This is a genomic window from Plantactinospora sp. GCM10030261 (assembly GCF_042666615.1).
In the GTDB taxonomy this organism is placed as follows: domain Bacteria; phylum Actinomycetota; class Actinomycetes; order Mycobacteriales; family Micromonosporaceae; genus KBS50.
In genome coordinates, this window is sequence record NZ_JBHTDD010000030.1 from 1 (window position 1) to 57039 (window position 57039).

Sequence of the window (57039 nt, forward strand, 5' to 3'; positions counted from 1 at the left end):
CCGCCTCGTCCAGCCGTGCCCACGCCTCCCGCATGACACCGACGTTCGCACGCGTGTACGACACAACCACGCTCAGTGAAGGCCGACATCGCGGCATGCGTGATACGTCCGAATCGGGCGACGATTCGCGCCACCGAGCAGCCGGCGACTCCGCATCCGTGGCCTAAAGTGATCTTGATGAGAGTGATCGAGATACGGCGGTTCCCGATCAAGTCGATGCTCGGTGAACGGCTGGACTCGATCGAGGTGGAGTCACGTGGGTTCGTCAGGGACCGGGGCTGGGCGGTCCGCGACGAGGAGGGCAAGCTCGGCAGCGGGAAGAACACGCGGGGCGACGGTGAAGCGGCCGGGGGGGTCGCCCGCGGCAACGCCGCATACCTGGCCACCGGCTGATGCCCGGGCCGACCAGGGCCGACGCCGGGAGCGGCCTCACCCGTTGAGGGCCTGCTGCAACTCCGCCCGCAGCGCGGGCGTGAGCATCTCCCCGGCCTGCTTGGCCAGCCGGGCCATCTCGTAGCCCACCACCCCGACATCGGCGTCGGACGCGGCCAGGGTGGCCAGGATCGAGCCGTCCCGGACCTGCATCACCATGAAGTAGCCGCGACCCATCTCGACGACGGTCTGCTTGACCACGTCGCCGTCGAACATCTGGGCCGCCCCGGCGGTGATGCTCATCAGCCCGGAGGTGACCGCGGCGAGCTTGTCCGCGTGATCCCTCGGCAGGTGTCCGGAGACGGCGACCAGGAGTCCGTCCGAGGAGACCACGATGGCGTGGGCCACCCCCGGTACCCGCTCGGCGAACGCGTTGACCAGCCAGTTCAGGTCACGCGCCGCTTTACTGAGGGTCATCACGTGCCGTCCTCTCCGTCCGGGCGCTGCACCGCGCCACCCACCTCGATGGTCTCTTCCTCCTCGGCCCGGCGGAGTCCGCCGTAGAGCCGGGACAACATGCCGCCGACCGCGTCAGGGTCCGGCTCCGGCGGCCGCTTCGGTTTGGTCGCCTCGTCCGCACTGGGCAGGTGGGCCATCGGCACCCGGACCGGCAGGCCCCGGTCGTTCATGGCCGGCGCCGTGCTCGCCGCCGCACCGACCCGACCGGCCGGCGGGCCAGGAGCCGTCCCGTTCGCCGTACCCCCGTTTGTGGGGCTTCCGTTCGTCGGCGGCCCGGACGACCGGGTGAACCAGCCGCCGCCGGCTGCCGGCTTCGACGGTGTCGCGGCGAAGGTGGTGGGTGTCGCGGCACCGGCGATCACCGGGGCCGCGGGATCGGGAACGGCGGGCACCACCGCTGGTGGCACGGCCGGAGCGGGCACCGCCGGAACGGGCACCGCCGGGCCGCCGGAGCCCGCCGGCAGGGCCGCGACGGCCCGACCAGCCACCGGACCGCCGGGCCCGTTGGAGCCGGCCAGCGCGGTCGCCGGTACGGCCGACACCGGGCGGCCGTCCCCGGTCAGGGCGACGATCATCCGCCGGGTGGGTGGGGCGGGGGCGTCGTCGCCGGGCGGTTCGGCGAGCACGGCGGCCGGCAGCCGTACCGTGGCCACCACCCCGCTGTCGATGGTGCGCAGCCGGACCTGGACGCCCTGCCGTGCGGCCAGGTGGCTGACCACGAACAGGCCCATCCGTTGCGAGGCGGCGACGTCGGCCATCGGCGGCGTCGCCAGCATCTCGTTCGCCTCGTCCAGCGCGGCCTCGGTCATGCCGAGACCGTCGTCCACGATCTCCACGGCCGCCTCACCGGACCCGTCGACCCGACCGACGATCTGCACCGTGGTGTCCGGCGGGGAGAACGCGGTGGCGTTCTCCAGCAGTTCGGCGAACAGGTGCACCAGGTCGGCCACCACGTGCCCGACCACATACACCCGGCCGTCGACGCGGTGCCGAATCCGCTGGTACTGCTCCACCTCGGCAACCGCGGCCAGCATGACGGCCTGCAATGCCACCGGTTGTGACCAGCGACGGGTCGATTCGGTGCCGGCGAGCACCAGCAGGCTGTCATCGTTGCGGCGCATCCGGGCGGCGAGGTGGTCCAGCTTGAACAGGTTGTCGAGCTGGTCCGGGTCGCTCTCCTCGCGTTCCAACTCGTCAAGCAGTTCCAACTGCCGCTCGACAAGCACCTGGCTGCGCCGGGCGAGGTTGACGAACATGGCGTTGACGTTGCGCCGCAGCTGGGCCTGTTCGACCGCGAGGTGCACCGCGTTGCGGTGTACGGCGACGAACGCCTCCGCCACCTCGCCTATCTCGTCCAGGGACCGGATCACCGCCGGCGACACGTCGACGTCCGCGCGGCCGGTGCCGGGCTGGCGTAGTCGCTCCAACGCGTCCGGCAGCTCGATCTGCGCCACCTGGATCGCCTGCCGGCGCAGATTGTGCAGCGAGCTGGCCAGCGAGCGGCCGACCAGCACCGAGGTCAGCACCGCGACCAGCAGCACGGCCAGCACGACGCCGGCGACCAGCAGGGTCCGGCGGAGCTGGCCGGCGCTGGCCTGGTCCGCCTGCCGGATCGCGTCGTCGAGGACGCTGGCCTGCACCTCCCGCAGCAGGTCGAGCCGCTGCCCGCTGGCCGTCCACCACTGCTCCGGATCGAGTACGACCGGATCACGGCCGCTGCCGGAGATGGTGCTCTCCTCCAGCGTGGTCGCCGCCGCCATCTCGGGTCGTGCCGACGCCCGCTCGTACCGTTGCACCTGCTCGCGGGTGGCGGCGACGCGGAACTCGGCAAGCGCGGCGAACTGCTGGGAGCGCAGGTCGGCGAGCCGCACCAGGTCGTCGGGCCCGTACCGGCCGGCTCGGGCGGCGGTGTAGAGCTGGGCCCGGACCTGCGAGGTGATGTCCTGGATCCGGGCGAGCTGCCCGTACCGCAACACAGCGTCGGTAAGCGCGGGCTGGTCGACCCCCGGCGACGGCTCGGTCAGCAGGCTCAGCAACGCCTCGATGGCGCGCCCGTAGCTGCCCAGCACCGTGTTGGGGTTCAGGACGCCGGCCGGCACCGCGGCCCGCGCGTCGGTGAGCTGGGCGAGCGCGTCCTCGGCGCGGGCGTAGCTGATCCGCCACGAGGCGTCCGAGCTGGCCAACGGCTGCGCCGCCGCCCGTAGCCGGGCCACCGCGGCGTCCGATTCGGCATAGTACGACCGCAACGCCGACCGGGCCTGGTCCGGCGTGGTACGGGAACGGGGTTCCCGGTCCGGTCCGGACGCCGACCGGTCGTCCGGGACCGCCATCCCGGCCAGTTCCCCGGCGGTGCGGTCGCGTTCCCGCTGCACCGCGTCGAGGACCCCGGTGATCTGCGGACCCACGCCGACCTGCCGGGCGAACTGGTCGAGCGCGCTCGCCTCACCGAACAGCGCGCCGGTCTGCACTCCCGCCAGGACGAGGAAGGCCACCGACGGGATGATCAGGACGGCGATCAGTTTGCTGCGGATCCGCCAGTCCCGGACCCGCCATACCGAGCGCCGCCGGTGCGGGACCACCCGGCCGTCCAGGCGACGCCGGTGATTGGGCCGGTCACGCCTCGCCCAGTCCGCGCTCACCACGCCCTCCCCACATCCCCCCACCGGCCGACCGAGAGTGGCGTCCATCCAACCAGGCGCGGCACCACGCAGGACGACGCGATCCCACCCGCGCCGGGCAGGGGGCGGCGCGGTGCAGGAAGGATACTGTCACCGTCCGGAATCCGCAGCGACCCCCGACGTGCCGTCATCCGTCCGGCCGACCGGTTCGATCCCTGTCGCGCCGGCGAACCGACCGATCGCCACCAGCGCCGCACCGGTCGCGCCGATCTCCGGGTTGGCGACGTAGCTGACCTCGCGCGGCGCCAGCGCGTGCTGGAACGAGCGGCGCCACCACGGTGACGCCGTGACCGCGCCGCCACCGAGGATCACCGACACCTGGCGGTCGACAGTCGACTCGATTTCGGCGAGGCCGACGGCGACCTGCCGGCACAGGGCGCTCATCAGGCCGGCGAAGATGTCCACCGCCGTGGTGTTGAAACCCAGCCCGATCAGCTGGCCGGAGCCGGCCGGAGCGAGGCCCGGTGGCCGGTCGCCGGCGAGTCGGGGATCGGCCCGCACCCCACCGCCGGGCGGGATGCCCGTCAGCGCCTTCTCCAGGTCATCGTCCTGCGGCAGGCGCAGCTCACGGTCGGCCCACGCGTACAGGTTGCCACCGCCGGAGAAGGCGGTGCCGGTCACCACGTGCTCGTGGTCGACCCGGTAGCGCCACAGCGAACTAGGCAGCGGCGGCAGCGGCTCACCGGCCGGGGCCGGCTGGATCAGGCGTACGGCGGCGGAGGTGCCCACGGTGACGGCGGCGTGTCCGGTGTCGACGGCCCGGGAGCCCACGTTCGAGGCGGCGCCGTCGCCCAGCGGCGGTACCCAGTCCGCCGCACGCAGCGCCGGCCAGCGGCGGGCGTGGTCGGCACGCAGCCGGCCCCGCCAGCCCTTGGGCGCCAACCGGGGCAGCTCCCCTTCGTGGACCCGGGCCAGACCGCAGGCCTCCTCGTCCCACTCCAAGGTGCGCAGGTCGAGCAGGCCGGTGGCGGATGCCTGGGAGACCGACATCGGCGCCTCGTCGAGCAGCGCGCCGAAGACGTACTCGACAAGGCCGGCGAAACGCAGGTCCCGGTGGTCCACCCGTTCCCGCAGCCAGGGGAGCCTGACGTTCCAGTAGAACCGGTGCCACCAGGTGCCGGTGCGGTGGTGGAAGGCCACCTGGTCGGTGGGGGCCGGGGCGCCCGGCGGAGGGCTGGGCCGGGAGTCCAGCCAGGTGAGCACCGGGCCGAGCGGTTCCCCGGCCTGGTCCAGCGGCACCACCGAGTGCCACTGCGCCGCCGTGGCCACCAGGCCGACGCCGTCCAGCCGGCCCGCCTCGGCCAGTTCGTCCAGGCACTCGCACAGCGCCGCCAGGTACGCCGCCCCGTCGAGGGTGGCGGCCCCGTCGGCGCCGAGTTCGATGGTCACCATTCGCCGGGCCAGCGCCCCGGGCAGCGGCACCGCGTCGGTGTCGAGGACCAGGCCGCGCACCGAGGAGGTGCCCAGGTCGAGAGCGAGAATGTTCATCGCGGCACACCGTACCCGGCGATCCGGCGGGGCATGCCGACGCCGACGCGCCGGTGTCCGCGGAACGGGAACGGCACCCGGATGGGGACGGGACCGCGTACGCTGTCGCGCATGTCCACGCGCCCGTTCTGCTGGTGGCCCGCCCGAGCGGCGGCCCTGACGCGCGGGTAACACCACCCACGGCCGCCCGATCCGGCGGCCGTGCACGCTTCCCCGCTCGACCGCCGTCCCGGCCGGTCCCGAACCGAGGAAGCGATCATGATTTCCCTGCACGACCTGCTCGCGGCCGTCGCCGCCGGTAATGATCCCGGCCCGTTCGCGCTGCTGCACCGCGCCGCCGGGGCGGACCTGGAACTGTTCACCGGTTCGGTCGGCACCGCCGAGCGGCTCGCCGACCTGCCGCTGCCGGCGCCCCCGGCCGGCCCGGCGACGCTGGCCCTGGTGCCGTACCGGCAGCTCGTCGAGCGCGGCTTCGCGCACGTGGACGACGGCACGCCGCTGGAGTTCCTCAGCATCACCGGGCACCGGCGGATTCCGCTGGCCGAGGCCGTGGCCGCGCTGCCGACGGCGACGACGCACGCCCGGGACGGTGGCTTCGACATCCCCGACGACGCCTACGCCAGCATCGTGCGCGAGGTGCTCGACGAGGAGATCGGCCGGGGCGAGGGGGCGAATTTCGTCATCCACCGCATATACCAGGCCCGGGTCACCGGATCGCCGCTGGTCGCCGCGCTGGACGCGGTGCGCCGGCTGCTGCTCGCCGAACGCGGCGCCTACTGGACCTTCCTGGTCCACACGGGCACCCGGATCCTGGTCGGGGCCAGCCCCGAGCGGCACGTCAGCGTCGAGGACGGGCTGGTGATGATGAACCCGATCAGCGGCACGTACCGGCACCGCGGGGCGCCGGTCGACCCGGCGGCGCTGCTGCGTTTCCTCGCCGATCCGAAGGAGATCGACGAGCTGGACATGGTGCTGGACGAGGAGCTGAAGATGATGGCCTGCGTCGCCGACCAGGGCGGGCAGGTCATCGGACCGTACCTCAAGGAGATGTCGCAGCTCGCGCACACCGAGTACCTGCTGGCCGGACACGGATCGCTGGACGTCCGCGAGGTGTTGCGGGAGACGATGTTCGCCCCGACGGTGACCGGTAGCCCGATCGAGAACGCCTGCCGGGTGATCGCCCGCCGGGAGCGGCGCGGACGCCGCTACTACGCGGGCGTGCTCGCCCTGCTCGGACACGATCCGGCCGGCCGGCAGACGCTTGACGCGCCTATCCTGATCCGGGCCGCGGAGATCACCCCGGACGGTGTCCTGCGGGTGCCGGTCGGCGCCACCCTGGTCCGCCACTCCACCCCCGAGGGCGAGGTGGCCGAGACACACGCCAAGGCCGCCGGGATCCTCGCCGCGCTCGGCCTCTCCTCGGACCAGGTCGCGCCACCCGCCGTACCCGCCGGGTCCGCGACACGGATGACGGACCTGCCCGGGGTACGGGCGGCGCTGGCCGCCCGGACCGACCGGCTGGCCCGGTTCTGGCTGGAGCAGCGGCGGCCCGGTGCCCTGGTGGTGCCGTCGCTGGTCGGTCGCCGGGTGCTCATCGTGGACGCCGAGGACACCTTCACCGGCATGCTCGCGCATCAGCTCCGGTCGCTCGGCCTCACCGTTGACCGGTGCGCCTGGTCGGCCGTGCCCGCGCGGATCAACGCCGACCTGGTGCTGGTCGGCCCCGGCCCGGGCGACCCGACATCCGCCGACGACCCGAAGATGCGGGCACTGCGCGAACTGGTCGGCGCGCTGCTGGCCGACCGGCGGCCGTTGCTCGGGGTGTGCCTGGGACACCAGATCCTGTGCCGGGTTCTCGGCCTGCGGCTGCACCGCCGCGACGCGCCGTACCAGGGCCTGCAACGCGAGATCGAGCTGTTCGGGGTCCGCCGCCGGGTCGGCTTCTACTCGACGTACACGGCGCTCGCCGACGCCGCGGAGGTGACCGGCCCGTTCGGCCCGGTGCGGATCTGCCGGGACGCCGAGGACGGCACCGTGCACGCCGTCCGCGGGACCGGTCTGGCCGGGGTGCAGTTCCACCCGGAGTCGGTGCTCAGCGCCGACGGGTTGGCGGTGTTGACCGACCTACTCGGCGAGCTGCTACCGCTCTCCCCCGCACCCGCACCCTCCCCGACGCCCTCCCCGAGCGTCGATCTTGCACTTGGGGCTAGCGATTTGCGCCGATAGGCGCCGTTCATCACCGCCCAGAACGCAAGATCGCGGATGTTCGGCCGAAGCCAGGTTCGTGGCGCGAATGTGGCGGCCGGGTGATTACCGGACAGCCAGCGGGGTAGCGGAGGGTAGGCCGGTGGTCCGGGCGGGTTGAGAGCCCTCGCCCGGACCACCGGTCCACGTCGTGTCGCGCGGCCGGCCCGATCAGCAGCCGGCCCGGCCGCGCCGCCAGCCAGTCAGCCGGCCCGGCCGCGGCGGAGGGTGTCGGCGAGCTGGACCGCCCGCTGCGCGGTCAGCGCGGTCGCTCCGAGAGCGGTGGCGTCCGGCGGCACCTGGCCGTTGTTGCTGGTGTGCGAGGCGCCGTATGGGTTCCCGGCGGCGAACTGGCTCTGATCGGTGTAGCCGGGGGTGACCACGACCCCGCCCCAGTGGTAGACGACGTGGAACAGCGACAGCAGGGTCGACTCCTGGCCGCCGTGCGCGGTGGCGGTGGAGCAGAACGCGGCATACACCTTGTCGGCCAGCAACCCCTTGGACCACAGTGGTCCCGACGTGTCGATGAACTGCTTGAGCTGGGCCGCCATCACGCCGTACCGGGTCGGGGTACCGAAGATCACCGCGTCGGCCCAGGTCAGGTCGTCGAGTTCGACCTCCATCACGTCCTGCGTCTCCAGCCGGTGCGCGGCCCAACCGGAGTTGGACCGGATCGCCTCCTCAGGGGCAAGCTCACGCACCTTGCGCAGCCGCACCTCGGCCCCGGCCTTCTCGGCCGCCTGCGCCGCCTCGACCGCCATCTGGTACGTGATGCCGGTGGCGCTGTAGTAGATCACCGCGACCTTGGTCCGGTCAGCCATTGCATTCGTTCCTTCCGTCCGGTCCTGTGCCAACCCGAACGGCTACCCGTTGCTTGACGCAGCAAACATCTGCCCACCGTACCCCCGGCAGTCCGGCTGGCCAGGTCGCACCGCACGCCGACCCGATCTAAGATCATCCTGTGCAGCGGAGCTACGTGGTGACCGGCGGCGGACGCGGGGTCGGCAGGGCCATCGTCCGCCGGCTGCTGGACGACGGGCACACGGTGGTGGCCGTCGAGTTCGACCCGGCCGCGCTGGACTGGGTCGACGGGCATCCGGCCGCCGCCCGGCTGGTGCCGGTCGTCGGTGACGCGGGCGACGAGGAAGTCACCGGACGGGCCGCCGACGAGGCAGCGGACCGGGGCCGGCTGACCGGCTGGGTGAACAACGCCGCCGTGTTCCGCGACGCCTTCGTGCACACCACCCCGGTCACCGAGATCGCCGACCTGATCGGGCGCAACCTGAACCCGGTGCTCGCCGGTAGCGCCACCGCGGTCCGCCGCTTCCTCGCCGCCGGCACCCCCGGCGCCATCGTCAACGTCTCGTCCCACCAGGCCCAGCGGGCGGTGCCCGGCTGCCTGCCGTACGTCACGGCGAAGGCCGCCATCGAGGGACTGACCCGGGCGCTGGCCGTCGAGTACGGCGCCCGTGGCATCCGGGTCAACACGGTCGCGCTCGGCTCGATCGCCACCGAGCGCTACACCGCGTTCCTGTCCGAACTGGACTCGACCGACGCCGCGCACGTCGAGGCGGAGATGGCGGCGATCCATCCACTGGGCCGGGTGGGCCGCCCGGACGAGGTGGCGGCCGTGGTCACCCACCTGCTGTCCGACGAGGCCAGTTATCTCACCGGCGCGACCATCCCGGTCGACGGCGGCCGGTCGGTGCTGGCCCGCGATCCCGAGGCCCGCGACCCCGCCTGAGATCCGGCGGGCATTGGCGGCAGCGCCCAGCCGCCGTATCGAGTTGCCATTAACGAGCGACGTGGTGGACCTTCGGTACCATGCCAGTCGTGTCCGAATCGGCCGCTGACAATAAACCGGGCAGCTCTCCGACCCCACGATTCGAGTACGTCCTGTCGCTTGTCGCCATCGCCGCGAATCTCGCGGGCGTCCTGCAACTCTTCGCGCAGAAATGGCTCGGCGGTCTGTTCGCCGGCATCATCGCCATCATTCTCGGCGGCGCCGGGATCCTGGGGCCGCGGCGGCGGGCGCGGCGGCAGTGGGTGACCGTCATCGCGGTGCTGGTCGTGGCACTCGGCGGGATCGCCACGGGAATGTCGGCAAGCCGGCTGTGGCCGTCACTCTTCGGCGCTGACGACCCCAGGACGCCGGCCGCCGCCGGGCACGCCACCCGGTCGCCGACACCACCGGCGGTTGTCCCCTCGGGCTCTCCCTCCGCCGGCCCCCCGCAGTCCTCACCGAGCGCCGCCGATCGGCCCTCCTTCGTGGACCTGCAACTCGCCGGCCCCGATGACGAACGGAGCTTCGAAGCGGGCAGCCGCAAGGTCAATGCCGAAACCTACGAGGACGCGTACGCGGCGAAGCTGCTCTGTTATGTCGTCGGCAGTGCGGCTCAAGACGAATATCAGGTGGATCGGCAGTACCAGCGTTTCACCGCGAAGGTGGGACTCGCTGACGCCGGCTCCGCCTCCGGGATCCAGGTGAGGTTCTCGGTGTCCGTCGACGGAAAAGTCGTCAGGTCCGTCGTGGCCACGGTGGGCGAGATCAAGACCATTGACGTACCGGTCACCGGGGCCCTGAGAATGTCACTGCGCGCCGAGATACCGGATGTCTCGGAATGCGGCGGCGAAGCACTCGCCACCTGGGTGGAACCGCGGCTCACCTGAATTCCCGGTCGCCACCCTCGCTCAACTCCCCAGCCGTTGCCGGGCGAGAAATTTCGGCACCACCATCCGCCACGCCTCGGTCACCAGCTCCTCCAGGTAGTCCCGGTCGAGCCGCGCCAGGTGGCAGCACACCCAGTTGTACCGCAGGTCCGACGCCTCGGGCAGGAAGAACAGGTCCGGCTCCCCCGCGATCAGCGCGTCCCGCTGCTCCTTCGGATAGGCCAAGCCCATCGTCGTCTCGTCCCGCGAGAACGCGACGTACACGATCTGGCCGACGCGGAACTTCACCCGATCCCGGATCAGGTGCTCGCTGCTGCGCGGCAGGGTGCGCGCCAGGGCACGGACATCGTCGACGGTGGCCACACCAGGACGGTACGCACCGGCCATGACAACTTTCCATTGAGAGCTATGACGTGACGCAGACTCCGCCGACACCGGTGCGCGCAGTTGCGTCAGATACCGCCCGAGCTGCCGATACGGCACCGTCGACCCCCGCTCTATCCCCCGCGATCTTGGATTTTGGGTTGGCGATACGAGGCTTTCACGCCTAATGCCCTAGCCAAAAGTTCAAGATCGCGAGGATCAGATCACCCCGGTCCAGCGGTTTTCGAGGTACCTGCACAAAGGTGGTGGCGTGTTACAAAACGGCGACCACCCGATCGACTTACCAGCGGGAGACCTAAACAACAGTGCTGTTATAAATGCCGTGGAGGTGGTTGCCGATGACGGAGATGTATCCGCCGATTGAGCCGTACGACAGTGGCCTGCTCGACGTGGGCGACGGCAATCTCGTGCACTGGGAGACCTGTGGCAACCCCGCGGGCAAGCCGGCGCTCGTGGTGCACGGCGGGCCGGGTTCGGGCTGCCACCGGGACGCCGGGCGGGTCTTCGACCCGGACCGGTACCGGATCGTCCTGTTCGACCAGCGTGGCTGCGGGCGAAGCGCTCCACACGCGAGCGATCCCGCCACCGACATGCGGCACAACACCACCGCGCACCTCATCGCCGACATGGAACGGCTGCGCCAGCGGCTGGGGATCGACCGATGGCTGCTCTACGGCGGATCCTGGGGCTCGACGCTCATCATGGCCTACGCCGAGCAGCATCCCGAACGGGTAACCGAGATCGTCATCAACGCCGTGACGACCACCCGACGGTCCGAGACCGACTGGCTCTACCGGGGCGTCGGCCGGTTCTTCCCACAACAGTGGGAACGGTTCGCCGACCGGTCCGGCGCCGGACCCGACGGCGACATCCTGGCCGCGTACGACCGGCTGCTGGAACATCCGGAACCGGCGGTACGGGAGCGGGCCGCCAACGACTGGTGCGCCTGGGAGGACACGGTGCTGTCCGGGGAGACGAAAGGCGCCACGAACCCGTACGGCGACCGCCCGTCGGCCGCCCGGCTGGCCTTCGTACGCATCTGCGCGCACTACTTCTCCCGCGGCGCGTTCCTCGACGAGGGTGTCCTGCTGCGGGAAGCTGAACGGTTGGCCGGCATTCCGGGTGTCCTGATTCACGGTCGCCTCGACCTCGGCAGTCCCCTCGACACGGCGTGGCAGCTCAGCCGGGCGTGGCCCGACGCCGAGCTGGTCGTGGTGGAGGACGCCGGCCATCTGGGAAACGTGACGACCCGTCGCCACGTGGTCGAGGCACTCGACCGCTTCGCCGGGTAGCGACGACAGCGGCGTCGGACCGCCGGTGCCGCAGTTCGGCCGGCAGCACCGCCAGCGCGATGAGCGCGCCGAGCAGACCCGTCGCGGCGAAGCCCCACGCCGGCGCGGAGGCGTCGATCACCGCTCCGGCAAGCGGGGCACCGAGCGCCAGCCCCACCGTCATCGCCGAGCCGTGCAGGCCCATCGCCTCACCCCGTACGCTCGCGGGCGCCAGCCGGCTCACCGCGTCGGCGGTGGCGGCGATGGTCGGCGCGGTGAGCGCCCCGGACGGCAGCAGCACCAGGGCCAGCAGCCACCACTGACCGCTGGCCAGGCCGACCGGGACGGTCACCAGTCCCAGCATCACGGCAAGGCCCAGCGACGGGACCGGCCGGGACAGCGCACCATAGGTGAAGCCGCCGACCAGGGAGTACGCGGCCCACAGTGCCAGCACCATGCCCGTCCAGTCGACCTGACCGGCGTCCCGCAGCACCGCCACCACCGCCACGTCGGTGCCGGCGATCACCAGGGTGCCGGCCGCGCCACCGGCGAGCAACCCGATCAGTCGGGGGGTCAACCACTGCCGGCGGGGCAGCGGCCGCACCGTCGTCGTCTCCTCGTTCCGGCCCCGGGTCGGCGGGTCGAGCGCCAGCAGCGCGAGCCCGGCCAGCACGATGCCGCCGCCGACGGCGTACATGGCCAGGGTGGGTGAAGCGCCGGTGGCCAGCGCCACCGCCGCCGCCGGCCCGACCATGAAGCTGAGTTCGACCGACATCGAGTCCAGCGCGTACGCCGGACGACGCTGGGTCGGCGGGACCAGCGCGGCGATCGACTGCCGGATCACGGAGAACACCGGAAGGGTGAGCAGCCCACCGACGAACGCGGCGCCGAGCAGCACCGGGTAGGGCAGGACCGGCGCCGTCCCCCAGAACACCGCCTCGACCACCGTGGTCAGCAACAGCATCGGCCGCAGTCCACGCCGATCGACCAGCCGGCCCAGCAGCGGCGCGCCGAACGCCGCCCCGACCGTCATGGCGGCACCCACCAGTCCGGCGGCGAAATAACCCCGACCCAGATCGAGTACGTGCAGCGTCATCACCACCGCGGTCGCCGCCACCGGCACCCGGGCCAGGATCGCGACCAGCAGCAGGGGTCGTAGCCCCGGCAGCGCGAGCGCCTCGCGGTATGGTTCCAGAGCGGTCCGCCTCCCGATCCGGCTCACCGGACCAGGGTGATCCAGTAGCGCCGCACCGGGCCGCGCTCGGTGTCGCGGATGCCCTCCAGGACGCCGCCGTTGCGTTCGATGGTGCGTGCCGAGGCGACGTTGTCCGCGAGGCAGGGAATGAGCACCCGGTCCCACCCCAGGCCGTCCCGGGCCTCCTTCAACATCTCGCCGAGCGCCCAACCGGCCAGGCCACGGCGACGCGCGGACGGGCGGATGCCATAACCGATCTGCCCGATGTCGTCGTCGAGTATGTGCCGTAGGGCGATCCCGCCGAGAACCTGACCGTTGTCGACGATCCATCGGGGTGAACCGTGTTTCTCCGCCGGGCAGGGCGATCCGATCGGATGGACCAGCCGGGTCCGGTCGTGCACCCAGGCGGCGAAGCCGTCCGGCGAGTCCACATCGTCGTCGGCCGCCAGGCCGAAGCCGTCCTCGTGCTCGCCGGGCCCCCAGTCGTCCCGGCATTCGAGGAAGGCGGCGTGCAGCCGGGTGGTCGGCAGGATCAGTTCGGGCATGCGGCCGACGCTATTACCGGTCCCGACTGCGAGCCAGCCCGTCCACAACAAGGTCAACAAGCTTCAGCGGCACGCCACGCCGCGCTGTCGGCCACGTCTTAGCCGACGTACGGCGCAGCCCTCCGTCCCGCTCCAGAACCGCCTCAGGGTCCTCATCGGAACCTGCCAGCACGAGGAGGATGCCGACAGGACGCCGATCCAGATCCACCGTGCTGTGACGTTTGCCATATCCATCCCGGCGCCATGATCGCCGGGAACTCGATCACAGTCCTCGAACGCCCGCCTCCGCCTCGCTGATTCCCCGGCCGCGAGTTGATCCTCGCGAATCAGCCGATCGGCTGACTGTCCTCCTGGCGGGGCCGGGCCGCCTCGCCCGGCCTCTGCCCCGGCCGCGCGGGCAGCAGCCGGCGCCGGCCCACGAACACGACTCCGGCCAGCCCTATCGCGCCCGCCGACGCCGCCAGCAGGCCAGCCTGGTAGTCGTACCCCTCGATCACCAGGCCGCCCAGCGCCTGCCCCCCGGCGTTCGCGCCGGCGATGGCCATCGTGAGCCAACCGAACGCCTCCGCCAGCCGGCGGGCCGGCACCAGACCGTCCAGCAGCGTGTTGTGCAGCGTGATCTGCGGGACGAGCGTCACGCCCGCCAGGACGACCGCGAGCGCCAGCGGAACCACGCCGGCGAGCAGGGTGGGGACCAGCAGGACGGCCCCGAGCACGGCGATGAGCACCGGCAGCCGGACGGTGCGCGACCGGGGCCACGGTCGTCGCTGGTAGACCAGGCCACCCACCATGGAACTGATCGACCACAGCGCCAGCAGCGGACTGACCATCTGCGGCGCCCCGTTGGCGTGCGTACCGGCGGTCACCGCGACCACCACGAACCCGATCGTGAGCCCGAACGCGGACGCCGCGACGAGCAGGATGGCCAGGCCACCGCGGTGGAACCCGCGGCCCGCACCCGGCTCGTCGGCCTCCCCACCGGCCGCGCCCGGCGCGTCGGCAGCGCCGTCCGGCGTGTCCGCGGCGACGGATCCGCTGCCCCGATGCGACCGGGCAACCCTGGTCAGGGCGAAGCCCACGGCGGTGACGGTGCCCGCCACCGCGGCCGCGACCAGGGCCGATCCGGGCCACAGCACGGTGGCGAGGAGGCCGGCCAGCGCCGGGCCCAGCAGCCAGCACATCTCGAAGCTGATCGCCTCATAGTTGTACGCCGCGTCGCGCTTCGGTCCGGCCGGGAGGAGGTGTGGCCACATGGAACGGGAGGCAACCTGCACCGTGGGCAGCATGGCGCACTGCGCGGCGACGAGGAGCGCCAGCGGCAGCAGCGGCAGCCCACGGGGAATCGAGACGATCACGGCCGCGCTCAGCACCGCGAACGGGCCGGCGAAGGCCAGCAGCGTACGGGTCGGCCCGTACCGGTCGATGAGCCGGCTCTGGGCGACGGTGCCCAACGCGACTCCGACGAGGCTGGCAGCCGAGATCGCGCCGGCGATGGCGTAGGAACCGCTCTCGGCCTCCACGTAGATCAGCAGGCTGAGGTTGACCATCGCGAAGGCCAACCGGCCGAACACCGACCACACGGCCATGGGTAGTGCCCCGGGCACGCTCAGCGCCGTCCTGACCGACCCCATCACCGTGTGCCTCCCCCGCGTTCCGCTGCGGGCAGCCTAGCTCCGGGGCCGCCCTGCCCAACTATCACCGTCGGGGCTTCCGCACCTTCAGAACCAGGGAAGGCGAGCGCGGCTGAGGCGACGGTCCGGGGTACGCGGTGGCTCCGCGTACCCCGGATTCGGTGTCGTCAGGCGGTCGGTGCGGGCACCCTACGGAGCTTGAACGGGATGTTCGGCGGCTGGCCGGTCTGCAGCCGCAGGATCTGTCCCTCGGCCACCCACAGCGAGGTGCCGGTCCGGACGACGGACGTCGGCTGGTCGAGCCAGGCGTGCTGGGTGACCGCCCCGGTCCGGACGTCGATGATGCTCAACGGGCCCGGGTTCTCGGTCACCAGCAGGCGGTTGGTGTCGAGCATCCGGATGCCGTCGGGGTTCTGCAACGGACGCGACACCGGGATCACCACGGCCGGCTTGGCCGAACCGTCGGCGGCGATGTCAACGCGGACCAGCCGGCCACCGCTGTAGTTGGTCGTGTAGATGCTGGACCGGCCGTCGTACGCGATGCCGTTGATCTGCAACCCGCCGGTCGGCTGGGTGAACGCCGGGTCGGCCGACCACACGCTCAGCGTGCCACCGACCGCCGAGTACCTGCTCGGCGTGGTGAGCTTCAGGATCCGGCCGGGCAGCGCCGGCGACACCGTGGGATCCACGGTGTCGGTGATGAACACATCGCCGCCCACCAGCGCGATGTCGGCACACACCCCGCGGTCGGGCAGCGTGTAGGTGGCGGTGAGAGCCTTGGTCTCCAGGTTGAACGCCCGCAGCACGGTCGGCGTCTGGAAGCTCAGGTCGATACCGCAGGTCCACAGCACGCCACGGGCGTCGTCGGCCATGATGCCGGCGGTGCCGATGTTGACGCCCGGTGGGACGAACTCCTCCGGGGTCGAGGAACGCGTGGGGTAGCGCACGACCGCCCCGGTGACGATGCTGGCGGCGTAGATGTCCCAGCCGGCCTCCCAGCTGGTGGCGGCGGTGATGCTCTCCGGGTAGAAGTCCAGGCTGGGAAGGACAAGGTAGTTCGGCGGCTGGGTCCCGGGGTCTGGCGCCTTCGCCACAGCCGGCGGGGTCACCGCCACCGTCGCGAGACCCAGGCTGAGCGCGGCGATGGCCGCACCCACGCGCTTGTTCATGCAGGCTCCTTGCGGTCGACCGCACGGGAGCATTCGGGCATGACACGGCCGCCGTGAGCACACCGACGACTCATCCCACCAGACGCCCCCGTGCGTCTACAGAAAGATGATCGATCTCCAGCCAAGCCGATCATCGATCCCCTGACAAGACCTTCATCCGTCGAGTGTGGATGCTCTCTTTTCGGCGAAATGGTTGCGCCGCAATGCGTTGACCCCATGAGCACCCATCACGGTGTCCCCGGGCGCCGAGCGAGTCGCTCCGCACCCGGGGCACCATGTCACCTACGCGGTCGGCTCCACCGGCAGTCGACGGATCTTGAACGGCAGGTTCGGCGCCTGGCCGGTCTGCAGCCGCAGGATCTGTCCCTCGGCGACCCACAACCGGTCACCGGTGCGGACGACGGACGACGGCTGGTCGACGGTGGCGTAGTCCGTGACCGCACCGGTGCGCACGTCGACGACCGTCACCGGGCCCGCGTTCTCGGTGATGACCAGTCGGCGGGAGTCGAGCATTCGGATGCCGTCGGGGTTCTGCAACGGACGCGACACCGGAATCACCACGGCCGGCTTGGCCGAACCGTCGGCGGCGATGTCAACGCGGACCAGCCGGCCACCGCTGTAGTTGGTCGTGTAGATGCTCGACCCACCGTCGTACGCGATGCCGTTGATCTGCAACCCGCCGGTCGGCTGGGTGAACGCCGGGTCGGCCGACCACACGCTCAGCGTGCCACCGACCGCCGAGTACCTGCTCGGCGTGGTGAGCTTCAGGATCCGGCCGGGCAGCGCCGGCGACACCGTGGGATCCACGGTGTCGGTGATGAACACGTCCCCGCGCACCAGCGCGATGTCGGCACACACCCCACGGTCGGGCACCGTGTACGTCGCGACGATCGCCTTGGTGGTGAGGCTGAACGCCCGCAGCACCGTCGGCGTCTGGAAGCTCAGGTCGATGCCACAGGTCCACAGGACGCCACGGGCGTCGTCGACCATGATGCCCGCGGTGCCGATGTTGACCCCGGCCGGGACGAACTCCTCCGCCTGCCAGGCGCCGTGCCGGAAGCGCACCACGGCCCCGGTGACGATGCTGGCGGCGTAGATGTCCCAACCGGCGGAAGCGGTGACGCTCTCCGGGTAGAAGTTGTCCCCTGGGATGACCAGGGCGGAAGGAGGGTTCCCGGGAACGGGCGACGCCGACGCCGGCGGGGTCCCCGCCACCATCGCGAGACCCAGGCTGAGCGCGGCGAGTACCGCGCCCACGCGCTTGTTCATGCAGGCTCCTTGCGGTCGGCCGCACGGGAGCGACAGGTGACGGCAGGGCACACGCGCCCACACCGACGCCTCGTCCAGCAGACGCCCCCGTGCGTCTACGGAAAAGATGGTCGATGTCCAGCCAAGCCGATCATCGATGCCCTGACAAGACCTTCTCCCGTCGAGTGTGGAGCGTCACCAAGACCTGATCCTTGGTCGGTTCAGTACGATCCGAGGCATGGATCTCAGTTCTCTCGCCTCAGTCTGGTCGTTGCGGGTTGTGGGACTATCCATCGGGCTCGTGCCGTACGCTGCGATTCTCCGATATGTCGGCTGGGGGCCGATCGGCAACGACAGCGTCGGCGAGTGGGCGTTCATTCTGGGATTCCTCGGATTCTGGCCAGCGCTGTTGACTGTCCCGCTCGCTCTCGTCCTCCTGCGCACCGGGCTGCGAGAGGTGGCCGTGGGACTGCTGGGCGCCGTGGTGGCGGCAGTTCTCCTGTGGGGACTGGCGCCCTGGGCCTACGCCTACGGCATAGCGCCGCCCGGAATCGATCACATCCCGCCACGAGTCTGACCGGCGCGAGGTCTGTAGCGAGTTCGGCGAAGACCACGTCCATCCACTCGGGCTCGGCTCTGCATTGCGCCGCAGCGCAGAGCCCAAACCGTGGTCACCATGCGCCCGGCCCCATCACCTCCGGTACCGCTGCGCCACTGCCGCGAAGGCGGCCTTGGGTTCCCACTCCATGTCGGGGTAGGTCTGCCCCCGGCGTCCTTCGAGGAGTTTGACGATGCCCAGGCTGGCCCGGTCCAGGTCGTCGCGGGGGTCGCCGTCCGGGCGATGCGGGTAGCCGGGCAAGGCGAACAGGAACACGAACGCGCTGTCCACACCCTCGGTGTCAAAGATCTCCAGGAGTTCGCTCAGATACGCGGCCTGGCCGGCCTCGTCACGCTCGTATATACCGTTCAGTCGTACCGGGGCCTTGGTCTGCGGGTCGTGCTCGACCACTTCCAGTACGCGCCCGCCGCGGTCTCCCGCGCCGCGGTATGCCGCGGTGCCGAACCCGGTGATGGCGAGCGGCTTCGGGCCTCGGGCCAGGGTGCGCACCGCCTCCCGGAACCGGTCGGCGACCTCGGCGGAGCGGATCAGCTCGAACGTCACAATGTCGAAGGGAGTCCAGTCGACCTGCTCGAACTGGATGGACGCGTAGGTGAGCTTGCCCTGGAAGCGCTCGCGGATTGTGGCCACGGCGTCGCGGAGGAACGCGTTGATGCGCACGCCGAGTTCGCCCATCGCTTCGGCCCGCCGCTCGGGTTGGCTCATCAGCCGCTCGACCCGTTCCTCGGGGCCCTCGCCGGGCAGGAACCCGCGGTTCATCACGCTCAGCTCGACCCCTGCGACGAACACGACTGTGGCCCCCTGCTGCCGGAGCCGCTCCGCTCGCTCGGCGCAGTCGCGGAAGAGCGTGCGGATCTGCTCCGGATCCAGCTCCAGCGGATAGGGCGAGAACCAGACCTCCAGGCCGAGTTCGGCGGCGGCGCCGGCGGCCAGCTCCAGGCGGTCCGGGTCACCGCCGATGATCTGGACCGCGTTGCAGTGCAGGTCGTCGCGGATGATGGCGAGTTCCCGCCGGACCACCGCGGGGTCGAGGTGCTCGCGGGAGGTCTGGCCGTGCACAACGAACCCGGTGTCGTAGGTCATTCCGCGTGCTCGCATGGGACGTCCTCTCTGTCGGTCTCGGTCGGGCCGACCCTGACACAGAAAAGTGCGTGCGCGCAAATTTGCGTGCGCGCACCTATATGTGGAACGCTGACTCCGTGACGACACCACCACCCGGGCTGCGGGAGCGGAAGAAGCAGGCCACCCGCGAGGCACTACGCCAAGCGGCCCTGCGCCTGGCCGTCGAGCGCGGGCCGGACCAGGTACGGGTCGAGGACATCGCCGAGGCGGCCGGGGTCTCGCCGCGCACCTACAACAACTACTTCGCCAGCCGCGAGCAGGCGATCGTCTCCGCTGTCACGGCCGACCGGGAGGCGCGGATCGCGGCGGCGGTCGCGGCCTGGCCCGCAGAAGTACGCCTGGCCGACGCCGTCACCGAAGCAGTGGTCGAGCAGTACACGAACACCGGCGAGGGTGAACATGAGACGCTGCTGCTGATCACCACCCGGACCACCCTGCGCGACGCGTTCCTCGACAGCACCGCCGCCATCGAGCCCCCTCTCACGAAGGTGATCGCCGAACGCCTGGGTGATGCCGGAGCACACACAGCCCGTGTTCTCGCAGCGAGCGTGACCGCGGCGGTTCGCATCGCGTTGGAAAGCTGGCTCCGACCGACTGGGAACGCGGGGGCCATCGAGAGTTCCGGCACCGGAGGACTGGTCGTGCCCGCCGGCTCACTGCCCGACCAACTCCGCGTGGCGCTGGCCCCGCTCGCGCCCGCGTTCGACGCCGCCGAGCGACGAGCCCAGCCGTGAAGCCAACCCACCCGCTATGGCGGATCAACGACGGCACGTGACCGCCGGCTCCGATCCGGCCTACCGTCAGCCAGTGGGTCGCGCAACATCCAGCTCATGTCGACGGTGAACAGCGACGTGGTGGTCGGGGAGTGGAACCGCGTCAACCTGACCCGGCAGGCCGGCGTGATCTGAACGGCCCCGCCGGTGTCGGACCCCCGCCGTACCATCGCCGGGTGGACCTCTCCCCCGGCGACGCTCTCGCCCTGCGGATGGCGAGCCTGCTGCTGCGATCCGGTGTCGGCGCTCCGCCGTCGGACGTGGCCGGCGTCGTGGAGTGGTTCGGTGCCATGCAGGCCCAGGACATCAACAGCGGCCTGTGGTCACTGGGTGCCCGGCTGCCCGGGATGACGCAGGACGACGTGTGGGCTGCCCTGGAGCGGCGGGAGGCGATCCGCACCTGGCCGATGCGTGGCACCGTGCACTTCGTCCCGCCGCGCGACGCGCACTGGATGCTGGAGCTGACCGGCGTGCGGGCGTTGGCCGGTGCCGCGGCCCGCCGGGTCACCGTCGGCCTGACCGAGGAGTTGGCCGACAAGGCGGTGCGGGTGCTGGGCGCCGCGCTGGCCGGCGGCGGCCGATTCACCCGGGACGACTGCGTGGCCGCCCTCGCCGCCGCCGGCATCGAGCTGAGCGGACAGGCCCGCTACCACATCCTCTGGTACGCGAGCCAGAAGGGCGTGCTGTGCGTGGCCCCACACGTCGGCAAGGAGCAGACGTTCGTGCTGCTGGACGAGTGGGTGCCGCAGCCGCGTCGGCCGTCGCGCGACGAGGCCCTCGCGATCCTCGCGGTGCGCTACTTCCGTAGCCACGGGCCCACCACTCGGCAGGACTTCGCCGGCTGGACCGGTCTGCCGGCCGCCGACGCCAAGCGAGGCATCGCCGCCGCCGGGGACGCGCTGACCACGGTCCGGGTGGACGGCGTTGACATGGTGGTGGACCCGGTCCTGCTCGACGCCACCCCGGCCGCACTGGCCGACGACGAGGTTAGGGCGCTGCCCGGCTTCGACGAGTACCTGCTCGGCTTCAAGGACCGGTCCCTCATGGTCGACGCCGCGCACAAGCAGGCGATCGTCCCGGGCGGCAACGGAGTCTTCCAGTCCACTGTGGTCCGAACCGGTCGGGTGGTCGGCACCTGGAAACGCAGCACCGGCAAGACCCGGACCGTCGTCCGGGTGCTGCCCCTGGTCGCGCTGACCAGGAAGGATCGGGCCCGGGTGGAGGCGGCATTCGAACCGTACGCCCGGTTTATCGATCATCCGGTCGAGGTTCGCTGGCCCTAGTACGGCAGCCGCCGATCGTGATCTGAGCTGGAGACCCCCGGAAACAGGTCCGGCCACCGCATGATCGTCTGTGCGTTGTGGACACAACATCAGACCTTGCGGTGGCCGAGGGCCACAGCGTAGACGCTGTCCGGTGGCAGCAGATCAGCGACCTGATGATCGACTCGTTCGCGCACCGGTTTGCCCGTGTTGAGCCACGACGGGCTGCGGCCGGGTTTGTCACCGGCCTGTTGGCCGACCTGGAGGTCAAGACCTGCTGGCAGCTGGCCGAGCAGGCCGGACACACCCGGCCGGACAGGATGCAGCGGCTGCTGTACCGGGCGAAGTGGGATGCCGATGCCGTGCGTGACGACGTGCGGCAGGTCGTCGTCGACCGGCTCGGTGACCCCGATGGTGTCCTGGTCGTCGACGAGACGGGAGACCTGAAGAAGGGCGTGCACACTGTCGGCGTCCAACGGCAGTACACCGGAACCGCGGGGCGGATCGAGAACGCCCAGGTTGGGGTGTTCCTCGCCTACGCCAGCCTGCGCGGGCACACCCTGATCGACCGCCGTGTCTACCTGCCAGCGTCCTGGACCGGCGACCGTGACCGCTGCGACCGGGCTGGCGTCCCCGATGACGTCGCGTTCGCCACCCGCTCGGAGCTGGCCGCAGACATGATCACCGCCGCGGTGCAAGCGGAGGTACCAGCCCGGTGGGCGACCGCGGACGAGGCCTACGGCAACAACACCACACTCCGGTCCGAGCTACGCAAACTCGGTCTCGGCTATGTGCTGGCGGTCTCCCGCGACCACCTGCTGCCGCTGGATGGCGGCAAGACCCGGCGCCGGGCCGACCTGGTCGCCGCCGATCTGCCGGCCACTGCATGGACCCGGCGCAGCGCCGGCGCCGGGTCGAAAGGACCGCGCTACTACGACTGGGCCTGGCTCGCCGACGTGGGCGCTGACAGTGACCCGGACGACGGCGGCCGGCACAGCGTGCTGATCCGCCGTAACAACACCACCGGTGAACTGGCCTTCTACCGCTGCTGGGCGCCGGGCCCGGTCACCCTCGCCCAACTCGTGCGTATCGCAGGAATCCGATGGATCGTGGAGGAAGGTTTCCAAGCCGGAAAGGGTCAGGTCGGCCTCGACCAGCACCAGGTCCGCCGCTGGACTTCCTGGCATCGGTTCACCACCCTGGCCCTGGCCGCCCTCGCCATCCTCGCGATCTGCACCGCCGACACCGGCACCGCCGATGAGGCCGAACACCCCGACCTGATCCGACTGACCGTCAACGAGATCCGCCGCCTCATCAACATCTTCCTCATCCAGCCCACCCGCAGCATCGCCTACCGTTTGCGCTGGTCACGATGGCGACGCAGACACCAAGCGCGAGCGAGACGAGCGCACTACGCCCGTCGCCCCAACCTCGAACTCCAGCCATGATCACGAATGGCGGCTGCCGTACTAGGTTCCCGGCCGGCTCCGTAAGCGACATCGCACCCCTGTGCGGGCGCTGTCGAACCGCTCCTGCTGCTCCTGGCTCGACCCCGCATGCGGTATCCCCGACATCCATCCGTGCGCGGACTGATCTGACAGGACCCGCCCCGCGGGGCGGGCACCGCCAGGTGGTGGCGGAGGGCGATCCGGGTGGCCGGTTGCAGCACTCATGCAACATCGACCCTGTGGGTCGTGCAACATCGACACCATTTTTCGCGATTTCCCGACACATCGTCAATCTCGTGGCGGCCCACCCATTGCGCGCTTGGCGACATCTGTAGATGCTGTTTATGAACGGCCGTATCCCCAGTTCAGAGCCGTTTCAGACAAGCATTCACGATTGAGCGGGCGGTCATGAGAATTGCTGCGGAAAGTGCTTCTGAAACCGTATTGCCTCGACCCACGCGCGAGGCGCGCCGATGACCGGTGTGGTCGGTGAACATGTGCCGAACCGGCCGGAATGGGTGTGCCGCGCGTGCGGACTGGACTGGCCGTGTCCGGTGGCCCGCTCCCGGCTGACCGGAGAGTACCGCTGCGAACCGGTGTCGGTCGGCATGTACCTGTGCGCTCAGATGCACGACGCGATCGCCGACCTCGCCCCGCGCCGGGCTCCGCTCGTCACGCCGGCCGGCTTCCACGCCCGGTTCCTCGGCTGGGTTCGGGCCGATGGACTGCCCTGACCGCTGACCGCTGACCACCAGCCACGAGCCACGAGCCACGAGCTATCAGGTTGGTGGCCCCTGCCGCTGATCTGTTGTTCGGGCGGCGACCCTTCGGAGCCGGATGGTGCCGAGCAGTATCAGCAGGACGACCTCACCCAATGCCACTCCGCGTTCCAGGAGCCCCAGGAACGGCCGCAGCGGCGAGTCGGCGAGGTAGGCGGAGACGAACGGGACGAGGGCGACGAGGCAGACCGCGGCCACGACGGCCACCACCCGGGCGCCGCGGCTTCGGTGCCGAACGGCGACGAGCAGGGCACCGACCGGCAGGCTCAGCAGGGCGACCACGGAAGCCCACTTGTGGATTTCGCCCGTCACGGTGATCGGGGCGCCCACCGGATCGCGGGGGAACACGGTCAGCACCACCAGGCCGACACACCAGGCGGCGAAGCAGGCCGCGCCCAACGACGAGGCCCACGACGACACCGCCGGCCCGGCCGGCGACGGACCGGACGCCGCAGCCCCGGCCGACGACGGACCGGACGCGACCCTCGCCTGGATCCGCAGCAGCGGCCCCAGCAGGAACAGCGACGCGGCGGCCAGGGCCAGAACCGCCGCGTTGAACATCCACCCGCTTGTCGAGAGCGCGTAGTCGCTGATCGTGTCGGTGACCGGGCTGAGCCAGCCGACCAGCACGTGCAGCAGGGCGAACAGGACGAGCGCCAGCGTGGCGACGGCCAGGCCGACGTACCGGCCGAACCGTCCGGCGGCCCCCGCCACGGATCCGACGTCGGTCATCCGCTCTCCTCCCCTGCCGCCGCGCGGACCGTCGCACGGCCGTGCCTCCAGAGGTTCCCACCACGCGCTCGACCACACTCTCGATCCACGGACACCCCGAGGGGAGGGCCCCTTCCTGGCGTGCAGCGTGCGAAAGGGGCCCTTCCGTCGTCAGCCGGCGAGGGCGCCGGCGGAGCGACCCTCGTGCAGCGTGAGGTTACGACCGTCCTTGGGATCGAACAGGTGGATCTTCTCCAGGTTGAACCAGATGCGCCGGTTCTCCCCTTCCCGCACCGGCGACTCGGCCGACAGCCGGGTCACCAGGTTGGATCCGCCGCCGCCGAAGTCGTCGGCTCCGGCGTCGGCCGCCAACTCCTCCAACTCGGCGGAACTGGCCCGCTGCCCCTCGATCGTGAAGTAGACGTACTTGTCCGACCCCATCGACTCGACGATGTCCACCGGCGCCTCGAACTCGGCGCCGCGGGACCGGGCCTCGTCCTCCACCAGCTCCGCGTCCTCGAAGTGCTCCGGGCGGATGCCCAGGATCAGCTCGCGCGGCGCGTCGGCCGACTCCAGCTCGCCACGCAGCCGGTCGCCGATCGGCAGGTCACCGATCGCCGTCCGCAGTTTGCCCTCGGTCACCTCGGCGGTCAGGAAGTTCATTGACGGCGAGCCGATGAAACCGGCGACGAACAGGTTCATCGGGTGGTCGTACAGCTCCTGCGGCGGCCCGACCTGCTGCACCGCGCCGCCGCGCATGATCACCACGCGGTCGCCGAGGGTCATCGCCTCGGTCTGGTCGTGGGTGACGTAGACGGTGGTGGTGCCGAGTTGCTTCTGCAACCGGGACACCACGGTGCGCATCTGCACCCGCAGCTTGGCGTCCAGGTTGGACAACGGTTCGTCCATCAGGAACGCCTTCGGCTGCCGGACAATCGCCCGCCCCATGGCGACCCGCTGCCGCTGGCCACCGGAGAGGTTGGCCGGCTTGCGGTCCAGCAGCGAGGTCAACTCCAGCACCTTCGCCGCCTCGTCCACCTTCTGGTCGATTGTCGCCTTGTCCATCTTGGCCAGCCGGAGCGGGAAGGCCATGTTCTCCCGCACGGTCATGTTCGGGTACAACGCATATGACTGGAACACCATGGCGATGTCCCGGTCCCGCGGCGCCTTGTCGTTGACCTTCTCGCCGCCGATGCGCAGCTCCCCGGAGCTGATGTCCTCCAGCCCGGCGATCATGTTCAGCGTCGTCGACTTGCCGCAGCCCGACGGCCCGACCAGGATCACGAACTCGCCGTCGGCGATCTCCAGGTCCACGTCGCGCACCGCCGTGGTGCCGTCCGGGAACTTCTTGCTCACCTTGTCCAGCACGATGTCAGCCATGACTACCACCTATCCCTTGACTGCGCCGGAGGTCAGGCCCGACACGATGCGGCGCTGGAAGAACAACACGAACAGAATGATCGGTACGGTGATCACGACCGCGGCCGCGGAGACGGCCCCGGTGGGGTCCTCGAACTGCGACGCCCCGGTGAAGAAGGACAGCGCAGCCGGCACCGTGCGGGACCGCTCGGTCGAGGTCAGCGAGATGGCGAACAGGAAGTCGTTCCAGCAGAAGATGAAGACCAGGATGGCCGTGGTGAACACCCCGGGCGCGGCCAGCGGCGCGATCACCCGGCGGAACGCCTGGGCCTGGGTGGCCCCGTCCATCTTCGCCGCCTTCTCCAGGTCCCACGGGATCTGCTTGAAGAACGCCGACAGCGTGTAGATCGCCAGCGGCAGCGAGAACGTGATGTACGGCAGGATCAGGCCCGGCCAGGTGTCGAACAGGCCGAGTTGCCGCTCGATCTCGAACAGCGGCGACACCAGTGACACCTGCGGGAACATCGCGATCAGCAGGGAGACCCCGACCAGCAGCTTCTTGCCGGGGAAGTCCAGCCGGGAGATCGCGTACGCGGCCAGCATGCCGAGCACCACGGCGATCGTGGTGGCGATCAACGCGATGCCGATCGAGTTGATCAGCGCTCGGACGAACTGGTCGGTGGAGAAAATCGTCCGGTAGTTCTCCAGCGTCCACTGCCGGGGGATGAAGTTGCCGTCGGTGATCGCCGACTCCGGCTTGAACGACAACGACGCGATCCACAGCACGGGAATCAGCGCGAAGACGACCACGACTAGGTCGAGCAGTCCCCAGCGCACCTTGGCCCGGGTGGTGGTGTCGGCGCTCACCGGCGTCCTCCCTCGTCGTCGCTGCCCGGGGCAGCGGTGCCGAACAGCTTCACGAAGATGAACGCGATGATCGCCACAGTGATGAAGATCAACACAGACATCGTCGACCCGATGCCAAGGTTGAGCCCCCGGATCAGGTTGTTGTACGCGATCATCGACACCGACGAGGTGTCGTTGGCGCCCGAGGTCAACACGTAGATGTTGTCGAAGACCCGGAACGCGTCAAGCGTCCGGAACAGCAGCGCCACCAGGATTGCCGGCTTCATCACCGGCAGCATCACCTTGACGAACCGCTGCCACGCCGTGGCACCGTCCATCGAGGCGGCCTTGAGCAGATCCTCCGGCACCAGCGCCAGGCCGGCCATCAGCAGCAGCGCCATGAACGGCGTGGTCTTCCAGATCTCCGCGAGCATGATGATGGCCAACGCGCTGGCCCGTTCGGTCAGCGGTGCGCCCTCGCCGAACAGGTTCGCCAGGTATCCGGTTCCGGGGGTCCAGGCGTACTTCCAGGAGAACGCGGCGACCACGGTCACGATGCCGTACGGGATCAGGGCCGAGGTGCGCACGAGGCCGCGTCCCACGATCGTCCGGTGCATGATCAGCGCGAGGCCCATGCCGAGCACCAGCTCGATGGCCACCGTGACCACCGTGATCAGCATGGTCACCCCGAACGCCGTCCACCAGAACTCGTTGCTCAGCACGGTGATGTAGTTGTCCAGCCCGATGAACTCCCGTTCGGCGGGGAACTTGAGGTCGAACCGCTGCAACGACAGCCAGACCGAATACAGGATCGGATAGGCGGTGACCGCCACCATCACCAACGCCGCCGGGGCGCACAGCAGCCAGCCCAACCGCCGCTCGGCCTTCTTGCCCTCGCTCAGTGGCGGCTTGCCGCCCCGACGCTGCCGGGGCACCTCACCACGCCGCTCGGCGGTCTCGTCGGCGGCGACATCGGAGCCCACCGCGGTATTGGCCGTGCTCATGGCAGCACCCCCTTGGAGTCGATCGCGTCCTGGACGGCTTCCCGCAGTTCCTTCACGGTCTGCTGGGGGTCGATCGCCGACGGCGGCGACAGCAACGCCGAGGTCACCGTCGAGATGTTCTGGTACGCCGGAGTGAGCGGACGCACCGCCGGCTCCTTCAACTCCTCAAGGATGGTGTCCTTCATCGGGTACGCCTCCGCCATCTCCGGATCGGCGTAGACGCTCTCGATGGTCGGCGGCACCCCGGAGTTGATCGCGGAGAACTTCTGGTTCTCGGCGTTGCGGATGCAGGCCGCCGCCTCGAACGCCTCCTCGGGATGCGGCGAGTAGGCGCTCACCGCCATGTTGATCCCCCCGATGGTGACCTTGCTCGGGGTGCCCTCCTCGACCCCCGGGTACCGCGCCCACTTGACCTTCTCGGCCAGCTCGGGCGCGCCCTCCTGGAGCGCCGGGTAGACGTACGGCCAGTTGATCTGGAAGGCGCCGTTACCGGACTGGAACTCCAGCCGGGTCGGGTCCTCGATGGCGTTGCTGAACGACGGCGAGGTCACGCCCGCGGTGGCGAACCACTGGAGCAGCTCCAGGGCCCGCACCGCCTCGTCACCGAGCGCCACCTGCTCGCCGTCCTCGCTGAGGATCCGGCCGCCGGCGCTCTCCACAAGCGTGTTGAACAGCACGACCAGGCCCTCGTACTGGGCGCCCATCGTGAGCACCTGGTGCGGCTGGCCCTGCGACTTGAGCTGCTGCGCCATCTCGATCATCTCGTCCCACGTCTTCGGTGGCTCCGGCACCAGGTCGGTGCGATACCACAGCAACTGGACGTTCGTGTTCTTCGGCGCGGCGTACAGCTTGTCCTCATACCGCGCGGTCCGCAGCGGACCCTCCAGGGTTCCCCGCTCGGCCTCCGCCTTGTTCTCGCCGGTCCACTCGCGGATCCACTCGGCGCCGGCGAACTCCTGGGTCCATGTGACGTCCAGGCCCAGCACATCCATCCCAGTGTCCTCGGCGGCGAGCCGCCGGACCATCTGCACCCGCTGCTCGTCGGCCTCCCGCGGCAGCACCCGGTAGGCGATCTGGTACCGCCCCTGAGCCTCCGCGTTGCAGGTATCGATCACCTTCTCCAGGTTCTGTTCCGGCGGGTAGTACAGGTTGATGGTCGGAACGCCGCTCTCACCGCCCGAACCGCACGCGGCAAGCCCGAAACCGGTCACCGCGGCGATCGTCGCCGCCGCGATCCGGGTCCTCGGCCGTCTCCGGTCGGGGCGTCCACCTTGTCGCTCACTCATGCCGCCACCTCATCGCGCCCTCCTCCCGGTCCCGGCCCCGGGGCTGGAGTACGCCCCGGCATGCGCCACCGGGCGGGAACGACGATCGATATGATCTCCGTACACCCGGTGGGATCTCCCCACTGCCCACCCGCCGCATCCGTGAAACCTACCCGCGGACCCTCCCTACCGACCATGTCTGCCCAGCTCAGAGCCGCTGCGGACGCGCTATCCGGATCGGCGATATCCACCCGATCGAGGAAACCCGCCCCGGCCTCCCACTGGCATTGGCAGGATCGGCGACGACCTGGGAATCGACCGGACCGGCACGAGCGCGGTCGCAATTCGGATGAGAAAGTCGAATCCGGGCGCAGCGCGGCAGGCATCGCCGCCATCCCGGCAGCGGTTTGACCGATAACCGCGCGCGGGTACCGCGGGCGGTGATGAAGGGGGTGCGCATGTCCGAGCCACACGTGACGCTCGATCCGCGCGGATTGGATCCGGTGCAGCGGAAACTCCAGGGTCCGCTGCAGGACCAACTGACCTCCGCATTGCAGGCGGCCACCGAACGGGTTAGCGCCGGCTACGCCGGCGAACCCGTGGAAGAGGTGTGCCGGCGGCTGCTCGACGAGACCCGGTCCGGCCTGCACCCCGACATCGCCGCCGGCTTCACTCCCGACATGGACGAGTTCTGCCGGGTGGCGGTGGCGATCGTCCGGCGCGACGCTCCGCAGCCCAACTGATCTGGTCAGCCGTCCAGGGCCAGCCCGGCGACGTCGTCGGCGCAACCCCAGCTCAGCGTCATGCCGGCGCCGCCATGCCCGTAGCAGTGCACCAGCCGCACCCCGCCCGGCAGCCCGACCGGGTCGCGCTCCAACCGGACCCCGCCGTACCGGGCCGGCCGCAACCCGGCCAGCTCGGCGACGACCGGCACGCCGGCCAGCGCCGGCACCAACGCCACACACCGGTCCACGATCGCCCGGCTGGCCACCGGATCCGGACCGGTGTCGGTCTCCCCCACCTCGTACGTCCCGCCGAGCACCACGTCCCGGCTGCGCGGATGGACGTACGTGATGCCCGCCGGGTCGTCCTCGTCGCGTACCGACGTGTGCAGTCCCGGGTTGGTCACCAGCACCACCCGCCCCCGCGCCGGGTGCACCGCCGGATCACCGGCCAACTTGGCCGCCCCAAGCCCACCGGCGTTGACCACCACGGGCGCCAGGTCGACGACGTCGGCCAGCGCGTCCAACCGGCGGCGCAGCAGCACCGTCCCGGCACCCACCAGCCGCTCCAGCAACCAGTCCAGGTACGGACCCATCTCCACCGACGGGACCGTGCAGGTCCACAGCCCGGTGTACGGACCACCGGCCGGGGGTGGCTCCGTCCGGAAGTCCGGCACCGCAGCCGCCCACCACGGCGGCTCGGTCGCGGCAGTGCGCAACAGCATCCGGGTCGGCCGCAACGCCACCCCCGGCACCCCGGCGGCGGCCTGACCGGTGAACGTCAGGAAACCCCGCCGGCTCCACCGCAGCACCCGGGGGTCCTCGGCCGTGTGCGACGGATACCAGACGGCCGCCGCCACCCGGGACACCAACCGGACCGGATCATCGCCGGTCACCACCGCCACCCGGGCACCGGCCTCGGTGAGCCGCGCCGCACAGGTCAGACCGATCACACCGGCACCGACCACCACGACGTCGTAACGCGGCTCAGCCACGCCGGACATCCACCGACACGGCGTATGTCCCGTCCGGGCGCCGCGACTCGATCAGCCGGATCGGCAGCACCTGATCGCTCCCGACCGCCGTCTGCAACCCCAGGCCGAAGGTGACCGACCCCTCGAAGTCGCCCGCTGCGGCGTACCCCCGCAGGGTGGGGAAACCCAGCGTGGCTGGCGGCGACGCGACCACCGTGCCCGCCCCTGCGAAGTCGTGCGCCTGCGCCTGGTCGAACCGGACCCGCAGGAACGCGTTGCCCGGCAGCGACACCCGCTCACCGCTGCCGTCCGCCTCCACCCGGGGCACGTAGGCCACCTCGTACCCGGGACGGGCACCACGGAAGGCGAAGGTCATCCGGGTGAAATCATCCGCCGGATGGTCACCGACGTCGATGCGGACCAGCACCGGCAGCGGTTCCGCCGGCGGCGGCGCGATCGGTACCCGCAACCGGTGGTCGACGTGCACCGGCTCCTTCGGCACCGCCCAGTCGTAGGTCACCCGGTAGTCCGCCGCTGACGGGCCACCCGTCGATGGCGGCGAAACCGGCACGCTCGCGGTCGGCCCGGTGGGCGCCGAGACCGACGCGCCACCCGACGCCCCACCCGTATCCGGTGACCGCTGGTCGCCGCCGCCGCAACCGGCCACGAACGCCACGGCGGCGCAGGTCAGCAGCGCGACCGGCCGGCGGGGGAACCACATGGCCATACCTCCACGGTACGGGCTTTCCCGGCCGACCGACAGCACCGGCCGGTCGACCGCCGGCCTGCGGGGCACACCTGCCGCCCGGTTGCCGGTACGCTCCGACGCCGTGGCACGCGTGACGGGGGTACGGGCGCAGCCCGGTGGCCCGGTGGCCCTGGACTTCACCGCCGACGGCTACCGGGTACACCGACGGGACGGCGTCATCAACTGGCTGCTGGACGACCTGGGCTGCTTCACGTCCCTGGTCGTCGCCGGGGTGTTCGGCGTCGGCGCGGTCTACGCGTACGAATACGATCTGGTCCCGCTCGCGATCGTCCTGGCGGCACTGGCGGTACCCGGCGCGTTTGTCGTCACCGTTCGGCTGGCCGCGGAGGTGGCGGCCGAGGTGCTCGGCTACCTGATGATCGGGCTGACCGTGCTGGCCTCCCCGCTGCTGGTGTTCCCGTCGGTGCGCCGGTGGGCGCGGAAGTGGTGGTCCGGGTCCACCCGTCCGACATCGACCCCCCGCCGGCGTACCCCGGCCTCGGCGGTGACCGACGCCGAACTGCGCCGCGACGGCGCGACGGTGACCGTGCTACTGGAGGTCGACGGCGAACGGGTCCGTTACCAGGCGACGGGCATCGCCGGCGAACGGCTGGAAGGCGAGGTCCGGACACTGCTCGCGGATCGGCTCCGGACCGTCCACTGACGCCACCGCCTCGGACGATTGCCCAGCGCCATCCCATCGAACAGCATCGAGGTATGGCGGCGACATCGCGCGGGGACGGGGCCTGGCCTGGCTATCCCCCACCAGCGCCGGACGGCGTGCCCGAGGTCATCGGCTTCGGTGCGCTCAACGTCGACTACATCGCCAGTGCCTCCCAACTCTCCCGCCGGGCGGCGGAACGGATCACCGAATCGGTGGCCCGGTTCGAATGGAACCGCGAAGGCCCGGTGGACGAGCGGACCATCGACGAGGCGATCCGGCATCTCGGCGTGGCGTCGCTGGCCTATTCGCTGGGCGGTTCGGCCTGGTTGACGATCTTCACGCTGGCGCAGATGAATGTCGGTATCAGCCTGGGCTACGTCGGGGTGGTCGGTCGTGTGGAGGCGCCCGGTCTGTCGTTCCTCGGCCAGATGGACGAGTTGCGCATCGATCACCGCTGGGTCGGGCGGCGCCCCGATCTGCTCAGTGGAACCTGCCTGTCCTACATCGATGACACGGACCGGGTCATGCTCATCCATCCGGGCGCCAATATCGAGATGGCAAGCCACGTCGGGGAGAACCTCGATGCGCTGGCAGCTTACCTCGCGGGCGCCCGGTACGTCCACCTGACCTCGTTTCTCGACCCGGTCACTCCCCACCAGGTGCTCGAGGTACTCACCCGGGCGAAGCGACTGAACCCCGACCTGCGGCTGAGCTTCGATCCCGGCTTCGGCTGGGCGGAACAACCCGATGACGCCGTGGAAGGGCTTCTCGCCATCACCGATCTGCTCTTCGTCAACTATCGCGAGTTCAAGGCGCTGGGTCGGTACGGTCACGGCGAACGGGACGAGATCATCGCCGGGCGGGCGCTGCGTCGCTGTGGAGCGGACTGCACGGCGTTCGTGACAAAGCGGTACGACATGGTGGAGGTGTTCCGTCTCGTACCGGACGGCCTGCTCACCCACCGGTTCCAGCTGAACCGCCCCCTCCGCGAAACCGAACTGGAGGACGCGACGGGTGCCGGTGACGTCTTCGCCGCTGGCGTGCTCGCCGCGTTGGCGTCCCGACGCCTCCAGGTGGAACTGGGAGCCTTCCTCGGGCTGGATCTGGCTCGCTACAAGTCCCGCCGAGGGTCCTCCCCGGCGTCCGGCGACCTTCCGGCGCTGGACAAGGGCTTCCTGCAGAAGACGGAGATCCTGCGACGCCCGGCAGTACGACCACCCGGCGTCTTCATCGCGCATGACAACCACCCCCAGTGGTTGAGGGTGCGGGACTTCCTCGAACAGCGGTGCCGGCTGCCCACGGTCGAGTTGGCGTCCGCGAGCGGCCGGGACCCCGATCAGGAGCGGCTGACGGCGGCCTTGGCCCGATGCGGCTTCGCCGTGTGCCTGTTGAGTGCGAAGCACCCGGCTCCAAGTGGTCGGGGCTGGACCGATCAGAACACTGTTCACCAGGCTGGCATGTTTCAGGGCCGGTACGGATTCGGGCGGGTTGCCATACTCGTCGAGGAGGGCTGCGACACCTTCTCCAACATCTCCGGTCTGATCCGTCTGGACTTCGCCAGCGGACGGATCACCCGAACCTTCGTGGAACTGGAACGGATGTTGAAGCGCGAAGGTCTGATGGGGTGAGGAGATGAACGACGTGGCCGATCAGCCTGGATCATCCGGCGATGGAGCGGGCTTCGCACTCGATGTCGTCGGCATCGGCGCGCTCAACCTCGACTACATCGCCACCAACTCCCCCTCGGCGAGGCCAGCGGCGGGCCGGCGGCTCACCGAGGTGATCCAACGCCTGCTGGCCGAGGCCGGCAACCCCGTGGAGCTTGGGACGGAGGCGCTGGTCGACGCGGCGACCATCAACGCCGCGATAGAGGCGGTCAGCTCCACCCGTCCCGATACCACCCTCGGCGGATCGGCGTTCAACGCGATATACGCGATCGCCCGGACCCAGGCCGGGCTCCGACTCGGCTACCTGGGTGTTGCCGGTCGGGTGCCGGTCATCGGATTGTCCAGCGTGCAGCAGTTCGAAGCGCTCGGCATCGACCACCGCTTCGTGTTCCGCGAGGACCACCGCCTGTCCGGCATCTGCTTCTCGTTCGCCGAAGACGGCGAACGCACCCTGTTGACGCACGCCGGCGCGAACGACAGCCTCGCCGACCACCTCGCCCGGGACTTCGACGCCGTCGTCGACTATCTCGCCCGGACCCGGCTCATCCACGTGACGTCCTTCCTCGACGACCGTAGCCCCCAACTGTTATTCCAGCTGCTCACCGCGGTGAAACGCGCGAATCCGGCCACGGCGATCTGCCTCGACCCGGGCCACGTGTGGAGCGTGTCCGTCACCCGGGAGATCGACGGGCTGGTGGGTCTCAGCGACTACCTCCTGGTCAACTACCGCGAGTTCCGTGCCCTCGGCGGCCATACCGACGGCGACTCCGACGAGGTGCTGGCCGCGAGGTTGGTCGACCGCATGACGGCGGGTAGCGGCGTCGTCGTGGTCAAACTGCCTGCCGGCGTCTGGGCATACCGGCGGGAGCGGGGCAAGCTGCTCGGCGACTTCTACGCGCAGACGCCACTACCGAAGGCCGAAATCGCCGACGACACCGGAGCGGGTGACGTGTTCGCCGCCGGCCTGCTCACCGTGCTGACGAGCGATCGACTCCAGATCGAACTCGGCTCGCTGCTCGGCATGCGTCTCGCCCGGCACAAGCTGCGGTACGTCGGCAGCGCGGGCCACGCCCAGTTCGCCGACGTGGCCCGCGACTTCATCGGTTCGGCGGCGGGCGAGCGCCGGTCCGCCGGCCTGCCGCGCGGCGTATTCATCGCGCACGGCGCCCACCCGGAATGGCTCGCGGTGCAGCGGTTCATCGCCGACCGGTTCGAACTGCCGGTGTACTCCTTCGAGAGCGGCGCGTGGGGCGGCCGGTCAGTCACCGATGCGCTCGCCGACTACCTCGAACGATGCAGCTTCGCGGTCTGCGTGCTGACCGCCGAGGACTTCACCGGTGACGGACGACGGCTGGCGCGGCAGAACGTCATCCACGAGGTGGGCCTGTTCCAGGGCCGGCACGGCTTCGACCGGGTGGCCGTGTTGGCCGAGGAGGGATGCGACTTCGTCCCCCCGGCCGCGTTGCCCTACACCATCACCTTCCCGCGGCACGGCATCAGCGACACCTTCTACCAACTCGCCGAGCTGATCGACGCCCAGGGCGTGGTGGACCGGGACGACGGCTGACGAGGCCCAGCCCACCGTGCGCGATCGTCGCCGATCCCGGACACTGGGCTCGTGTACGACTACGACGTGCTGGTCCTCGGCTCAGGTCCCGGCGGTCAGAAGGCCGCCATCGCGGCCGCGAAGCTGGACCGCCGGGTCGCGGTGGTCGAACGCCGCCACATGATCGGCGGAGTCTGCATCAACACCGGCACGATCCCGTCCAAGACGCTGCGTGAGGCCGTGCTGTACCTGACCGGGCTCAACCAGCGCGAGATGTACGGGCAGAGCTACCGGCTCAAGGAGGACATCACGGTCGGCGACCTGGCCGCCCGTACCCAGCATGTGATCGGCCGCGAGATCGACGTGATCCGCAGCCAGTTCGCCCGCAACCAGGTTCGGTTGCTCACCGGCACCGCCCGGTTCACCGACGCGCACACGGTGGGACTCACCGACGACGCCGGCCAGACCACCACGGTGACCGCGGACAAGGTCATCATCGCCACCGGCACCCGACCGGCGCGACCGGACACCGTCGACTTCGACGACCGGACCATCATCGACTCGGACGGGATCATCAACCTGGAACGCGTACCGCGCTCCATGGTCGTCGTCGGCGCCGGGGTCATCGGCATCGAGTACGCCTCGATGTTCGCGGCGCTGGGCACGAAGGTCACGGTCGTCGAGCGGCGTGACCGGATGCTGGAGTTCTGTGACCTGGAGGTCATCGAGGCACTCAAATACCACCTGCGCGACCTGGCCGTCACGTTCCGGTTCCGGGAGTCGGTCGCCTCGGTCGAGCGGCATCCCCGAGGCGCGGTCGCCATGCTGGAAAGCGGCAAGCAGATCGCCGCCGACACGGTGATGTACTCGGCCGGCCGGCAGGGCACCGCCGCCGACCTCAACCTCGACGCGATCGGCCTCACCGCCGACGCCCGCGGCCGGATCACGGTCGACGAGCACTACCGCACCTCGGTCGACTATGCCTATGCGGTCGGCGACGTGATCGGCTTCCCGGCGCTCGCCTCGACCTCGATGGAGCAGGGCCGGCTGGCCGCGCACCACGCCTGCGACGAGCCGGTCCGGGAGATGCAGCCGCTCCAGCCGATCGGCATCTACACCATTCCCGAGATCAGCTTCGTCGGCCGGACGGAGGACGACCTGACCGACGCCCGCGTCCCGTTCGAGGTGGGCATCGCCCGCTACCGGGAACTCGCGCGCGGGCAGATCATCGGCGACTCGTACGGCATGTTGAAGATCCTGGTCTCCCCCACCGACCGGCGGCTGCTGGGCGTGCACGTCTTCGGCACCGGCGCCACCGAGCTGGTCCACATCGGGCAGACGGTGATGGGCTGCGACGCCGGCGTCGACTACCTCGTCGACGCGGTGTTCAACTACCCGACCCTGGCCGAGTCGTACAAGGTGGCAGCGTTGGACGCGATGAACAAGATGCGGCACATCGCCCGGCTGCACGACTAGCTAAGCTAGACGGTGTCCAGGATCGTTCACCGGGTTCGTCAGTGTAGGTGGGCAGGTCGGCGCTGGTTGCGGAACGTGATAGTGGTCGGTGGCCTCCTGCCGTGTACCGTGTGTGATGTCGCGTTTGGGGTGACGGTGGTGGTCTCGGCATCCTTTGCGCTGCTGTAGCCCACGCAGCACCGGAGACAACCTGGTGTGATAGTTAACAGTCGATGTGCGGTGGTTGGACCGGCGTGGTTACCGTGGGTTGCTGTTGCGTGGGCTACAGCATCGCAAAGGCAGTCGGGTCGCCTAACGAAACCTGTCCTCGGTGGCTGTGGGTGTCTCCGTCCGCCAGGCCCGGTATTCACCGGAACCCGCGAACGTTCATGGACACCGTCTAGCGAGGTCGCCGGGCGGATGACCGGATCCGGCTTGTCGCTACAGTTCTCCCATGAAGCGACCCGCGCTCCCGCCGCGCGTCGAGCAGACCCGTGCCCTGCTGGTGATCCAGACGTGGCTGTCGCTGCTCGTGCTCCTGGGCGCCTTCCTGCTGCTCCCGGTCATGGCAGAACGCAACCCGGACACGGGACCGTCCGACCAACTCCTCGTCCTGTACGGCTCCCTGATGGTCACCCCCGCCCTGCTGGCACTGGCCGCCTGGACGGTCCGGCGCGGCTGGACCGCCGGCTGGGTGTTCGCCCTGCTCGCCGAGCTGGCCATGGCGTTCGTCCTGTACGCGGCCTTCACCGTCGGTGCCTTCGTCGGCGTGCCGGCTTTGCTTTTCGGCGGCCTCGCGATCTGGGTGGGAATCAATGTGTTCCACCCCGAGGTCCGGCACTTCTTCTTCTCCCGGGCCGGGCGATCCGCCGAGAACGGGAGTGCCCGGACCTGACCCGGCACGCCATCGATGCTCTTGACACAACGACGGTGGCCTGGAAGTGTGAGCGCGCTGAGCAAAGTTGATCAACGTAAGCCTTCACGGGGGAGGCCTGTGTCAGCTTGAGCGCACCCTGACGCTGTCCGATTCGCCGGCACGCCTTCCGCGGTGTCGCCGACCGGACCTGCCGGGGTTCCAGTCATCTGTGTGCTCGATGTACGGCAGCCGGCCGCCCACGGGTGGACGGTGGCCGTCGGCTGGTCACGGGGCAGAGGCTGCCACGGACGACATGGCGCCGCCGCCAAGACTTTGTTGATCCGGAGAAAGGGGAACCATCCCTCTGCCACCCGGACCTGACCCCCGGCGAACTCGTCGACCTGCTGTCGACCCACGGGCTGGGCCCCACCACGGCGACGCTTACCATCGCCGGCACCACCATCGTGGACATCGCCCCCGCCGGGATCGACAAGGCCTCCGGCGTCCTCCGCGCGCTCGACGTGGTCGGGGTGGCCGCCGAGGACACCGTCGCCTTCGGCGACATGCCCGTCGACATCCCGATGCTCACCCTCGTCGGGCACGGCGTCGCCATGGACAACGCCCATCCCGACGTCCTCGCCGCCGCCACCTCGGTCACCGACGGCGTCGAGGACGACGGCTTCTCCCGGTTCGTCGACCGGCTCGTCGACGTCCGGAGCGGCTACGCCGGTGCCCCACCCGGTCCCTCCCCGGGATGAGTCCAAGATCCTCCCGCGGGGAGATTACCCAGCACCGCCACCGTTGATTGGCTGTCCGCGAACAGGACCGGCGAACGGCCGGACCGGAACGGAATACGGGGGGTACCGGTGCCGAAACGACTGTTGGCGACCATGGGAGGTCTGATCCTGGCCCTGGGCCTGGCCGTGCTGCCGTCCTCCCCGGCCTCAGCCTCTGCCTACGCCTGCCGGAGCCCGAACTACGTCACGACCGAGTGGAACGCCGGGGTCTGCCTCACCACCGACGGCTACACCTTCGTCGGCGACGGCGAACAGTCCAAGCGTCCCGGGACCTGCGACTACTGGCGGGTCTACCTGGTCAACAACAGCCTCACCGAGGTCTGGTCGAGCGGCAAGCTCTCCTGCGGCAACCGATTCGGCGAGGTGATCGCGAACGCCCGCGACAGCGTGAAGTTTCCCAACGGAGTCGCCAAGGCGAGGGTCAAGGCGTGGAACGGCAACACCGTCATCCTCAGCATCGACAGCCCCTGGCTGCACTACGCGTCCTGATCGTGTCCAGCTCGGGTGGGTGCCCGGGACCGGGCACCCACCCGAGCTGACCTCGCGGTGCTAGAGGCCGAGGTGCACCGGCTGGGTCGGCGTGCCCGTGGTGAGCAGCGCCGTCAACGGTGTGGCGAGGTCGCGGGGCGAGAACAGGTCAGTGCCGGCATAGCCGACGATCTCCGGGAGACGCCACCAGCGGAACTCGGCCAGGTTCTCCGCGGCCAGTTCGTCGTCGGTCAGATCGCCGCGGGGCTGGAAGTGGCGCACGCGGAGGAGAAAGTAGTCGTTGACGATGCCGTCGAAGCCCGGCGCGTGATCGGCGGCGACGATCTCCTGGTGCCAGACATGCGGCGGGTCGGCGGTGACCGTCAGACCCGTCTCCTCGCGGAGTTCGCGACGCAGGGCGGTCAGCCGGTCCTCGCCCGGCTCGATGCCGCCGCCGGGCGCCGCCCACACACAGGTCGCCTGGCCCGGCACGGCTGGGTGCGGGAAGACGAACCGGCACAGCAGGATGCGGTCGTCCTCGTCGAGCACGATCGCCCGGACGGAGCGGCGCAGCCGCGGCGTCATGAAAGGTCAGACGGGGCGGCGGAGGGAACGATGATCGACACGTCCGGACCCTACCAACGCCCACCCGGATCTGGTGGCGTGGTCTACACCGCGCGGACCCACCTCGCGCCCTCCGTGCCGGCGTTAACAAGGGGCCCGTCCATACGAACGGCGTTAACGAGTGGCCCGTCCTTTCGTCAGGATGAGGTCCAGAACCAGCGCCGTCCAGCCGGTCTGGTGCCACGCGCCCAGGCCGGCGCCGTTGTCGCCGTGGAAGTACTCGGGGAACACGATCAGGTCCTTCCAGTCCGGGTGGGTCTGGAACAGTTCGGTCGCCCCGTAGATGGGCCGCCGGCCGTCCTCCCCCGGCAGGAACAGCCTGATCAGCCGCTCGGACAGGTCGTCGGCGATCTCGGTGAGGGTGTGCTTCCTGCCTGACCGGGTCGGGTACTCGATCAGTAGGTCGTCGCCGAAGAACGCCGCGTAGTCACGCAGTGCCCCGATCAGCAGGTAGTTGGTCGGCATCCAGATCGGCCCGCGCCAGTTGGAGTTGCCACCGAACAGGCCGCTTGTCGACTCGGCCGGCTCGTACCCGACGGTGCAGACCTGCCCGCCGAGGGTCACGCTGAACGGTTCGGCGAGGTGCGCGCGGGACAGTGTCCGCAGCCCGTACGGCGACAGGAACTCCTCCTCGTCGAGCATCCGGGCCAGCAGCCGGACCATCTGCTCGGGCCCCACCATGGACAGCAGCCGCTGCTGCCGGCCGTCCGGGCCGAGCCGCCGGGAGCCGACCACCTCGGCGAACTCCGGTCGGTTGGCCAGTGACCAGCGCAGCCGGGCCGCCACGTCGGGCAGCCGGCGCAGCGTCTCGGAGGTCAGTCGGGTGGTGGCGGCCAGCGGCAGCAGACCCACCACCGAACGGACCTTTAACGGCACCCGGGTGCCATCGGGCAATCGCAGCACGTCGTGGAAGAAGCCGTCCCCGGCGTCCCACAGTCCCTGCTCGTACGCGGCCGCGGCGATCAACGCGAAGTGTTCGAAGAACTTGGTGGCCAGGTCGGCGTACGCGTGGTCGTGCACGGCCAGCACCAGCGCCATGTCCAGCAGGTTCAGCGCGTACATGGCCATCCAGCCGGTGCCGTCGGACTGCTCCAGCACCCCGGCGACCGGCAGGGCGGCCGACCTGTCGAACGGGCCGACGTTGTCCAGCCCCAGGAACCCGCCCTCGAAGACATTGTTGCCGCCGGTGTCCTTGCGGTTGACCCACCAGGTGAAGTTGAGCAGCAGCTTGTGCAGCACCCGGGCGAGGAAGTCGAAGTCCCGGCCGCCGTCGATGGCGAACACCTGAAGCGCCGCCCAGGCGTGCACCGGCGGGTTGACGTCGCCGAACGCCCACTCGTACGCCGGGATCTGGCCGTTGGGGTGCAGGTACCACTCGCGCAGCAGCAACAGCAGTTGGCTCTTGGCGAATCCCGGGTCGACCCGGGCGATGCTCACGCAGTGGAAGGCCAGGTCCCAGGCCGCGTACCAGGGATATTCCCAGGGGTCGGGCATGGAGATGACGTCGAAGCTGCTCATGTGGGTCCAGGCGCTGTTGCGCCCGTGCCGGCGACCGGCCGGCGGCGGCACGGCGGACGGGTCGCCGGTGAGCCACTGCCGCACGTCGAAGTGGTAGAACTGCTTGCCCCACATCAGGCCCGCGACGGCCTGCCGGGCCACCGCGGCCTCGGCGGCGGGGACGTCGGCCGGGATCAGCCCGGCGAAGAACCGGTCCGCCTCGGCTCGCCGGGCGGCCAGCACCGCGGCGTGCCCGGCCCCCAGGTCCAGCGTCGGCGCGGGCCCGGTGGCCGGCGGCGGCGCGATGGCCGCCAACCGCAGCCGGATCGTCGTCTCCCCGCCGGCCGGCACCTCCAGGGCGTAGTGCAACGCGCCCTTGGTGCCCCGCCGACGCGGGTTGACCGTTGCTGCGCCGGTCACCACGTGGTCGTTGATGCCGTCCTTCGGGTAGTCGCTGCGGCCCCGCAGCCCCCACAGCCGGCGGGTGTTGGTCTCGTTGTCGCACAGCAGCGGCTCCGGTGCGCCCTCCCCGGCGAGCACGAGTTGGCCGAGTTCGGCGTGGTGGGCGACAAGCGCGCCCGGCTCCCCCACGATCCGCGGGATCTCGATCCGGCCGGGCAGCCCCCAGGACCAGGTGTTACGGAACCACAGCGTGGGCAGCACGTGCAGCCGGGCCGCCCGGTCCCCCCGGTTGGCCACGGTGACCAGCAGGCACAGGTCGGTCGGCCCGGCCTTGGCGTAGTCGACGGTGACCGCCCAGTACCGGTCGTCGTCGAAGATCCCCGTGTCGACCAGCTCGTACTCCGACTCGTCGCGGCGGCGCCGCCCGTTGACCGCGACCAGATCGTCGTACGGGAAGGCGGCCTGCGGATAGTGGTACCGCCACCGCATCCACGAGTGGGTCGGTGTGGAGTCCTGGTACCACCAGTAGTCCTTGGCGTCCTCACCGTGGTTGCCGCCGGCGCCGTCGAGCCCGAACATGCGTTCCTTGAGGATCGGGTCGGCCTCGTTCCACAGCGCCAGCCCGAGGCAGAACGTCTGGCGCTCGTCGCACACCCCGGCCATACCGTCCTCGTTCCACCGGTACGCGCGGGACCGGGCGTGGTCGTGCGGGAAGTAGCCCCAGGCGGTGCCGTGCTCGCTGTAGTCCTCGCGGACCGTCCCCCAGGCACGCTCGGCCAGGTACGGGCCCCAGTCCCGCCACGGCCGCTCACCGGCGTCGGCCTCGGCGAGCCGCAACCGCTCGGGGTCGGCGGGGCTGGTCGGGGGCGGCACGGCCGACATCACCTCCGGTACTCGATCTTTCGTCAGCGGGTTGACCACATGGGGAAATGTTTCCGGGGCATGGTACGGGTACCGCCACGCCCGACCCTTGGAGGAGCATGTGATCGAGATCCGGTTCGGCCCGCAGGTCTGCACCGACCTGGCCGCCGGCACCGCCCGCGAGTGGCTGGTCACCGACGGCGTCGGCGGGTACGCCATGGGCACCGTGTCCGGTGTCCGGACCCGCCGGTACCACGGCCTGCTGGTGGTGGCCGGCGACGTGCCGGCGTACCGCCGGATGGGGCTGGTGTCCCTGGACCCGGCGGTGACGCTGCCCTCCGGCGCCCGGGTCCGGCTGGGCGGGCACGAGTGGGCCGACGGCACGGTCGATCCGCGCGGCTTCGACCTGCTGGAACGCTTCGATCTCGACGACGGCCTGCCGCGCTGGCGGTGGCGGATCGGCGACGTGGTGATCGAACGTGAGCTGGCGATGACGCGCGGCCGGGCGGCGGTCGCGGTGGTGCACCGGTTGCTCTCCGGTCCCCCGGTGCGCCTGGACCTGGCCGCGGTGTGCACCTGGCGGGACGCGCACGGCGAGCGCCGGGCCGACGGGCCGGGCCTGGACATGGCACCGGCCGCCGGTGGCGTGGTCGTCGACCGGGCGGTCCGGCTGCACGGCCCGGGGTGGCGGCCGGCGGGCCAGTGGTGGCACGGCGTACGGCACCGGACGGAGGCCGAGCGGGGGCTGACCGCCGAGGAGGACCTGTGGCACGCCGGCGGGTTCACCGCGGAGCTGGCCGGGCCGGGCGCGACGTGCGAGGTGCTGGCCTGGGCGGACAACACCGGGACGGGCGGCTCCGGGGCGGGCGGGCTGGCCGACCCGCCGCCGCCCGCGACGGAGGTGATCGCGGCGGCCCGGCGGCGAACCCGGGCGGTGCTGGCCGGCGCCCGGCCGGCCGACGCGGTCGAGGCCACCCTGGCGCTGGCCGCCGACGCGTTCGTGGTCGACACGCCGGCCGGACCGGACGTGGTGGCCGGCTATCCGTGGTTCGGGGCGTGGTCGCGAGACACGATGACCGCGTACGAGGGGTTGTTCCTGTGCACCGGCCGGGCCGACGAGGGACGGGACCTGCTGCGGGCCTACGCGGCAACCGTCTCGGAGGGCATGCTGGCCAACACGGCGGACACCGGCCAGGTCGAGTACAACACCGTGGACGCGAGCCTGTGGTTCCTGCACGCCGTGGCCCGGCACGTGACCGTCACCGGGGACACCGATCTGGCCGCCGAGCTGCTGCCGGCGCTGCGGTCGGTGGTCGACGGGCATCTGGCGGGCACCCGGTACGGCATCCGGGTCGACACCGACGGGCTGCTCACCTCCGGCGCCCCGGGCACGGCACTGACCTGGATGGATGCCCGCGTGGACGGGCGGCCGGTGACCCGGCGGGCCGGCAAGCCGGTGGAGGTCAACGCGTTGTGGGTCAACGGGCTGGCCGGGGTGGCCGCGCTGGCCAACCGGGTGGCGGGCGGGGCGGGGCCGGTGACCGCCGCCCGCGAACGTGCCGTCGAGGCGTTCCGGCGCCGGTTTCCCGCGCCGACCGGTTGGCTCCACGACGTGGTGGACGCGCCGGCGCCGGCCTATCCGCGGGGGGTGGCGGCGGAGGACGACGACCTGCTGCGGCCCAACCAGTTGCTGGCGTGGTCGCTGCCGGCCGCCCCGCTGACCCCGGACGCCCGGACGCTCGGCGTGCTGGCCGCCGGGTTGCTGACCCCGCTCGGCCCGCGCAGCCTGGCGCCGGACAGTCCGGGCTTCCTCGGCCGGCACCGGGGTGGTCCGGCCGATCGGGACGCCGCCTACCACCAGGGCACCGTCTGGCCGTGGTTGATCGGCCCGTACGCGGACGCCGCCCGGCGGGCCGGCGTGCCAATCGACGAGCTATTTACGGGCATAGATTCTCATTTGCCCGAGTTCGGCCTAGGATCGGTGAGCGAGACCGCGGACGGGCTCGCCCCGCACACCGCCACCGGCTGCCCCTTCCAGGCCTGGTCGGTCGCCGAGGTGCTGCGCGCCCGACGGACGGCGTGACCTCGTCACATCGCCGAAACCGCTTCGTCTCCGCCGGTTTTCCGGCGTTCGGCAGGATGGTTCCTATCCCGATGACGTGAGGTGGCGCCCCACCGGCGCCCGATGCTGCGCGCGGTGGGCCGACGGAGAAGGGGGCGTGCGGATGCCAGTCAGCGCCGAGGTGATCGACATCCAGACGGCCACGCGGCGGCGGGTGCTGCTGCTGTCCTGGGAATACCCGCCGGTGCTGGTCGGCGGCCTGGGTCGGCACGTACACGCCCTGTCGCTCGCGCTGACCGCCGCCGGGCACGAGGTCACCGTGGTGACCCGGCACGCCGCCGGGGCGCCGGTTGAGGAGTACGTCGACGGTGTCCGCGTCCTGCGCGCGCCCGAGGACCCGGTCAGCTTCCCGCTGGCCACCCCGTCCCTGCTGGCCTGGACGATGGCGTTCAACCACACGCTGACCCGCACGGCACTGCGGGCCGCCGCCACCGACCGGTACGACGTCATCCACGCGCACGACTGGCTGGTCGCGCACACCGCGGTCACCCTCGCCGAGCACCTCGACCTGCCGCTGGTCACCACCATCCACGCCACCGAGGCCGGCCGGCACCAGGGCTGGCTGCCCGGCGAGCTGAACAAGGCGATCCACTCGGTGGAGCACTGGCTCGCCCACGAGTCCAGCCGGGTCATCGTCTGCTCCGGCTACATGCGCGACGAGGTGACCGGCCTGTTCGACCTGCCGGCCGGACGGATCGCCGTGGTGCCCAACGGCGTCGACGACCGCGCCTGGCGGGCCCGGTCACAGGCGGTCGCCGCGGCCCGCGGCCGGTACGCCGGCGACGGTCCGCTTGTCGGCTTCGCCGGCCGGCTGGTGTACGAGAAGGGCGTGCAACACCTGGTCCGGGCGGTGCCCCGGCTACGCCAACGGCATCCGGACCTGCGGGTGCTGGTCGCCGGGGACGGGCCGTACCGCGCCGAGTTGCAGGAGGAGGCCCGCCGGCTGCGGCTGGAGCACACCGTCCGGTTCATCGGCTTCCTGTCGGAGAAGCAGTTGCCGGCCGTGCTCGGCGCCACCGACGCCACCGTGGTGCCCAGCCTCTACGAGCCGTTCGGGATGATCGCCCTGGAGGCGGCGGCGGCCGGCGCGCCGCTCGCGGTCGCCGCCACCGGCGGTCTGGCCGAGATTGTCCAGCCCGGCGTCACCGGGGTGACCTTCCCGCACAGCGACCCGGACGCTCTCGCCAGCGCCGTCGGCACCCTGCTCGACGACGAGGTTTTCGCCCGCCGGGTGGCCCGCCGCGCCCGGAACATGGTCGGCAGGCGGTACGGCTGGCCGTCGATCGCCGCCCGCACGGCGGCGGTCTACGCCGACGCGGTGCGCGACCGTTCCGAGCCGCGTCCACCCGGCCAGTTCCGTGCCCGCATCGTGGTCCCTGAGGGCAACCTGTTCACCCCGGCCGGCCTGGCCTCCTGACGGCATGATCTGGGGCGCGACGGCCCCCGACCTCCGCGATCCTGGCATTTCGGCCCCAACGAAAGGGATGAAGCGCACGTCTCGACGACCCGGATCGCAATCTGGGCGTGGGCTTCGACCCCGCGTGCGCGATCCCTGATCAGTGCGCTGCTCAGCGGATGCGTACCTCCGGCACGGCTCGATATCGTTTACCCCGAGTCACGTTCTGGAGGCGGGTGGTGCAACAGGTACGGATCGGCGACCGGTACCGGCTGCTGCAGTTGGTCGGTAGCGGCGGCATGGGCCGGGTCTGGCTCGCCCGCGACGAGATGCTGCGCCGCGAGGTGGCGGTCAAGGAGGTCGTGCCCCCGGCCTGGCTGGCCGAGGAGGACCGGGAGACGCTGCGCGACCGCACCATGCGGGAGGCGCGGCACACCGCCCGGCTCAACAATCCCAACGTGGTCCGGGTGTACGACGTCGTGAACGAGGGCGACAACCCGTGGATCGTGATGGAGTACGTGCCGTCCCGGTCGCTGCACGAGGTGGTGACCACCGACGGCCCGCTCACCGTCGAGCGGGCCGCCGAGATCGGCCTGGCGGTGCTGGCCGCGCTGCGCGCCGCGCACGCGGCCGGCGTCCTGCATCGTGACGTGAAGCCGCACAACGTGCTGGTCGCCGACGACGGCCGGGTGGTGCTCACCGACTTCGGGCTGGCCCGCGCCGAGGACGACGGTCGGATGACCCGGCCGGGCATGGTGATGGGCTCGCCGCAGTACGTCGCCCCGGAGCGGGCGGCCGAGGGTGTGTCGACGGTCGAGGCGGACCTGTGGTCGCTGGGCGCGACCCTCTACGCGGCGGTCGAGGGCCGGTCCCCGTACGCCCGCCGAACGTCGATGGCCACCCTCACCGCACTCGCCACCGTGCCGCCCGACCCGGCCCCGCACGCGGGCGCGCTCCGGCCGGTACTCGATGGCCTGCTCCGCCGCGATCCCCGCAAGCGACTGGGGTACGACGAGGTGGAACGGCTGCTGCGCAAGGTGGCGGGCGGCCCCGCCCGGCCGGCACGCCGCCCGGCTGCCGCGGCGCCCCGGGAGGCCGCGTCCCGGGAGGCGGTCGGGGCAGCGGGCCGGACCGGCGGCCCGGACACCGCGGCCGGCGGTGACCGGACGAGCGACAGGTCCGTGCGGGCCGGCGCACCGGCCGGCGGCGACCGGACGAGGGACGGCGCCCGGCGGGCCGGCGCACCAGCCTCCGCCAGCGGCGCGTCCGGCGCCGAGGCGTCGACGGCCGCGGGATCGTCCGCACGGCTCTCCACCGAAGCGACGGTCCCCGGCACCGGTGGGACGGACCCGACCGGGCAGCGACGGACCGGCAGCCCCGGACCGTCCCCGCCGACCGCGCCCGACTCCCGCTGGCGGCGCTGGACGCTACTCGCGGCGCTGCTGACGGTCGTCACCACCGGGGCGGTCGTGGCCTGGCAACTCGTCGACCGGGACGGTGCGGGAACACCTGGCCCCGGCAGCACCGGCACGCCGACGCTCAACCCCGGTGGCTCGGCCTCGCCCGGCGGCACGGGCATCCCGGCCGCGATGGCGGCGTTCCGGTGCGGCACGCCACCCGCCGACGCCGCCAGGGTCACCCCCGCTCCCCGACCCAGCGACGAGCCCTACGCGTTGACCGACGGCTGGACCTGGTACGTGGACGCCACGGCGTTCCGGATCGCCGCTCCGGTCGGTTGGCTGACCTATATGGACGGGCCGGTGCGCTGCTTCAAGGAGCCGGAGGGTTCGCGGGTGCTCAGCGTCGACCCGTCCACTCCGCCGACCGACCGGCCCGCCGACTACCTCGCCGCCGAGGAGCGCCGGCTGACCGGCGGCGGTCTGCTGCCCGGGTACGAGAAGGTGGTGATCCAGGCGGTGGACTCCTACCAGGGAGCCGAGTGGGAGTGCCGGTGGACCAACGCCAAGGGGATGCCGGTGCACGCGTACCGGATGCTGGCCAACGCGGCCGGACGGGCGTACACGATCGCCTGGCAGACCGGCGAGTTCGACTGGTCGGTGAACAAGACCAATCTGTTGATGGTGCGGCAGAGCTTCCGGCCCGCTCCCTGAGCGACCGGTCCTCGCCCCCGGGTCAGCGAAGTCGGTCGGCCACCTGCTCCAGGCCGTCCCGGATCAGCGTGCCGTAGGCGTCGTCGCCGAGCGCGCCGATCGTTGCCCGCGCCTGCTGGAGATGGTCCCGGGCCCGATCGATGTCGCCCAACTTGCGGTAGCACTCGCTCAGGTTGAGGTGCAACGAGGGGTACAGGCCGGCCACCGAGAGCGGCACCCCGGCCTGGGCGACCCGCTCGTCGGTGATCAGGTCGGCGGCGGCCAGCGCGCGCTGGTCCCACAGCAGTTCCTGACGCGGGTCGTCCTGCACGTCGGCCATCGCGTGCGCCAGCGTGCACCGCTGGAGGGGATCCCCCTGGTCACCGCCGATCTCCGCCCAGATCTGGGCGAACTGGAGCCGGGCGGTTTCCCGCTCGCCCCGGTGGCTGAGCTGAACGGCCTCGCCGATCCGAAGCAGGGTGGGGTCCGTGATCATCAGCCGTTCCTTTCCAGCGTCCTACCCCGACCGTGGCAGGAATCCACGATCGCACAGGCCTCGATCACCGCAGCGGGCCGGCGCCGCCAATCAGCATCGAAGCGTTGCCATGGAAGCGCTCCCATGCGAGAATCGCTGCACGCGGGTCTTGGAGCCATCCCGCGGGCAGGCGACATGTCGAGGGCAGCCGGTTCTTACCGGTTCGACATCCCGCCGCCGGGCGAGTCAGCGCCGGCAGTGAACCGCACCAGCCCGTCCGGGTCGGGCGCCTCCGCACACCCCCGTCATCCCGAGGCAGCGACGGCCATCCGCGCCGGGCGCCGCCGGGTCCCCCGCCGGGTCGCTACCGGATCCGGTCTTCGCCAAGGAGATCTGTCGCATGAACCTGACAAGACTGTCCGGCCGACGCCGGGTTCTCGCGCTCGCCGGCGCGAGTGCCCTGGTCGCGGGCGGACTGGTGACCCTACCGGGCACCGCGGCCCAGGCCGCGGTCCAGTGCGACGTGGCTTACACCACGAGCGACTGGCCGGGCGGGTTCACCGCCAACATCACCATCAAGAACCTCGGCGACCCGGTCAACGGGTGGACCCTCGGCTGGACCTTCCCCAACAGCAGCCAGCGGGTGCAGCAGGGCTGGTCGGCGACGTACACCCAGTCCGGCAGCCAGGTCACGGCCAGAGACGCCGGCTACAACGGCAACCTCGCCACCGGCGCCTCGACCAGCATCGGCTTCAACGGAGCGTGGAGCGGCAGCAACCCGAAGCCGACCTCGTTCACGCTTAACGGCGTCACCTGCAACGGCGGCGGCGGCCCCACCGATCCGCCGACCGACCCGCCCACCGATCCGCCGACCGACCCACCGACCGACCCACCGCCCGGACCCGGCCGGGTGAACAACCCGTACCTCGGTGCCCAGGGCTACGTGAACCCCGAGTGGAAGGCCAAGGCCGAGTCCGTGGCCGGCGGCAACCGGGTGTCGAACAACCCGACCGCCGTGTGGATCGACCGGATCGCCGCCATCAACGGCACCCCGGACAGCAGCTCCAACGGCGCGATGGGCGTGCGTGACCACCTGGACGAGGCACTGGACCAGGGCGCGGACTACGTCCAGTTCGTCATCTACAACCTGCCCGGCCGGGACTGCTCGGCGCTGGCTTCCAACGGTGAGTTGAAGCCGGACGAGCTGCCCCGGTACAAGTCCGAGTACATCGACCCGATCGCGGCCATCCAGGGTGACGCGAAGTACCGTGACCTGCGCATCATCAACATCGTCGAGATCGACTCGCTGCCCAACCTGGTGACCAACACCTCCGGCCAGCCGGGCGGCACCGCGATGTGCGACACGGTCAAGGCCAACGGCGCCTACGTCAACGGCGTCGGCTACGCCCTGGCGAAACTGGGCGCGATCCCGAACGTGTACAACTACGTCGACGCCGCGCACCACGGCTGGATCGGCTGGGACAGCAACTTCAACCCGACTGCCGACATCCTCAAGACGGCCGCCACCGCCTCCGGCAGCACCGTGAACAACGTGCACGGCTTCATCGTCAACACGGCCAACTACTCCGCGCTGCGGGAGCCATACGTCAAGATCACCGACTCGGTGCAGGGCACCACCGTCCGGCAGTCGGACTGGATTGACTGGAACCAGTACGTCGACGAACTGACCTTCGCCCAGGCGTTCCGGACCCGGCTCGCCTCGATCGGCTTCGACCCCAACATCGGCATGCTCATCGACACCTCGCGCAACGGTTGGGGCGGCGCCGCCCGGCCCACCGGCCCGGGGCCGATGACCAACGTGAACGACTACGTCAACGGTGGCCGGGTGGACCGGCGGTTCCACACCGGCAACTGGTGCAACCAGTCCGGAGCGGGCCTGGGTGAGCGGCCCACGGCCGCGCCGGAGCCGGGCATCGACGCGTACGTCTGGGTCAAGCCGCCGGGTGAGTCCGACGGCTCCAGCGAGCTCATCGACAACGACGAGGGCAAGGGCTTCGACCGGATGTGCGATCCGACGTACACCGGCAACGAGCGCAACGGCAACAACATGAGCGGCGCGCTGCCCAACGCACCGATCTCCGGTGCGTGGTTCGCCGCGCAGTTCCAGCAACTGATGCAGAACGCCTACCCGCCGCTGTCGTAGCAGCGCCCGACCAGGCCCACCGCCGCGATTGCGGCGGCTACCGGGCCGGCCCGCCGCCCCGGTAGTGAGGCACCGGGGCGGCAGGTTCCCCAGGGTCCCCGGTCCGACTTGACGCGGTCGGACCGGGGACCCGTCCGCTGCCGGGCGGCGGCAGGCGCCGGCGGGCGGTCAGCCGACGTCTGTCCACGGTGCACCGGCGTGCGGTTCACCCGCTTCGGCGGGCGACCCTCAGCTCGGTCAGGTACCGCTTGACGACTCGGCTCCCGCAGCTACCGTCGATGAGCCCGGCGAAGGACTCCTGCAGTCCGCTCCGCTGCGCGTGCGAAAGCGCGATGCCCGGAATAGGTCAGCAGCAGATCCAGGTACTCCGCGGTCGAGTACGGCAGCTCCCACTCGTACCGGTGGAAGGTCGCCGGCCCGAATCGACCGGACGTGGTCAGCTCCCGATCGTCCGTCGGGATGTCCTGCGCGGTTTCCAGCCGCAGGTCCGGTGGCGTCGCCGGATCGAAGCGCTCATAGAGCCGTTGAATCTCGACGAAGAACTCCTCGGTCCAACTGCCGCCGGCGATGTGATGGGTGCCCACGGTGGCCAGCAGGCCACTTCTCCCGGAATCTCGTATGGTCTTCGCCACCGCTCACCGGGAGAGGGTAGAAGACCATCCCCCGTGCCGGCCTTCGAGTTCCCGCCGACCCGCTACGCGTCCACGTCGAGCCGCATCCACACCTGAGCCGGCCAACCGAAACGCCCGGCGGCCTCCCGACGGATCTCCCGGAATCCCCTGTCGCGATAGAACCGGGCCGCCCGGTGGTTGCCCTCGGCGTACTCGAGGAGCACCGCATCTCCCGATGCGTCCCGGATGACCGCGGCCAGCAGGTCCGAGCCGATGCCCCGGCCCTGCGCCGTCGGCAGCACGTACAGCTTCCACAACACGCACGCGCCGTCCTTCTCGCCCGCCGTGGCGGTGCCGACCACCTGGCCGCCTTCCTCGGCGACGTACGTTCGGCCGGTCTGCATGGATCGAAGCACAGCGGCCGTCGACCACCAGATGCTGAGGCCGTACGCCACATAGTCGTCACCGGCCAGCGGGCGGTAGGTGGCAGGCCATGCGGTGAGCCCAACCACCCGGATCGCGGAAGCGTCGTCGCGGCTGGCCCGCCGCACGGTGCGGGTCACGCGTACAACTCCTGGTCGTGCTCGTTGATCTGTATTTCCATCGCATCCGGTCCGGTGACCCGCAGCGACCGGCCGAAGCCCTCGTCGATGATGTGCGCGTCGGCGTAGCCATGGGCGACGAGGCGGTCCCAGATCGGTTCGAGGGGCCCGTCGGTCACGAAGCCGAGAGCACAGCTTCCCGGTCGCGCCGGCGAGTCGGTGGCTGTCGCGGTGTGCAGTCCTACCAGTCCACCGGAACCCACCAGTTCGGCCCATCCGCCGGCCCGGCCCCGCACGTCCAGGTCAAGGTCGAGGAGGCGGAAGAAGTCGGCCGCCGTGTCGACGTCCGTGACGAACACGAGGGGCATCACTCTCATCGCTGGTCCCCCCGAGTCGTTCCGGCCCGGTCCACGTACTCCGTGAGCGCCCGCTCCACCAGGGCGGACAGTGACAGTCCCTGGTCGATGGACAGGTACTTCACACGGCGCACGAGTTCCGGATCGAGGTAGACGTTAAATTGCCGCTTCGCCCTATCAACCATAGCTAGAATACTAGCATACTAGCTATTGCCAACCGGGCAGCGCCTACAATGGGGCGGGCGTGGGCAGCGCGAACTGGGCACCAGAGGATGAGAGCCGCCGGCCGAGCTGATGCGGCAGACCGGTCCACGGGCAGCCGCCGACCGGACGGCGTGCGCCTGTCCTGTCGGCCGGTGCTTTCCTGGACGTGGGGGTTTAGGGTGTGGGGACGGGGGAGGGCAACCCCCGTCCCCAGCGGTTGCGATGCACACGCACGAGTGATTTGGGCGTCCCGTGCGTGGCGAGCGGGAGCCGGCCACGCGAGTGGCTCTGGTTCCACCTCCCTTCGTGCCGATGGGTGTCGGCTGACGGCGGCGTCCGGGCTGGCCCGCCGTCGGCCCTTCGTGGACATTGCGCCGGCTCCGTTGGGGGACGGATCCGGTTGTCACGCCTTACCTGCGTCGATGGAAGCGCTCCCATGGACGATGCAGCGACTGTAACGCCCGTCACGCGTTTGTGAAAGCCCCTCAACGAGATCGAAACATGTACGTGTCTAATTGGCCCGTCGGCCTGTACGTGGGAGCGCTTCCATGCCAGACTGTCGATAGCCAGCTCACGCGAGCGCGGGACGCCGAGGGCAACCGGATCCGCTCCGGGACGGCGCCCGACCCGAAGGATCGGTTCGCCGCCCCCGTGGCGCGCACCCCCCACCCTTCCCCTTCCCCCGGCCACCGCGCCGGGACCCCTTTCCGGGCGCCTCCGTTGCCTAGCCACACACGCGGAGAGGCGCCTCCGCCGGGGCCCCAAACCCCGGCCCGGCCCGAGGAGACACCGCGCACATGAGACTCTGGGCAAGACGCCGCCGCACACTGGCGGTGATCGCCACCGCAGCGCTGGTCGTCGGCGGGGTGATCCTGCCGGCCGGCGCCGCGCAGGCGGCCCCGGCATGCGACGTGGTCTACACGACCAACGACTGGAACAACGGCTTCACCGCGAACGTCACGATTAAGAACCTGGGTGACCCCATCAACGGCTGGACGCTCGGCTTCACCTTCCCCGGCAACCAGCGGGTCGTCCAGGGCTGGTCGGCCAGGTGGAGCCAGACCGGCAACCAGGTCACCGCCACCAACGAGTCGTACAACGGCAACCTGGCCACCGGTGCGTCAACGAACATCGGCTTCAACGGCTCCTACAGCGGCAGCAACCCGAAGCCCACCTCGTTCACGCTCAACGGGGTGACCTGCAACGGCGCCTCCACCAACCAGCCGCCCACCGTCTCCCTCAGCGTCCCGGCCGGGCCCTTCGTGGCGCCGGCGAGCGTTCCGCTGACGGCCACCGCCAGCGACCCCGACGGCACCGTCAGCCGGGTGGAGTTCTACCGCAACGGGCTGCTGGTCAACACCGACACCACGGCGCCGTACGCCTACACGATGGACAGCCTGCCGGCCGGCAGCTACACGGTGCAGGCCAAGGCGTACGACAACGCCGGGGCCAGCGCCACCGCGGAACGGTCCGTCACGGTCGACCCCGCCACCGGACCGGCCCTGGTGGCCACCCCGACCACGCTGAGCGTGGCCGAGGGCGACAGCTCCACCTTCAACCTCAAGCTGAGTGCGGCACCGAGCGGCAACGTGCCGGTGACCATCGCCCGTACGGGTGACGCGGACGTCACCGTCTCCCCGGCCACGGCGACCCTGACGACGTCCAACTGGAACTCCGGCGTCCCCATCGAGGTCGACGCCGCCGAGGACGCCGACACGGTGGGCGGCACGGCGACGATCACCGCCACCGCCACCGGTCACACGCCGGCGACGGTCACCGTCACCGAGATCGACAACGATGTTCCCGGCGGGGACAACGAGTACATCGCCCGGTTCCTGGAGCAGTACGGCAAAATCAAGAACTCGGGCTACTTCAGCCCCGAGGGCGTGCCGTACCACTCGATCGAGACGCTTATCGTCGAGGCGCCGGACCACGGCCACGAAACCACGTCGGAGGCGTTCAGTTTCTGGATCTGGCTGGAGGCGCAGTACGGCCGGGTGACCCAGAACTGGGCCCCGTTCAACAACTCGTGGACGGTGATGGAGAAGTACATCATCCCGTCACACGCCGACCAGCCGACCGCAGGCGCCGCCGGCACCCCGCAGTACGCGGCCGAGCACCTGCTGCCCAGCCAGTACCCGTCGGCGCTGGAACCGTCGGTGCCGGTGGGCCAGGACCCGCTGCGCAACGAGCTGCAGTCCACCTACGGCACCGGCGACATCTACGGCATGCACTGGCTGCTCGACGTGGACAACACCTACGGCTTCGGCCGCTGCGGCGACGGCACCACCCGCGTCGCGTACATCAACACCTTCCAGCGCGGCCCGCAGGAGTCGGTGTGGGAGACCATCCCGCAGCCGTCCTGCGAGACCTTCGCCCACGGCGGCCAGTACGGCTACCTCGACCTGTTCATCAAGGAAGCCAACGCCCCGGCGAAGCAGTGGAAGTACACAAACGCGCCGGACGCCGACGCCCGCGCCGTGCAGGCCGCCTACTGGGCGCTCACCTGGGCCAAGGAACAGGGCAAGGCGGCCGACGTGATGACCACCGTGGGCAAGGCCGCCAAGATGGGCGACTACCTGCGGTACGCCATGTTCGACAAGTACTTCAAGCGGATCGGCAACTGCGTGGGTGCCAGCACCTGTCCCGCCGGCAGCGGCCGGGACTCGGCGCACTACCTGCTGTCCTGGTACTACGCCTGGGGCGGCGCATACGAGACGAGCCAGAACTGGTCCTGGCGGATCGGCTCCAGCCACGCCCACTTCGGCTACCAGAACCCGTTCGCGGCCTGGGCGCTTACCAACGTGGCAGAACTCAAGCCGAAGTCGCCGACCGGTAGCGACGACTGGACCAAGAGCATGGAACGGCAGCTGGAGTTCTACACCTGGCTCCAGTCCGCCGAGGGCGGCATCGCCGGTGGCGCCACCAACAGCTGGAACGGTGCCTACGCCCAGCCGCCGGCCGGCACGTCGACCTTCTACGGCATGTTCTACGACGAGAAGCCCGTCTACCACGACCCGCCGTCGAACCAGTGGTTCGGCATGCAGGTCTGGTCGATGCAGCGGATCGCGGAACTCTACCTGCAGACCGGCAACGCCCGCGCCAAGGCGCTGCTGGACAAGTGGGTGCCGTGGGCGATCGCCAACACCACGCTCGGCACCAGCTGGGCCGTCCCCTCCGAGCTGCAGTGGAGCGGTCAGCCCGCCACCTGGAACCCGACCAACCCGCAGCCCAACACCAACCTGCACGTCACGGTCGCCAGCAAGAGCCAGGACGTCGGGGTGACCGCGGCCTACGCCCGGACGCTTATCGCGTACGCGGCCAAGTCCGGCAACGCGGCGGCCAAGACCACCGCGAAGGGGCTGCTGGACGCGCTGCACGCGGCCAGCGACAGCCAGGGCGTGTCCACCACCGAGACGCAGACGAACTTCAACCGGTTCGACGACGTCTACAACGCCAGCACCGGGCAGGGCCTCTACGTCCCGCCGGGCTGGACCGGGGAAATGCCAAACGGCGACCAGATCGCCGCGGGCAAGAGCTTCCTCGACATCCGGTCCTTCTACAAGCAGGACAAGGACTGGCCCAAGGTGCAGGCATACCTGGACGGTGGGCCCGCACCGACGTTCAACTACCACCGGTTCTGGGCCCAGGCGGACGTCGCCATGGCGTACGCCGACTACGGCAACCTGTTCCCGAACGGGTGATCCGTTCCGGGTGGACGGCGGCGGCCGTCCACCCGGACACCGGCCGCCGGGTCGACCGACCCGGCGGCCGCCGCCATTGTTCAGCGACTCGCCAGCACCGTGAAGATCAGACGTATCTCGGCCTGCCCGGCGGCTGGCAGACCATCCCAGCCTCGCCTGGCGTCAGTAGCAGCGGGAGCCGCCGCAGCTCTCCCTCCGCAGGAGACGGTGCGGCACGGTCACCGTGACCGGCGCCGCCGGCTGCGGGTCACTGGTCGTCGCGGACAGCGTCCTCCCGGTCGGCACGGCCCACGGGGCCTGGCCGAGTCGGGCGGCGATTCGGGTTACGGCCGCCCGGGCGAGCGCCGAGGTGTCCACCGATACGGTGCTCAACGCGGGCCGGAGGAACCGACCCTCCTCGGCCTCGCCCATGCCGATGACCGCGACATCATCCGGCACCCGCAGCCCGGCGTCGACGGCGGCACCCAGGACCCCGATCGCCAGCCGGTCCGAGTAGCAGAACACCGCGTCCGGACGGTGGTCGTGGGCGAACAGGTCCATGGCGGCCCGGTAACCCTCCCCGGGTCGGTGCCGCCACGCCGGCCGCAGGTAGCCCGGATGCGGCGCGATCCCCGCCCGGCTCAACGCGAGCCGGTAGCCGGCGGTACGGGTGTCGGGCTCCCCCGGTCGGGCACCGATCGCGGCGATCCGCCGGCGTCCGAGGCGTACCAGGTGGTCGGTCGCGTCCCGCGCGGCGCGGGCATGGTCGATCGCGACGTGGTCGAACCGCTCGTCCCGCCGCACCCCCAGCAGCACCAGCGCCGTCCCGGTGCCGAGCCACGCGTCGAGGACATCGGCCGCGACGACGTCCGCACACAGCAGCACACCGTCGACCGGTAGCGCCCCGGCCAGGTCGATCGGCACGATCACGACCCGGAAGCCGGCCAGGGCCGCCGCGTCGACCACCGCCTGCGTGAGCCGGTCGGCGTACGGCACGTCGGGCGCCAGGACGAGGGCGAGCGTTCCGGTGCGTCCGGTCCGCAGGTTCCGCGCGCTCGGGTTGGGCCGGTAGCACAGCTGTTCCACCGCCGTGCTCACCCGCCGACGCACGTCCTCGCTCACATGCGGATAGCCGTTGACCACATTGGACACGGTCTTGACCGACACCCCGGCGAGGCGTGCGACGTCCCGGAGCGTGGCCGCGTCTCCCCGTCGCGCCGGCACCCTCGGTCGCCCCTCCTCCACACCAGCGAAGCCATTTCGCCGGTGTACCTCCCCAGCCTTGGACAGGTCGACCACACCTGTCAAGGCGTTACGCTGGTGTGAACGGCGAGGGAGGCGCGCGATGAACGACGACACCACGGTCCCCGGCGCCGCCCGGCTGGTCCGGGACTTCGTCAACACCTACGAACCGCAGGAGGACGCCGAGTCGCTGACCAGCCCCGACCAGCTCCGCGCCTGGTTCGCCCGGCGGCACCTGCTCCCCGCCGGCGCCCGGCTGCGGCCGGCCGAC

49 protein-coding genes and 1 pseudogene (1 of these 50 only partly in view) are annotated in these 57039 nt (G+C 70.7%); 24 read left to right on the plus strand and 26 right to left on the minus strand.

Translation table 11 applies throughout. From position 1 onward, the window contains the following. Positions 1-177 precede the first annotated feature (177 nt). A pseudogene (locus ACFQUZ_RS26855) lies at positions 178-330 on the plus strand (MOSC N-terminal beta barrel domain-containing protein); the annotation flags it as partial. Positions 331-429: 99 nt separating this feature from the next. Here ACFQUZ_RS26855 and ACFQUZ_RS26860 read toward each other — a convergent pair. The 3 genes from ACFQUZ_RS26860 to ACFQUZ_RS26870 all read right to left on the minus strand — a co-directional run bounded on the left by ACFQUZ_RS26860 (position 430) and on the right by ACFQUZ_RS26870 (position 5057). Continuing rightward, positions 430-849 (minus strand): roadblock/LC7 domain-containing protein, encoded by a 420-nt coding sequence (locus ACFQUZ_RS26860; RefSeq protein ID WP_377447061.1) that lies wholly within the window; start codon positions 847-849, stop codon positions 430-432. Beyond that, positions 849-3530: a nitrate- and nitrite sensing domain-containing protein gene (locus ACFQUZ_RS26865; RefSeq protein WP_377447064.1), complete on the minus strand. Its 2682-nt coding sequence runs from the start codon at positions 3528-3530 to the stop codon at positions 849-851. Before ACFQUZ_RS26865 ends, ACFQUZ_RS26860 begins: the two co-directional genes overlap by 1 nt. Positions 3531-3659: 129 nt before the next feature. Continuing rightward, positions 3660-5057, minus strand: coding sequence for an FGGY family carbohydrate kinase (locus ACFQUZ_RS26870; RefSeq protein ID WP_377447067.1), 1398 nt, complete (start codon positions 5055-5057; stop codon positions 3660-3662). A 258-nt stretch (positions 5058-5315) separates the two neighbouring features. On the opposite strand from ACFQUZ_RS26870, the gene ACFQUZ_RS26875 reads away from it, so the two are divergent. Beyond that, entirely contained in the window at positions 5316-7283 is a 1968-nt protein-coding gene (locus ACFQUZ_RS26875) for an anthranilate synthase family protein (RefSeq protein ID WP_377447070.1), read from the plus strand. A gap of 221 nt (positions 7284-7504) precedes the next feature. On the opposite strand, the gene wrbA is transcribed toward ACFQUZ_RS26875, so the two are convergent. Next, positions 7505-8122, minus strand: a complete 618-nt coding sequence (wrbA, locus tag ACFQUZ_RS26880) for an NAD(P)H:quinone oxidoreductase (protein ID WP_377447073.1) — start codon at positions 8120-8122, stop codon at positions 7505-7507. Positions 8123-8262: 140 nt separating this feature from the next. Here wrbA and ACFQUZ_RS26885 point away from each other — a divergent pair, with 140 nt between their 5' ends. After that, positions 8263-9045, plus strand: a complete 783-nt coding sequence (locus tag ACFQUZ_RS26885; RefSeq protein ID WP_377447076.1) for an SDR family NAD(P)-dependent oxidoreductase — start codon at positions 8263-8265, stop codon at positions 9043-9045. 89 nt (positions 9046-9134) lie between these two features. Beyond that, complete coding sequence (locus ACFQUZ_RS26890; RefSeq protein WP_377447080.1) at positions 9135-9971, plus strand: NPCBM/NEW2 domain-containing protein; 837 nt, start codon at positions 9135-9137, stop codon at positions 9969-9971. Positions 9972-9992: 21 nt separating this feature from the next. Here ACFQUZ_RS26890 and ACFQUZ_RS26895 read toward each other — a convergent pair whose 3' ends face one another. Then, the gene (locus ACFQUZ_RS26895) at positions 9993-10334 is read right to left on the minus strand and encodes an MmcQ/YjbR family DNA-binding protein (RefSeq protein ID WP_377447083.1); all 342 of its coding nucleotides are present in this window, start codon (positions 10332-10334) and stop codon (positions 9993-9995) included. Between the two features lie 359 nt (positions 10335-10693). Between ACFQUZ_RS26895 and pip the strand changes: the two genes are divergently transcribed. After that, positions 10694-11647 carry a prolyl aminopeptidase gene (gene pip / locus ACFQUZ_RS26900; RefSeq protein WP_377447086.1) on the plus strand — a complete coding sequence of 318 codons (954 nt, stop codon included), beginning with the start codon at positions 10694-10696 and terminating at the stop codon, positions 11645-11647. Here the strand turns inward: pip and ACFQUZ_RS26905 are convergent. From ACFQUZ_RS26905 to ACFQUZ_RS26925, 5 genes are all read right to left on the minus strand, one after another. Continuing rightward, positions 11535-12839, minus strand: coding sequence for an MFS transporter (locus ACFQUZ_RS26905; protein WP_377447218.1), 1305 nt, complete (start codon positions 12837-12839; stop codon positions 11535-11537). The two genes, pip and ACFQUZ_RS26905, sit on opposite strands and share 113 nt — an antisense overlap. A gap of 5 nt (positions 12840-12844) precedes the next feature. Then, positions 12845-13366 carry a GNAT family N-acetyltransferase gene (locus ACFQUZ_RS26910; RefSeq protein ID WP_377447089.1) on the minus strand — a complete coding sequence of 174 codons (522 nt, stop codon included), beginning with the start codon at positions 13364-13366 and terminating at the stop codon, positions 12845-12847. A 326-nt stretch (positions 13367-13692) separates the two neighbouring features. Continuing rightward, on the minus strand, positions 13693-14997 hold the full coding sequence (locus tag ACFQUZ_RS26915) for an MFS transporter (RefSeq protein WP_377447091.1): 1305 nt from the start codon (positions 14995-14997) through the stop codon (positions 13693-13695). A 167-nt stretch (positions 14998-15164) separates the two neighbouring features. Continuing rightward, positions 15165-16166: a hypothetical protein gene (locus ACFQUZ_RS26920; protein ID WP_377447093.1), complete on the minus strand. Its 1002-nt coding sequence runs from the start codon at positions 16164-16166 to the stop codon at positions 15165-15167. 282 nt (positions 16167-16448) lie between these two features. Beyond that, complete coding sequence (locus tag ACFQUZ_RS26925) at positions 16449-17435, minus strand: hypothetical protein (protein WP_377447096.1); 987 nt, start codon at positions 17433-17435, stop codon at positions 16449-16451. A gap of 217 nt (positions 17436-17652) precedes the next feature. Between ACFQUZ_RS26925 and ACFQUZ_RS26930 the strand changes: the two genes are divergently transcribed. Then, positions 17653-17991 carry a hypothetical protein gene (locus ACFQUZ_RS26930; protein ID WP_377447099.1) on the plus strand — a complete coding sequence of 113 codons (339 nt, stop codon included), beginning with the start codon at positions 17653-17655 and terminating at the stop codon, positions 17989-17991. A 114-nt stretch (positions 17992-18105) separates the two neighbouring features. On the opposite strand, the gene ACFQUZ_RS26935 is transcribed toward ACFQUZ_RS26930, so the two are convergent. Continuing rightward, on the minus strand, positions 18106-19131 hold the full coding sequence (locus ACFQUZ_RS26935) for a hypothetical protein (RefSeq protein WP_377447102.1): 1026 nt from the start codon (positions 19129-19131) through the stop codon (positions 18106-18108). Between the two features lie 101 nt (positions 19132-19232). On the opposite strand from ACFQUZ_RS26935, the gene ACFQUZ_RS26940 reads away from it, so the two are divergent. The 4 genes from ACFQUZ_RS26940 (at position 19233) to ACFQUZ_RS26955 (ending at position 23372) form a co-directional block, all read left to right on the plus strand. Next, positions 19233-19889 carry a TetR/AcrR family transcriptional regulator gene (locus ACFQUZ_RS26940; protein ID WP_377447104.1) on the plus strand — a complete coding sequence of 219 codons (657 nt, stop codon included), beginning with the start codon at positions 19233-19235 and terminating at the stop codon, positions 19887-19889. Between the two features lie 251 nt (positions 19890-20140). Then, positions 20141-21211, plus strand: coding sequence for a winged helix DNA-binding domain-containing protein (locus ACFQUZ_RS26945; protein ID WP_377447220.1), 1071 nt, complete (start codon positions 20141-20143; stop codon positions 21209-21211). A gap of 155 nt (positions 21212-21366) precedes the next feature. Continuing rightward, the gene (locus ACFQUZ_RS26950) at positions 21367-22638 is read left to right on the plus strand and encodes an IS701 family transposase (protein WP_377447106.1); all 1272 of its coding nucleotides are present in this window, start codon (positions 21367-21369) and stop codon (positions 22636-22638) included. A gap of 473 nt (positions 22639-23111) precedes the next feature. After that, complete coding sequence (locus tag ACFQUZ_RS26955) at positions 23112-23372, plus strand: hypothetical protein (protein ID WP_377447109.1); 261 nt, start codon at positions 23112-23114, stop codon at positions 23370-23372. Between the two features lie 45 nt (positions 23373-23417). Here the strand turns inward: ACFQUZ_RS26955 and ACFQUZ_RS26960 are convergent, their stop codons facing one another. The 5 genes from ACFQUZ_RS26960 to ACFQUZ_RS26980 form a co-directional block, all read right to left on the minus strand. After that, complete coding sequence (locus tag ACFQUZ_RS26960; RefSeq protein ID WP_377447112.1) at positions 23418-24149, minus strand: DUF998 domain-containing protein; 732 nt, start codon at positions 24147-24149, stop codon at positions 23418-23420. Between the two features lie 150 nt (positions 24150-24299). After that, entirely contained in the window at positions 24300-25508 is a 1209-nt protein-coding gene (locus ACFQUZ_RS26965; protein ID WP_377447114.1) for an ABC transporter ATP-binding protein, read from the minus strand. A gap of 9 nt (positions 25509-25517) precedes the next feature. Beyond that, on the minus strand, positions 25518-26354 hold the full coding sequence (locus ACFQUZ_RS26970; protein ID WP_377447117.1) for a carbohydrate ABC transporter permease: 837 nt from the start codon (positions 26352-26354) through the stop codon (positions 25518-25520). Beyond that, positions 26351-27337, minus strand: a complete 987-nt coding sequence (locus ACFQUZ_RS26975) for a carbohydrate ABC transporter permease (RefSeq protein ID WP_377447120.1) — start codon at positions 27335-27337, stop codon at positions 26351-26353. The genes ACFQUZ_RS26970 and ACFQUZ_RS26975 overlap by 4 nt, the downstream gene beginning before the upstream one ends. Further along, a complete protein-coding gene (locus ACFQUZ_RS26980; RefSeq protein WP_377447123.1) occupies positions 27334-28623 on the minus strand; it encodes an ABC transporter substrate-binding protein in 1290 nt (429 codons plus the stop codon). Before ACFQUZ_RS26980 ends, ACFQUZ_RS26975 begins: the two co-directional genes overlap by 4 nt. 437 nt (positions 28624-29060) lie before the next feature. Between ACFQUZ_RS26980 and ACFQUZ_RS26985 the strand changes: the two genes are divergently transcribed. Beyond that, positions 29061-29345 (plus strand): hypothetical protein, encoded by a 285-nt coding sequence (locus ACFQUZ_RS26985; protein WP_377447126.1) that lies wholly within the window; start codon positions 29061-29063, stop codon positions 29343-29345. Positions 29346-29350: 5 nt separating this feature from the next. Here ACFQUZ_RS26985 and ACFQUZ_RS26990 read toward each other — a convergent pair whose 3' ends face one another. Together ACFQUZ_RS26990 and ACFQUZ_RS26995 are read right to left on the minus strand one after the other, a co-directional pair. After that, positions 29351-30319 (minus strand): FAD-dependent oxidoreductase, encoded by a 969-nt coding sequence (locus ACFQUZ_RS26990; protein WP_377447129.1) that lies wholly within the window; start codon positions 30317-30319, stop codon positions 29351-29353. Further along, a complete protein-coding gene (locus tag ACFQUZ_RS26995; protein WP_377447131.1) occupies positions 30312-31025 on the minus strand; it encodes a hypothetical protein in 714 nt (237 codons plus the stop codon). The genes ACFQUZ_RS26990 and ACFQUZ_RS26995 overlap by 8 nt, the downstream gene beginning before the upstream one ends. Positions 31026-31128: 103 nt before the next feature. On the opposite strand from ACFQUZ_RS26995, the gene ACFQUZ_RS27000 reads away from it, so the two are divergent. The 7 genes from ACFQUZ_RS27000 (at position 31129) to ACFQUZ_RS27030 (ending at position 38520) form a co-directional block, all read left to right on the plus strand. Next, positions 31129-31710 (plus strand): hypothetical protein, encoded by a 582-nt coding sequence (locus ACFQUZ_RS27000; protein ID WP_377447134.1) that lies wholly within the window; start codon positions 31129-31131, stop codon positions 31708-31710. Between the two features lie 53 nt (positions 31711-31763). Then, the gene (locus ACFQUZ_RS27005; protein WP_377447137.1) at positions 31764-33338 is read left to right on the plus strand and encodes a PfkB family carbohydrate kinase; all 1575 of its coding nucleotides are present in this window, start codon (positions 31764-31766) and stop codon (positions 33336-33338) included. Between the two features lie 4 nt (positions 33339-33342). Then, positions 33343-34944, plus strand: a complete 1602-nt coding sequence (locus ACFQUZ_RS27010) for a PfkB family carbohydrate kinase (protein ID WP_377447140.1) — start codon at positions 33343-33345, stop codon at positions 34942-34944. Positions 34945-34995: 51 nt separating this feature from the next. After that, positions 34996-36399 (plus strand): Si-specific NAD(P)(+) transhydrogenase, encoded by a 1404-nt coding sequence (sthA, locus tag ACFQUZ_RS27015; protein WP_377447143.1) that lies wholly within the window; start codon positions 34996-34998, stop codon positions 36397-36399. 433 nt (positions 36400-36832) lie between these two features. Beyond that, entirely contained in the window at positions 36833-37273 is a 441-nt protein-coding gene (locus tag ACFQUZ_RS27020) for a hypothetical protein (protein WP_377447146.1), read from the plus strand. A 224-nt stretch (positions 37274-37497) separates the two neighbouring features. After that, positions 37498-37992 carry an HAD family hydrolase gene (locus ACFQUZ_RS27025; RefSeq protein ID WP_377447147.1) on the plus strand — a complete coding sequence of 165 codons (495 nt, stop codon included), beginning with the start codon at positions 37498-37500 and terminating at the stop codon, positions 37990-37992. 132 nt (positions 37993-38124) lie between these two features. Then, complete coding sequence (locus tag ACFQUZ_RS27030) at positions 38125-38520, plus strand: hypothetical protein (protein WP_377447150.1); 396 nt, start codon at positions 38125-38127, stop codon at positions 38518-38520. A gap of 60 nt (positions 38521-38580) precedes the next feature. On the opposite strand, the gene ACFQUZ_RS27035 is transcribed toward ACFQUZ_RS27030, so the two are convergent. Together ACFQUZ_RS27035 and ACFQUZ_RS27040 are read right to left on the minus strand one after the other, a co-directional pair. Next, on the minus strand, positions 38581-39084 hold the full coding sequence (locus ACFQUZ_RS27035) for an NUDIX hydrolase (RefSeq protein ID WP_377447152.1): 504 nt from the start codon (positions 39082-39084) through the stop codon (positions 38581-38583). A 153-nt stretch (positions 39085-39237) separates the two neighbouring features. Next, on the minus strand, positions 39238-41895 hold the full coding sequence (locus ACFQUZ_RS27040; RefSeq protein ID WP_377447155.1) for a glucosidase: 2658 nt from the start codon (positions 41893-41895) through the stop codon (positions 39238-39240). Between the two features lie 109 nt (positions 41896-42004). On the opposite strand from ACFQUZ_RS27040, the gene ACFQUZ_RS27045 reads away from it, so the two are divergent. The 3 genes from ACFQUZ_RS27045 (at position 42005) to ACFQUZ_RS27055 (ending at position 47512) form a co-directional block, all read left to right on the plus strand. Then, positions 42005-43966 (plus strand): amylo-alpha-1,6-glucosidase, encoded by a 1962-nt coding sequence (locus ACFQUZ_RS27045; RefSeq protein ID WP_377447221.1) that lies wholly within the window; start codon positions 42005-42007, stop codon positions 43964-43966. Positions 43967-44108: 142 nt separating this feature from the next. Continuing rightward, positions 44109-45422, plus strand: coding sequence for a glycosyltransferase family 4 protein (locus tag ACFQUZ_RS27050; protein ID WP_377447223.1), 1314 nt, complete (start codon positions 44109-44111; stop codon positions 45420-45422). Between the two features lie 218 nt (positions 45423-45640). Further along, the gene (locus ACFQUZ_RS27055; protein WP_377447157.1) at positions 45641-47512 is read left to right on the plus strand and encodes a protein kinase; all 1872 of its coding nucleotides are present in this window, start codon (positions 45641-45643) and stop codon (positions 47510-47512) included. A 22-nt stretch (positions 47513-47534) separates the two neighbouring features. On the opposite strand, the gene ACFQUZ_RS27060 is transcribed toward ACFQUZ_RS27055, so the two are convergent. Further along, entirely contained in the window at positions 47535-47987 is a 453-nt protein-coding gene (locus ACFQUZ_RS27060; RefSeq protein WP_377447160.1) for a hypothetical protein, read from the minus strand. A gap of 379 nt (positions 47988-48366) precedes the next feature. On the opposite strand from ACFQUZ_RS27060, the gene ACFQUZ_RS27065 reads away from it, so the two are divergent. After that, positions 48367-50130, plus strand: coding sequence for a glycoside hydrolase family 6 protein (locus ACFQUZ_RS27065; protein ID WP_377447163.1), 1764 nt, complete (start codon positions 48367-48369; stop codon positions 50128-50130). 269 nt (positions 50131-50399) lie between these two features. On the opposite strand, the gene ACFQUZ_RS27070 is transcribed toward ACFQUZ_RS27065, so the two are convergent. The 4 genes from ACFQUZ_RS27070 to ACFQUZ_RS27085 all read right to left on the minus strand — a co-directional run bounded on the left by ACFQUZ_RS27070 (position 50400) and on the right by ACFQUZ_RS27085 (position 51824). After that, the gene (locus ACFQUZ_RS27070; RefSeq protein ID WP_377447166.1) at positions 50400-50762 is read right to left on the minus strand and encodes a hypothetical protein; all 363 of its coding nucleotides are present in this window, start codon (positions 50760-50762) and stop codon (positions 50400-50402) included. 62 nt (positions 50763-50824) lie between these two features. Continuing rightward, a complete protein-coding gene (locus ACFQUZ_RS27075) occupies positions 50825-51304 on the minus strand; it encodes a GNAT family N-acetyltransferase (RefSeq protein WP_377447169.1) in 480 nt (159 codons plus the stop codon). Further along, complete coding sequence (locus ACFQUZ_RS27080; protein WP_377447171.1) at positions 51301-51660, minus strand: hypothetical protein; 360 nt, start codon at positions 51658-51660, stop codon at positions 51301-51303. The genes ACFQUZ_RS27075 and ACFQUZ_RS27080 overlap by 4 nt, the downstream gene beginning before the upstream one ends. Next, positions 51657-51824 carry a CopG family transcriptional regulator gene (locus tag ACFQUZ_RS27085; RefSeq protein WP_377447173.1) on the minus strand — a complete coding sequence of 56 codons (168 nt, stop codon included), beginning with the start codon at positions 51822-51824 and terminating at the stop codon, positions 51657-51659. Before ACFQUZ_RS27085 ends, ACFQUZ_RS27080 begins: the two co-directional genes overlap by 4 nt. A gap of 816 nt (positions 51825-52640) precedes the next feature. Here ACFQUZ_RS27085 and ACFQUZ_RS27090 point away from each other — a divergent pair. Then, the gene (locus tag ACFQUZ_RS27090) at positions 52641-55547 is read left to right on the plus strand and encodes a glycoside hydrolase family 48 protein (RefSeq protein WP_377447175.1); all 2907 of its coding nucleotides are present in this window, start codon (positions 52641-52643) and stop codon (positions 55545-55547) included. 162 nt (positions 55548-55709) lie between these two features. Here the strand turns inward: ACFQUZ_RS27090 and ACFQUZ_RS27095 are convergent, their stop codons facing one another. After that, the gene (locus ACFQUZ_RS27095) at positions 55710-56825 is read right to left on the minus strand and encodes a LacI family DNA-binding transcriptional regulator (RefSeq protein WP_377447224.1); all 1116 of its coding nucleotides are present in this window, start codon (positions 56823-56825) and stop codon (positions 55710-55712) included. 46 nt (positions 56826-56871) lie between these two features. Here ACFQUZ_RS27095 and ACFQUZ_RS27100 point away from each other — a divergent pair, with 46 nt between their 5' ends. Next, positions 56872-57039, plus strand: the 5' end (the start) of a protein-coding gene (locus ACFQUZ_RS27100) for a CGNR zinc finger domain-containing protein (protein ID WP_377447177.1). It continues 393 nt past the right edge of the window; the window shows 168 of its 561 coding nt (coding positions 1-168); it begins with the start codon at positions 56872-56874; its stop codon lies off the right edge, out of view.

What these genes read in the sequence shown, in the direction of transcription:
- ACFQUZ_RS26955 (WP_377447109.1), top strand. Translation starts at nt 23,112, where the DNA reads ATGACCGGTGTGGTCGGTGAACATGTGCCGAACCGGCCGGAATGGGTG.
- ACFQUZ_RS26930 (WP_377447099.1), top strand. Translation starts at nt 17,653, where the DNA reads ATGGATCTCAGTTCTCTCGCCTCAGTCTGGTCGTTGCGGGTTGTGGGA.
- ACFQUZ_RS26910 (WP_377447089.1), bottom strand. Translation starts at nt 13,366, where the DNA reads ATGCCCGAACTGATCCTGCCGACCACCCGGCTGCACGCCGCCTTCCTC.
- ACFQUZ_RS26925 (WP_377447096.1), bottom strand. Translation starts at nt 17,435, where the DNA reads ATGAACAAGCGCGTGGGCGCGGTACTCGCCGCGCTCAGCCTGGGTCTC.
- ACFQUZ_RS27050 (WP_377447223.1), top strand. Translation starts at nt 44,109, where the DNA reads ATGCCAGTCAGCGCCGAGGTGATCGACATCCAGACGGCCACGCGGCGG.
- ACFQUZ_RS27085 (WP_377447173.1), bottom strand. Translation starts at nt 51,824, where the DNA reads ATGGTTGATAGGGCGAAGCGGCAATTTAACGTCTACCTCGATCCGGAA.
- ACFQUZ_RS26950 (WP_377447106.1), top strand. Translation starts at nt 21,367, where the DNA reads ATGATCGACTCGTTCGCGCACCGGTTTGCCCGTGTTGAGCCACGACGG.
- ACFQUZ_RS26960 (WP_377447112.1), bottom strand. Translation starts at nt 24,149, where the DNA reads ATGACCGACGTCGGATCCGTGGCGGGGGCCGCCGGACGGTTCGGCCGG.
- ACFQUZ_RS26965 (WP_377447114.1), bottom strand. Translation starts at nt 25,508, where the DNA reads ATGGCTGACATCGTGCTGGACAAGGTGAGCAAGAAGTTCCCGGACGGC.
- ACFQUZ_RS26875 (WP_377447070.1), top strand. Translation starts at nt 5,316, where the DNA reads ATGATTTCCCTGCACGACCTGCTCGCGGCCGTCGCCGCCGGTAATGAT.
- ACFQUZ_RS27020 (WP_377447146.1), top strand. Translation starts at nt 36,833, where the DNA reads ATGAAGCGACCCGCGCTCCCGCCGCGCGTCGAGCAGACCCGTGCCCTG.
- ACFQUZ_RS27010 (WP_377447140.1), top strand. Translation starts at nt 33,343, where the DNA reads ATGAACGACGTGGCCGATCAGCCTGGATCATCCGGCGATGGAGCGGGC.
- ACFQUZ_RS26915 (WP_377447091.1), bottom strand. Translation starts at nt 14,997, where the DNA reads ATGGGGTCGGTCAGGACGGCGCTGAGCGTGCCCGGGGCACTACCCATG.
- ACFQUZ_RS26870 (WP_377447067.1), bottom strand. Translation starts at nt 5,057, where the DNA reads ATGAACATTCTCGCTCTCGACCTGGGCACCTCCTCGGTGCGCGGCCTG.
- ACFQUZ_RS26980 (WP_377447123.1), bottom strand. Translation starts at nt 28,623, where the DNA reads ATGAGTGAGCGACAAGGTGGACGCCCCGACCGGAGACGGCCGAGGACC.
- ACFQUZ_RS26945 (WP_377447220.1), top strand. Translation starts at nt 20,141, where the DNA reads ATGGCGAGCCTGCTGCTGCGATCCGGTGTCGGCGCTCCGCCGTCGGAC.
- ACFQUZ_RS27090 (WP_377447175.1), top strand. Translation starts at nt 52,641, where the DNA reads ATGAGACTCTGGGCAAGACGCCGCCGCACACTGGCGGTGATCGCCACC.
- ACFQUZ_RS26920 (WP_377447093.1), bottom strand. Translation starts at nt 16,166, where the DNA reads ATGAACAAGCGCGTGGGTGCGGCCATCGCCGCGCTCAGCCTGGGTCTC.
- ACFQUZ_RS26975 (WP_377447120.1), bottom strand. Translation starts at nt 27,337, where the DNA reads ATGAGCACGGCCAATACCGCGGTGGGCTCCGATGTCGCCGCCGACGAG.
- pip (WP_377447086.1), top strand. Translation starts at nt 10,694, where the DNA reads ATGACGGAGATGTATCCGCCGATTGAGCCGTACGACAGTGGCCTGCTC.
- ACFQUZ_RS27005 (WP_377447137.1), top strand. Translation starts at nt 31,764, where the DNA reads ATGGCGGCGACATCGCGCGGGGACGGGGCCTGGCCTGGCTATCCCCCA.
- ACFQUZ_RS26860 (WP_377447061.1), bottom strand. Translation starts at nt 849, where the DNA reads ATGACCCTCAGTAAAGCGGCGCGTGACCTGAACTGGCTGGTCAACGCG.
- ACFQUZ_RS27035 (WP_377447152.1), bottom strand. Translation starts at nt 39,084, where the DNA reads ATGACGCCGCGGCTGCGCCGCTCCGTCCGGGCGATCGTGCTCGACGAG.
- ACFQUZ_RS26995 (WP_377447131.1), bottom strand. Translation starts at nt 31,025, where the DNA reads ATGGCCATGTGGTTCCCCCGCCGGCCGGTCGCGCTGCTGACCTGCGCC.
- ACFQUZ_RS27080 (WP_377447171.1), bottom strand. Translation starts at nt 51,660, where the DNA reads ATGAGAGTGATGCCCCTCGTGTTCGTCACGGACGTCGACACGGCGGCC.
- ACFQUZ_RS26935 (WP_377447102.1), bottom strand. Translation starts at nt 19,131, where the DNA reads ATGCGAGCACGCGGAATGACCTACGACACCGGGTTCGTTGTGCACGGC.
- ACFQUZ_RS26985 (WP_377447126.1), top strand. Translation starts at nt 29,061, where the DNA reads ATGTCCGAGCCACACGTGACGCTCGATCCGCGCGGATTGGATCCGGTG.
- wrbA (WP_377447073.1), bottom strand. Translation starts at nt 8,122, where the DNA reads ATGGCTGACCGGACCAAGGTCGCGGTGATCTACTACAGCGCCACCGGC.
- ACFQUZ_RS27030 (WP_377447150.1), top strand. Translation starts at nt 38,125, where the DNA reads ATGGGAGGTCTGATCCTGGCCCTGGGCCTGGCCGTGCTGCCGTCCTCC.
- ACFQUZ_RS27065 (WP_377447163.1), top strand. Translation starts at nt 48,367, where the DNA reads ATGAACCTGACAAGACTGTCCGGCCGACGCCGGGTTCTCGCGCTCGCC.
- ACFQUZ_RS27060 (WP_377447160.1), bottom strand. Translation starts at nt 47,987, where the DNA reads ATGATCACGGACCCCACCCTGCTTCGGATCGGCGAGGCCGTTCAGCTC.